General features: G+C 39.2%; 47 protein-coding genes and 3 tRNA genes (1 of these 50 running past the window's edge). 23 read left to right on the top strand and 27 right to left on the bottom strand.

What is annotated here, in order from left to right; all coding sequences use genetic code 11:
• On the top strand, positions 1 to 934 hold the 3' end of the coding sequence (locus DUT70_RS15630) for a T9SS type B sorting domain-containing protein (RefSeq protein WP_113648297.1). It extends 1,331 nt beyond the left edge of the window; the window shows 934 of its 2,265 coding nt (coding positions 1,332-2,265); the start codon falls outside the window, past its left edge; it ends in the stop codon at positions 932 to 934.
• A gap of 38 nt (positions 935 to 972) precedes the next feature.
• On the opposite strand, the gene DUT70_RS15625 is transcribed toward DUT70_RS15630, so the two are convergent.
• Both DUT70_RS15625 and DUT70_RS15620 read right to left on the bottom strand, forming a co-directional pair.
• A complete protein-coding gene (locus DUT70_RS15625) occupies positions 973 to 1,161 on the bottom strand; it encodes a hypothetical protein (RefSeq protein WP_113648296.1) in 189 nt (62 codons plus the stop codon).
• A gap of 42 nt (positions 1,162 to 1,203) precedes the next feature.
• Positions 1,204 to 1,788, bottom strand: a complete 585-nt coding sequence (locus DUT70_RS15620) for a hypothetical protein (protein WP_113648295.1) — start codon at positions 1,786 to 1,788, stop codon at positions 1,204 to 1,206.
• 296 nt (positions 1,789 to 2,084) lie between these two features.
• Between DUT70_RS15620 and DUT70_RS15615 the strand changes: the two genes are divergently transcribed.
• From DUT70_RS15615 to rsgA, 7 genes are all read left to right on the top strand, one after another.
• Positions 2,085 to 2,612 carry a YceD family protein gene (locus DUT70_RS15615; protein ID WP_113648294.1) on the top strand — a complete coding sequence of 176 codons (528 nt, stop codon included), beginning with the start codon at positions 2,085 to 2,087 and terminating at the stop codon, positions 2,610 to 2,612.
• A 16-nt stretch (positions 2,613 to 2,628) separates the two neighbouring features.
• Positions 2,629 to 2,820, top strand: a complete 192-nt coding sequence (rpmF, locus tag DUT70_RS15610) for a 50S ribosomal protein L32 (protein WP_113637233.1) — start codon at positions 2,629 to 2,631, stop codon at positions 2,818 to 2,820.
• Positions 2,821 to 2,912: 92 nt separating this feature from the next.
• Complete coding sequence (plsX, locus tag DUT70_RS15605) at positions 2,913 to 3,851, top strand: phosphate acyltransferase PlsX (RefSeq protein ID WP_113648293.1); 939 nt, start codon at positions 2,913 to 2,915, stop codon at positions 3,849 to 3,851.
• Positions 3,852 to 3,867: 16 nt separating this feature from the next.
• Positions 3,868 to 4,863, top strand: coding sequence for a beta-ketoacyl-ACP synthase III (locus tag DUT70_RS15600; RefSeq protein WP_113648292.1), 996 nt, complete (start codon positions 3,868 to 3,870; stop codon positions 4,861 to 4,863).
• 152 nt (positions 4,864 to 5,015) lie between these two features.
• Entirely contained in the window at positions 5,016 to 5,501 is a 486-nt protein-coding gene (gene accB / locus DUT70_RS15595) for an acetyl-CoA carboxylase biotin carboxyl carrier protein (RefSeq protein ID WP_113648291.1), read from the top strand.
• Between the two features lie 45 nt (positions 5,502 to 5,546).
• Complete coding sequence (gene accC / locus DUT70_RS15590; protein WP_113648290.1) at positions 5,547 to 6,887, top strand: acetyl-CoA carboxylase biotin carboxylase subunit; 1,341 nt, start codon at positions 5,547 to 5,549, stop codon at positions 6,885 to 6,887.
• Between the two features lie 302 nt (positions 6,888 to 7,189).
• Positions 7,190 to 8,110 (top strand): ribosome small subunit-dependent GTPase A, encoded by a 921-nt coding sequence (rsgA, locus tag DUT70_RS15585; protein ID WP_113648289.1) that lies wholly within the window; start codon positions 7,190 to 7,192, stop codon positions 8,108 to 8,110.
• Between the two features lie 448 nt (positions 8,111 to 8,558).
• Here the strand turns inward: rsgA and der are convergent, their stop codons facing one another.
• The 3 genes from der to era form a co-directional block, all read right to left on the bottom strand.
• On the bottom strand, positions 8,559 to 9,860 hold the full coding sequence (gene der / locus DUT70_RS15580; protein WP_113648288.1) for a ribosome biogenesis GTPase Der: 1,302 nt from the start codon (positions 9,858 to 9,860) through the stop codon (positions 8,559 to 8,561).
• A 208-nt stretch (positions 9,861 to 10,068) separates the two neighbouring features.
• Entirely contained in the window at positions 10,069 to 10,851 is a 783-nt protein-coding gene (locus DUT70_RS15575) for a DUF3667 domain-containing protein (protein ID WP_113648527.1), read from the bottom strand.
• Between the two features lie 173 nt (positions 10,852 to 11,024).
• Positions 11,025 to 11,903: a GTPase Era gene (gene era / locus DUT70_RS15570; RefSeq protein ID WP_113648287.1), complete on the bottom strand. Its 879-nt coding sequence runs from the start codon at positions 11,901 to 11,903 to the stop codon at positions 11,025 to 11,027.
• Positions 11,904 to 12,208: 305 nt separating this feature from the next.
• Between era and DUT70_RS15565 the strand changes: the two genes are divergently transcribed.
• From DUT70_RS15565 to DUT70_RS15555, 3 genes are all read left to right on the top strand, one after another.
• A tRNA-Met gene (locus DUT70_RS15565) sits at positions 12,209 to 12,284 on the top strand.
• A 32-nt stretch (positions 12,285 to 12,316) separates the two neighbouring features.
• A tRNA-Glu gene (locus DUT70_RS15560) sits at positions 12,317 to 12,388 on the top strand.
• A 78-nt stretch (positions 12,389 to 12,466) separates the two neighbouring features.
• Positions 12,467 to 12,538 (top strand) — tRNA-Glu (locus DUT70_RS15555).
• A 318-nt stretch (positions 12,539 to 12,856) separates the two neighbouring features.
• Here the strand turns inward: DUT70_RS15555 and DUT70_RS15550 are convergent.
• Positions 12,857 to 13,162 (bottom strand): YARHG domain-containing protein, encoded by a 306-nt coding sequence (locus DUT70_RS15550; RefSeq protein WP_113648286.1) that lies wholly within the window; start codon positions 13,160 to 13,162, stop codon positions 12,857 to 12,859.
• A 205-nt stretch (positions 13,163 to 13,367) separates the two neighbouring features.
• Between DUT70_RS15550 and DUT70_RS15545 the strand changes: the two genes are divergently transcribed.
• From DUT70_RS15545 to DUT70_RS15490, 12 genes are all read left to right on the top strand, one after another.
• Positions 13,368 to 13,997: a TetR/AcrR family transcriptional regulator gene (locus DUT70_RS15545; RefSeq protein WP_113648285.1), complete on the top strand. Its 630-nt coding sequence runs from the start codon at positions 13,368 to 13,370 to the stop codon at positions 13,995 to 13,997.
• 456 nt (positions 13,998 to 14,453) lie between these two features.
• Complete coding sequence (locus DUT70_RS15540) at positions 14,454 to 14,894, top strand: cold-shock protein (RefSeq protein WP_113648284.1); 441 nt, start codon at positions 14,454 to 14,456, stop codon at positions 14,892 to 14,894.
• A gap of 16 nt (positions 14,895 to 14,910) precedes the next feature.
• Complete coding sequence (locus DUT70_RS15535; RefSeq protein WP_113648283.1) at positions 14,911 to 15,102, top strand: cold-shock protein; 192 nt, start codon at positions 14,911 to 14,913, stop codon at positions 15,100 to 15,102.
• Positions 15,103 to 15,435: 333 nt separating this feature from the next.
• On the top strand, positions 15,436 to 15,771 hold the full coding sequence (locus tag DUT70_RS15530) for a potassium transporter KefB (RefSeq protein ID WP_113648282.1): 336 nt from the start codon (positions 15,436 to 15,438) through the stop codon (positions 15,769 to 15,771).
• A gap of 296 nt (positions 15,772 to 16,067) precedes the next feature.
• Positions 16,068 to 18,356, top strand: a complete 2,289-nt coding sequence (locus tag DUT70_RS15525; protein WP_113648281.1) for a glycoside hydrolase family 3 N-terminal domain-containing protein — start codon at positions 16,068 to 16,070, stop codon at positions 18,354 to 18,356.
• A gap of 79 nt (positions 18,357 to 18,435) precedes the next feature.
• Positions 18,436 to 19,320: a twin-arginine translocase subunit TatC gene (gene tatC / locus DUT70_RS15520; RefSeq protein WP_113648280.1), complete on the top strand. Its 885-nt coding sequence runs from the start codon at positions 18,436 to 18,438 to the stop codon at positions 19,318 to 19,320.
• A 110-nt stretch (positions 19,321 to 19,430) separates the two neighbouring features.
• A complete protein-coding gene (gene rpiB / locus DUT70_RS15515; protein WP_113648279.1) occupies positions 19,431 to 19,871 on the top strand; it encodes a ribose 5-phosphate isomerase B in 441 nt (146 codons plus the stop codon).
• Between the two features lie 29 nt (positions 19,872 to 19,900).
• On the top strand, positions 19,901 to 21,520 hold the full coding sequence (locus DUT70_RS15510; protein ID WP_113648278.1) for a M28 family peptidase: 1,620 nt from the start codon (positions 19,901 to 19,903) through the stop codon (positions 21,518 to 21,520).
• 250 nt (positions 21,521 to 21,770) lie between these two features.
• Positions 21,771 to 22,316 carry a hypothetical protein gene (locus DUT70_RS15505; protein ID WP_113648277.1) on the top strand — a complete coding sequence of 182 codons (546 nt, stop codon included), beginning with the start codon at positions 21,771 to 21,773 and terminating at the stop codon, positions 22,314 to 22,316.
• A 277-nt stretch (positions 22,317 to 22,593) separates the two neighbouring features.
• Entirely contained in the window at positions 22,594 to 23,982 is a 1,389-nt protein-coding gene (locus tag DUT70_RS15500) for a LutB/LldF family L-lactate oxidation iron-sulfur protein (protein ID WP_113648276.1), read from the top strand.
• Between the two features lie 199 nt (positions 23,983 to 24,181).
• Positions 24,182 to 26,158 carry an alpha-ketoacid dehydrogenase subunit alpha/beta gene (locus DUT70_RS15495; protein WP_113648275.1) on the top strand — a complete coding sequence of 659 codons (1,977 nt, stop codon included), beginning with the start codon at positions 24,182 to 24,184 and terminating at the stop codon, positions 26,156 to 26,158.
• Between the two features lie 248 nt (positions 26,159 to 26,406).
• On the top strand, positions 26,407 to 26,703 hold the full coding sequence (locus tag DUT70_RS15490; protein ID WP_113648274.1) for a helix-turn-helix domain-containing protein: 297 nt from the start codon (positions 26,407 to 26,409) through the stop codon (positions 26,701 to 26,703).
• On the opposite strand, the gene DUT70_RS15485 is transcribed toward DUT70_RS15490, so the two are convergent.
• The 21 genes from DUT70_RS15485 to DUT70_RS15380 all read right to left on the bottom strand — a co-directional run bounded on the left by DUT70_RS15485 (position 26,691) and on the right by DUT70_RS15380 (position 57,407).
• The gene (locus DUT70_RS15485; RefSeq protein ID WP_113648273.1) at positions 26,691 to 27,293 is read right to left on the bottom strand and encodes a SprT-like domain-containing protein; all 603 of its coding nucleotides are present in this window, start codon (positions 27,291 to 27,293) and stop codon (positions 26,691 to 26,693) included. The two genes, DUT70_RS15490 and DUT70_RS15485, sit on opposite strands and share 13 nt — an antisense overlap.
• A 99-nt stretch (positions 27,294 to 27,392) precedes the next feature.
• The gene (feoB, locus tag DUT70_RS15480; RefSeq protein WP_113648272.1) at positions 27,393 to 29,519 is read right to left on the bottom strand and encodes a ferrous iron transport protein B; all 2,127 of its coding nucleotides are present in this window, start codon (positions 29,517 to 29,519) and stop codon (positions 27,393 to 27,395) included.
• A 1-nt stretch (position 29,520) separates the two neighbouring features.
• Positions 29,521 to 29,736 (bottom strand): FeoA family protein, encoded by a 216-nt coding sequence (locus DUT70_RS15475; RefSeq protein ID WP_113648271.1) that lies wholly within the window; start codon positions 29,734 to 29,736, stop codon positions 29,521 to 29,523.
• Between the two features lie 853 nt (positions 29,737 to 30,589).
• Complete coding sequence (locus DUT70_RS15465) at positions 30,590 to 33,388, bottom strand: outer membrane beta-barrel family protein (protein ID WP_113648269.1); 2,799 nt, start codon at positions 33,386 to 33,388, stop codon at positions 30,590 to 30,592.
• Between the two features lie 272 nt (positions 33,389 to 33,660).
• A complete protein-coding gene (locus DUT70_RS15460) occupies positions 33,661 to 34,065 on the bottom strand; it encodes a VanZ family protein (RefSeq protein WP_113648268.1) in 405 nt (134 codons plus the stop codon).
• Position 34,066: 1 nt separating this feature from the next.
• Positions 34,067 to 34,447 carry a glycine cleavage system protein GcvH gene (gene gcvH / locus DUT70_RS15455; protein WP_113648267.1) on the bottom strand — a complete coding sequence of 127 codons (381 nt, stop codon included), beginning with the start codon at positions 34,445 to 34,447 and terminating at the stop codon, positions 34,067 to 34,069.
• A gap of 79 nt (positions 34,448 to 34,526) precedes the next feature.
• The gene (gene sov, locus DUT70_RS15450; RefSeq protein WP_113648266.1) at positions 34,527 to 41,696 is read right to left on the bottom strand and encodes a T9SS outer membrane translocon Sov/SprA; all 7,170 of its coding nucleotides are present in this window, start codon (positions 41,694 to 41,696) and stop codon (positions 34,527 to 34,529) included.
• Positions 41,697 to 41,706: 10 nt separating this feature from the next.
• Positions 41,707 to 42,291, bottom strand: a complete 585-nt coding sequence (ruvA, locus tag DUT70_RS15445; protein WP_113648265.1) for a Holliday junction branch migration protein RuvA — start codon at positions 42,289 to 42,291, stop codon at positions 41,707 to 41,709.
• A gap of 96 nt (positions 42,292 to 42,387) precedes the next feature.
• The gene (locus tag DUT70_RS15440; RefSeq protein ID WP_113648264.1) at positions 42,388 to 44,691 is read right to left on the bottom strand and encodes an NADP-dependent malic enzyme; all 2,304 of its coding nucleotides are present in this window, start codon (positions 44,689 to 44,691) and stop codon (positions 42,388 to 42,390) included.
• A gap of 537 nt (positions 44,692 to 45,228) precedes the next feature.
• The gene (locus DUT70_RS15435; RefSeq protein ID WP_113648263.1) at positions 45,229 to 46,632 is read right to left on the bottom strand and encodes a lytic transglycosylase domain-containing protein; all 1,404 of its coding nucleotides are present in this window, start codon (positions 46,630 to 46,632) and stop codon (positions 45,229 to 45,231) included.
• Positions 46,633 to 46,692: 60 nt separating this feature from the next.
• Complete coding sequence (gene gatA, locus DUT70_RS15430) at positions 46,693 to 48,117, bottom strand: Asp-tRNA(Asn)/Glu-tRNA(Gln) amidotransferase subunit GatA (protein ID WP_113648262.1); 1,425 nt, start codon at positions 48,115 to 48,117, stop codon at positions 46,693 to 46,695.
• Positions 48,118 to 48,149: 32 nt separating this feature from the next.
• Entirely contained in the window at positions 48,150 to 48,347 is a 198-nt protein-coding gene (locus DUT70_RS15425; protein WP_113648261.1) for a Sec-independent protein translocase subunit TatA/TatB, read from the bottom strand.
• 26 nt (positions 48,348 to 48,373) lie between these two features.
• Positions 48,374 to 48,739 (bottom strand): Sec-independent protein translocase subunit TatA/TatB, encoded by a 366-nt coding sequence (locus DUT70_RS15420; protein WP_113648260.1) that lies wholly within the window; start codon positions 48,737 to 48,739, stop codon positions 48,374 to 48,376.
• Positions 48,740 to 48,791: 52 nt separating this feature from the next.
• Positions 48,792 to 50,066 (bottom strand): murein hydrolase activator EnvC family protein, encoded by a 1,275-nt coding sequence (locus DUT70_RS15415; protein ID WP_113648259.1) that lies wholly within the window; start codon positions 50,064 to 50,066, stop codon positions 48,792 to 48,794.
• A gap of 20 nt (positions 50,067 to 50,086) precedes the next feature.
• Positions 50,087 to 50,881 carry a DUF4292 domain-containing protein gene (locus DUT70_RS15410; protein WP_113648258.1) on the bottom strand — a complete coding sequence of 265 codons (795 nt, stop codon included), beginning with the start codon at positions 50,879 to 50,881 and terminating at the stop codon, positions 50,087 to 50,089.
• Positions 50,859 to 52,544 (bottom strand): tetratricopeptide repeat protein, encoded by a 1,686-nt coding sequence (locus tag DUT70_RS15405; protein WP_113648257.1) that lies wholly within the window; start codon positions 52,542 to 52,544, stop codon positions 50,859 to 50,861. Before DUT70_RS15405 ends, DUT70_RS15410 begins: the two co-directional genes overlap by 23 nt.
• A gap of 3 nt (positions 52,545 to 52,547) precedes the next feature.
• Complete coding sequence (gene dut / locus DUT70_RS15400; RefSeq protein ID WP_113648256.1) at positions 52,548 to 52,982, bottom strand: dUTP diphosphatase; 435 nt, start codon at positions 52,980 to 52,982, stop codon at positions 52,548 to 52,550.
• Positions 52,983 to 53,043: 61 nt separating this feature from the next.
• Positions 53,044 to 54,561 (bottom strand): MATE family efflux transporter, encoded by a 1,518-nt coding sequence (locus DUT70_RS15395; RefSeq protein ID WP_113648255.1) that lies wholly within the window; start codon positions 54,559 to 54,561, stop codon positions 53,044 to 53,046.
• A 75-nt stretch (positions 54,562 to 54,636) separates the two neighbouring features.
• Positions 54,637 to 54,921, bottom strand: coding sequence for an acylphosphatase (locus DUT70_RS15390; RefSeq protein ID WP_113648254.1), 285 nt, complete (start codon positions 54,919 to 54,921; stop codon positions 54,637 to 54,639).
• Positions 54,922 to 55,296: 375 nt separating this feature from the next.
• Positions 55,297 to 56,244, bottom strand: coding sequence for an NAD(P)H-dependent flavin oxidoreductase (locus DUT70_RS15385; protein ID WP_113648253.1), 948 nt, complete (start codon positions 56,242 to 56,244; stop codon positions 55,297 to 55,299).
• On the bottom strand, positions 56,244 to 57,407 hold the full coding sequence (locus DUT70_RS15380; protein ID WP_113648252.1) for an amidohydrolase family protein: 1,164 nt from the start codon (positions 57,405 to 57,407) through the stop codon (positions 56,244 to 56,246). Before DUT70_RS15380 ends, DUT70_RS15385 begins: the two co-directional genes overlap by 1 nt.
• Between the last annotated feature and the right edge of the window lie 264 nt (positions 57,408 to 57,671).

Genomic DNA, 57,671 nt, shown 5'->3' with positions numbered 1-57,671 from the left:
AAGCACATTCAGCAGTTCTACAATAAAAGGCAATGACGTTGTGAGCTGCTCCTTAACCAATCTTGATCCTTGCGTGGCTACTACTACCGTGCAAAGCAATAATATTACACTTCAAGATCCGACAGATCGGCCAAGCGTACAAATAAATTTAGATGCAAACGATATCTGTAGAGGTTCCTTACAAACATTTGAAGCATTCCCTTCAAATGCAGGGAATAACCCATCCTACCAATGGCTCATCAACGGCGCACCCATTAATGGCCAGAACAATAAAATTTTCCAATCTTATCAGCTCCAAAATGACGATGTGATTAGCTGTACCATCAACAGCAACGCACCATATTGCCAAGCAACTACCGCAGCAACCAGTAACGCAATTAGCGTAATCCTTAGACCAATTGTTATCCCTGAAGTTTCAATCTCTACAGATGAAAAGAAAATTTATGAGGACATGGAGGTTACTTTCACCGCTTTTACTATAAATAAGGGAACCTATCCAACATATACATGGAAAATAAATGGTCAAATAGTTTACATTGGCGGAAATGTTTTTACAACTAATAACTTGCAGGACCAAGACCACATTACTTGCGAAGTTACTGTCAACACCTTATGTGCAAGCACTAATTTCGTAATTTCTAACACCTTAACAATAAGGGTTATCAAAATTGAAAAGGTAAATCCTCCAAGTGCATTTAGCCCTAACGGTGATGGCATTAATGATGTTTGGAACATAGACGAACTGAGAATGTTCCCGCAATGCTCTGTAAAAATATTTTCCAGAAATGGTATCGAGATTTTCAATTCCATTGGCTACAAGAAGCCCTGGGATGGCTTTCATAATACCAAAGCCTCACCTCCAGGAGTATATTATTACGTCATTAATTTAGATGGCAAACAAAAAATTACTGGTAGCTTAACCATCATAAAGTAAAGTAACATAGCTAACAGCTGCTTGCTCTCCTTTTATGGTTAACTTCTATTTAAGAAATCTCTTCCTTGTGGCGTGATAGATGCGGCCCATTGTACGCTGTCCCTGTCTATTTTAACGTAGCCTAGCGCTTCTAATTCTTCGTAATCAGCTTCTCTACCCCCTAATATAGAGGAGCTCACTTGTTGTTCAATAACTTCCAATAATTCTATTAATTCTACTCTTTCCATAATATTGCTTTTGATAATAAACAAATAATAACGGATTAAAGTTTACTTACAGTTTGCTTTTTGAAAGGCCACATATTCTGCATATAAAGGTTCATTCACCATTCGTTTTAAAGCTCTTACATGCGGATCAGTGGTTTCATTGCTCTGACTGCGCAATAACATATTTTGCAAACCCGATTTTAAAGGCAAACAATCATTGTTCATGGCCATCTCTTTTGTTTTCTGTAATGAATACTCAAAGGCTGCCCTTTCACTGTCCTCTGGATTTCTTCTAGGCCGAGGGGTTTCATCAAAGTAATGCAGGTGTCCGACTTCGTGGTACAATACCACTAACCATCTATTGTCGTCAAAACGAGGCTTTTTACGAATAAAATAATCCAGATTGAGCGTTATTGTTCCATTAGGATTGGCAAAGCCAGGTCCGCCAGTTTTTTTATTGATAAAAATGACTTGTTTCAACAAAGGTTCTTGATCTAAAAGCTGATGAAATAATTGATAAAACTTTGGAAAGGCAGTTTTATTTTCTTCGATGATCCGATAGCCTGCTGTACCAAGAACCTTGAAATGTTGTGCCTTAGCAATAATACTGAAGAAAAATAAAAAGAGAAGCGGCGATAAAATTTTCATTTTGTTGGTAAGGTTTTCGATAAGACCACTTTGACCACAGATAGTTTAACTTGACCTAAACAAAAGCCAAACGCTTTTTGCGCTGTAAAATAAACCTTATTGAAGCGAACACGAGGACGAGGTACGAGGACGAAGTAAAGCAGAAAGAAGGGCGGCTATTGCCACGATTTACCGCCGTTGTTTTCCAAATAATTAGCTACCGTAATTCTTTTAATATTTTCTGCTACTCATTTTTCTAAATTTATTTTCAATTAATAAAATATTTCATACCTTTGCAGGCTAAAATTTAGTTACAATTGAAAGCATTAAAACAATTTTCAATCCCGTTTACCGGTTTAAAATTGGGGAAGCATCAATTCGATTTCGAAATTGATAAAAGCTTTTTTGATGCGTTTGAGCATTCTTTGGTTAAAGATGGAGCGCTTAAAGCAACGGTTGAACTAGATAAACAAGAAACCATGTTAATTTTGGGTTTCCATGTTGAAGGAACTATAAAATTAAATTGCGACAAATGTTTATCTGATTTTGACCAACCAATTGAATTAGATGAAAGGCAGATTGTAAAGTTTGCAGAAGATGCAGAAGGCGAAGAGGAAGATTTAGAAATCATCATTTTGCCAAGAAAGGAAACCGCAATTGACGTTTCTGAATTGATTTATGAATTCATTACCGTTGCAGTACCTTTTATTAATAAATGCGAGCAAGCTGGACAAACCTGTGATGAGCAGATGTTGAATACTTTAGACAAGCTGCAAGCAGGAAACGAAGAACAAGAAGAACAAATTGACGACCCACGTTGGGAAGCGTTGAAAAAATTAAAATAGTAAATAAAAAACTCAGATGGCACATCCAAAGCGTAAAACTTCTAAACAAAGAAGAGATAAAAGAAGAACACACTACAAAGCTGTAGCTCCTTCGTTGACTACTTGCCAAACTACTGGTGCAGTACACGTACCTCACCAAGCTTACAACGTTGATGGTAACCTTTACTACAACGGTAAATTAGTTATAGAAAACACTTCGATAGGTTAATTTTCTGAAAAATTTTTGTGTTCCGTTAGTTTAAGGTTAACTTAGCCAATGGAAATAAAAGCCAACTTGGCTTACACAAAAGATTTTTTACTATGAAAATAGGTCTCGATATTATGGGCGGAGACTATGCTCCCAAAGCAATTGTTTTGGGAGCAATAGCAGCTCATCAATCCCTGGCTCCAGATGAGCATTTAGTGCTAATTGGAGATACCCAGCAGATTAAACCGCTTCTTTCTGAGCAAGGATTCAATCCCGATCATTTCGAATTCGTACACACCGAAGAAGTGATTGGCATGGGTGAACACCCTACCAAAGCGATCCTTCAAAAACCCAATTCTAGCATTTCTGTTGGCTTTCAATTATTAAAAGAAGGCAAAATTAATTCGTTTGCAAGCGCAGGCAATTCTGGTGCTATGCTGGTGGGCGCTGTTTTTAGCGTTAAGCCCATTGCGGGTATTGCCAGACCGTGCCTTTGTACCATTGTGCCCAAACTAAAAGGAGGCGTTGGCCTTTTATTAGATGTTGGCGCAAATGCAGACTGCAAACCAGACAACTTGGTAGATTTTGGTATTTTGGGCAGCTTGTATGCTGAACATATCATGCAGATTGAAAATCCGAAGGTAGCGCTAATGAATATTGGCGAAGAAGATGAAAAAGGCAACATGCTGGCCATGGCTACCTTTCCATTAATGAAACAATCCCCACATTTTAATTTTGTTGGCAACGTGGAAGGCAGAGACCTTTTTAACGATAAGGCTGATGTTATTGTGTGTGATGGTTTTACGGGGAACATCATGCTGAAGTTGGCTGAATCTTTTTACGTACTGACGATCAAGAAGGGTTTGAAGGATGAGTTTTTTGACCGTTTCAATTACGAAAACTATGGTGGCAGCCCTGTATTAGGCGTAAATGCCCCAGTGTTGATTGGACATGGAATATCGAGCCCAGAAGCTGTGAAGAATATGATCTTCCAATCTAGGGACATGATTAATACTGGATTGGTTGGTAAAATACAAGCCGCATTCCAATAATTAAACACACAACAAAATGAGTAAAATTCACGCTGCTATTACCGCAGTTAATGGTTACGTTCCCGAATATGTGTTAACCAACAAGGAGTTAGAAACTATTGTTGACACCTCTGACGAGTGGATTACCACCAGAACTGGTATTAAAGAGCGAAGAATATTAAAAGGCGAAGGCTTAGGTACCTCGGATATGGCCGTGCCTGCCGTAAATGGTCTTTTGAAAAAAAGAGGCATTGACGCCAAAGAAATTGACCTGATTATTTTTTGTACTACCACTCCTGATTTTACCTTCCCTGCTACGGCAAATGTATTGGCGGATAAAATTGGAGCTGTAAATGCATGGGGTTACGATCTGCAAGCGGCTTGTTCTGGTTTTGTTTTCGGACTTACCACAGGCGCACAGTTCATTGAGTCGGGCAAGCATAAAAAAGTATTGGTAGTAGGTGGTGATAAAATGTCGTCTATCATCAATTATGAAGACCGTACCACTTGTATTATTTTTGGTGACGGTTGCGGATGCGCTTTGCTTGAGCCTAATGAAGAAGGCTTTGGGATACAGGATTCGATTTTAAGAAGTGATGGTTCAGGTGGTAAATACTTGGGCATGAAAGCTGGAGGTTCTGTACATCCTGCAACTCACGCAACCATAGATGCTAAAGAACATTTCGCTTACCAAGAAGGACAAACCGTATTTAAGTTTGCCGTAACCAATATGGCTGATGTAGCAGCTGAAATCATGGAAAGAAATAGCCTTTCTTCTGATGACGTGGCATGGTTGGTGCCTCACCAAGCGAACAAGCGCATTATTGATGCTACTGCTTCGAGAATGGGCGTTGATAGCGAAAAGGTAATGGTAAACATTGAGCGTTATGGCAATACCACTAACGGTACTATTCCGCTTTGTTTATGGGAATGGGAAAAAGACCTTAAAAAAGGCGACAACATTATCATAGCTGCCTTTGGTGGAGGCTTTACCTGGGGCTCCGTATATTTAAAATGGGCGTATAATAGTTAATCAGTTCATTAGCTCATTAGTTCATTCGGCACTAAGCTTACACACTAATAACCAATGAACTATTGAACCAGTGAACCATTGAACAATAGACTAAAAACCTTAACTTAGTTAATCAAAATAAGACAACAATTATTTAACATAACAAAAAGAGAATGGATATCAAACAAATTCAGGAACTAATAAAATTTGTTTCTCGGTCGGGAGTGAATGAAGTTTCTCTAGAACAAGAAAACTTCAAGATTACCATCAAAACTAACCAAAATCCAGTTTATGTAAATGCTGCCGTTCCTACACAGGCACCAGTTGCAACAGCTGTAGCACCAGTAGCGGCTCCAGCTCCAGTAGCAGCAGCGCCTGCGGCGCCAGCGGCATCTACCGCTTCAGAAGACACTTCTAAGTACATCACCATAAAATCTCCTATGATTGGTACTTTCTATCGTTCTGCAAGCCCTGACAAACCTTCGTTTGTTAACGTTGGCGACGAAATAGGCACTGGTAAAGTGGTTTGTATTATTGAAGCGATGAAACTTTTCAACGAAATTGAAAGTGAAGTTTCTGGCCGTATCGTAAAGATATTGGTAGATAACGCTACTCCTGTTGAGTACGACCAACCTTTATTCTTAGTAGAACCTATTTAATTAGCAAATTAATCAATTAGCTAATTAGCTAATTAAAGAGAAATTATGTTTAAAAAAATATTAATTGCCAACAGGGGCGAAATCGCTTTGCGTATTATCCGTACCTGTAAGGAGATGGGCATTAAAACCGTGGCGGTTTACTCTACAGCTGATAGAGATAGCTTACACGTACGTTTTGCCGATGAGGCTGTTTGTATTGGCCCACCGCCAAGCAAAGACTCTTACTTGAGCATTCCTAATATTATTTCTGCTGCGGAGTTAACCAATGCAGATGCCATTCACCCAGGCTACGGCTTCTTGTCTGAGAATGCTAAATTCTCTTCAGTTTGTCGTGATTATGGGATTAAGTTCATTGGCGCTACACCTGAGCAAATCAACAGCATGGGCGACAAGTCGTCGGCTAAAGAAACGATGAAAAAAGCTGGAGTACCTACTATTCCAGGTTCAGAAGGTTTATTGGAAAGCGTTAGCGAAGGTATCAAATTGGCTAACGGTATGGGTTATCCCGTAATTTTAAAAGCTACTGCTGGCGGTGGTGGTCGTGGGATGCGTGTGGTTTGGAAAGATGAAGAATTCGAGAATGCATGGGATAGTGCTCGTCAAGAATCAGGTGCTGCTTTTGGTAACGATGGTCTTTATTTAGAGAAATACATCGAAGATCCTCGTCACATTGAAATCCAGATTATTGGTGACCAATACGGTAAAGCTTGCCACTTATCAGAAAGAGATTGTTCTATCCAACGCCGTCACCAAAAATTGGTGGAAGAGGCCCCCTCTCCTTTCATGACTGATGAATTACGTCAGAAAATGGGCGAAGCTGCCATTAAAGGTGCTTTGGCAGTAAGCTATGAAGGTGCTGGAACTATTGAGTTTTTGGTAGACAAACACCGTAATTTCTACTTCATGGAGATGAACACTCGTATCCAAGTAGAACACCCAGTAACAGAAGAGGTAATTAACTTCGACTTGATCAAAGAACAAATTAAAGTTGCTGCTGGTATTCCTATTTCTGGTAAAAATTACACCCCTGATATGCATGCGATTGAATGTCGTATCAATGCAGAGGATCCTTTCAATGGCTTCCGTCCTTCACCGGGCAGAATTACCAATTTCCACTCACCAGGTGGTCACGGGGTTCGTGTAGATACACACGTGTATGCAGGCTACCAAATTCCACCTAACTACGATTCAATGATCGCGAAGCTGATTACCGTAGCTCAAACTAGGGAAGAAGCAATTTGCACCATGGAACGTGCCTTGAGTGAATTTGTAATTGAAGGTATTAAGACAACGATTCCTTTCCATTTGAAATTGATGAAGGACCCTAACTTTAGAGCTGGTAATTTTACCACTAAGTTTATGGAGACTTTTGATTTCTCGGAATAAGAGATATTAAATTCTAATGAAAATGCCTCGACATTGTTGGGGCATTTTTGTTTTAGGGTGTTTTCGTTTTTTTGAACCACCTTAGACACCTTAGAACATCTAAGTATACGTATTCCTACAAAAACTAAATGTCTTAGATTGTAGTGTAGCCAAATCAATTAATTAAACCATCTAATAAACCTAAGATCATCTATGCATACCGCTCATAAAAACTAAAATGATCTAAGATGGCTAAGGTGGTTAATTACGATTAATATTTATCCTACTTTCAGCACAAAAACTTACCTTTACATCAATTAAATATGCAGGGATTAGTCATTAAATCTACCGGAAGTTGGTATCAAGTATTTGCCGAAGACGGCCATATTTATTCTTGTCGCATCAAGGGTAAGTTTCGTATTAAAGGTATACAAACCACCAATCCTATTGCCGTTGGCGACAATGTAGATTTTGAGCTGGAACCTAATGCCGAAACGGGTGTAATCAACCACCTACACGACCGCAAGAACTACATCATCCGTAAATCCATTAACCTCAGCAAACAAACACAAGTTATTGCTGCCAACCTGGATCAGGCTTTTTTGATTGTGACTTTGGCCTCGCCACGTACTTCCCTGGGTTTTATCGATAGGTTTTTGGTAACTGCCGAAGCTTATGACATTCCAACCTGTTTGATATTCAACAAGCTTGACATTTACAGTGATGATGGCTTGGATATATTGGCTGATTACAAAGCCATCTACGAAAATATTGGCTACTCCTGCTATGAAGTTTCTGCGCTGCAAGGTACCAATATTGCCCAAATAGAAGCTTTGCTGAAAGATAAGGTTACATTATTCTCAGGCCATTCTGGCGTAGGCAAATCGAGCTTAATTAATGCTATTTTACCTGATTTTGATTTGAAGACGGGTGAAATAAGCGAGTCAAGCGATAAGGGCCAACACACCACCACTTTTGCAGAAATGCACCATCTTCCTTTTGGCGGCTACCTAATTGATACGCCAGGCATTAGGGAATTGGGTATTGTAGACATTGAAAAAGAAGAGCTGAGCCACTTTTTTGTGGAAATGAGGGAAAGGCTTAATCAGTGCAAGTTCAACAACTGTAGGCACATTAACGAGCCTGGTTGCACAATTATCAAAGCAGTGGAGGAAGGCGAAATAGAACCTTCTCGTTACGACAGCTACCAAAGTATCTATTTTGGGAACGATACAAGAGCTTAGAATAGTTGCTAGGAATTAGTGGCCAGGAACTAGTAGTTAGTGACTAGGCACAGTTTATTTAAAACCATTTTCTTGTAGCGCAATGACAGTGCGACGATGAAAACGCAGTCCTTTTTTACGCTGTATTTTTGCGCTTACTTCGTGCGCCCAAAAGATGCCGCTGCAAAAAGGGCTATACAACCTAAGCTTGTGCTAAGCAACCCCGCCCACCAGCAAAAGCATTGCCAATTAAACCTGATGGCAGCAAAAATCCTTTTTGTTGCATAGGTTGCTGGTAGAAACCTCGCAGGTTTTAAAAACCTGCGAGGTTTAAAAGGTTGCAATGACAAAAAGATTGTAGCGAACAGCAGGGCTGAATTTGGATAAAGCTTCTGTTTTTGCTTTTCTAAAACCCTTTCTATCCTTCTTACACCTCTCTCCAATAGAAAGATAAAGGCACTTTTAACAACTATTTCTGTCTGAAATAAATTTGGATAGGGACACCAGAAAAATCGAAGTTTTCACGCAGCTTATTCTCAATAAAACGCTTGTAAGGCTCTTTGATGTATTGAGGTAGGTTGCAGAAAAACGCGAACATTGGTGCTACGCCATTAATTTGGGTAATGTACTTGATTTTGATGTATTTTCCTTTGGTGGCTGGCGGCGGATAAGCCTCAATAATAGGTAACAGCACATCGTTCAGTTTAGAAGTCGGGATTTTCTTACTTCTGTTTTTCTGTACTTCTAATGCAGTTTCTATTGCTTTGAAAATACGTTGTTTATTTAGCACCGAGATAAAAAGAATAGGCACATCGGTAAATGGCTGCAACTTCTGCTTAATTTGCTCTTCGAATGCTTTCATGGTCTTGTCGTTCTTTTCGATCAAATCCCATTTGTTCACCAAAATCACCACGCCTTTTTTGTTCTTCTCCGCTAGGTGAAAAATATTGATATCCTGTGATTCTAAGCCTTCTTCCGCATCTAACATTAGCATCACCACGTCAGAATCTTCCAAAGCCTTAATAGTACGCATTACCGAATAAAATTCGATGTTTTCCTTTACTTTGGTTTTTTTACGCAAACCAGCAGTATCAATAAACATGAATTCGTGTCCATACTGGTTATAATGAATATGTATCGAATCACGTGTAGTCCCAGCAATTGGGGTTACAATATTTCTGTCTTTACCAATTAAGGCGTTAATTAAAGAAGATTTACCTACGTTCGGTCTACCTACAATGGTAATTTTTGGCAAAGTATTTTCTTCTTCCTGAATATCTTCGAAGTGCTTAACAACTTCATCCAACAGATCACCTGTACCAGAACCAGTCATCGAAGAGATGGTATAAATTTCGCCCAAACCAAAGCTATAAAACACTGAAGATTCTGTTTCTAATGCCGTATTGTCTACTTTGTTCACCACTACAAAAACAGGCTTTTTGCTCTTACGCAGTAAATTAGCAATATCATCATCTAAATCGGTGATACCAGTAGTTACATCTACCATGAAGATAATTACAGAAGCTTCTTCTATAGCAATAACTACCTGTTCACGAATGGCCGCTTCGAACAAATCTTCAGAGTTCGCCACATAGCCACCAGTATCAATTACCGTAAATTCTTTATCTGTCCACTCGGCTTTGCCGTAGTGTCTATCTCTGGTTACCCCACTAAAATCATCAACAATGGCCTTGCGGCTTTCTGTTAAGCGGTTAAAAAGGGTTGATTTTCCTACGTTGGGTCTGCCTACAATGGCGATGATATTGCTCATTTTAATATACGATTTTGCTTGCCTGCGTTAGGCAGGGGGTTTACGATTTCAGCATTTTAAATGACACACAATCATTTAACAACTGTTTCTCGTTTCATTCCCTTTTTGCGTAAAGGGTTTGACTTGCAAAAGTACGCTTATTTTTTGAACTATTGGCGAGTAACTTTACATGCCCTTAAGTAAAGGCTTGACAATGGAAACATATCGCTTATTTTGGCGGCTGAAACATCTTAAGTGCCTCTGGCCCTTTGATAATAGTGACAAGAATAACAGCAATGAAAATTACTGCCATATAGGCTAAGAATACAGACACTATAATAAGCAATACTTTTAGAATGATTTTCCCTATTGACTTTTCAGGATAAAAACCTCGATAAAACCATACAAAAATAAAAGGAATGATTAACGTGGAAGCAGAAAACACCTTCATAAATGCTCCCATATTTCCCCTTACTAAATAGAGAATAGGATAAGAAACAATGATGGTAATTAGCGTATAACATGAAAGCCCAAAAGCATTCATGACGATGTGTTCATAGTAGTTTTGCCCCCATTTGCGAAAAATAATGGAAGTAAAAATGGCAAGAACTGGCAGGAAAGCGAGCATAATTACCGAGTTATAGCTCGACAAAAAAGAAAGTGCCTTGTTAGCATTAGCGCCACTTGTTTGGACCATAAATTGTCCTAAAAGCTCATTTAAATTAAGGATCTTAAAAGAAATAAATGCAGAGATACCACTTAATACAAAAGCCAAAAGAAGCGGTTTGTAATGATTAACCCTATTTCCGTCAATAAAATCTCTGGCTGTTTTACCTGGGTTTTTGAGGATGTTTTTTACAGAATATAGAAAACCCTTATTGGTGTGTACCAACAAGTATTGCGCTTCATCTACAACGTATTTTCGATCAATTCGTTTAAATTTCTTCTGTCCACAATTGCCACAAAAGTTTTCGGTAATGGTTGATTGACAGTTAAGACAGGTACTTGCCATTTTAACAGGGTTGTTTTGCGTTTCTATTCTAATTCTCACTATCCATTATGCGGCCTAAAGGCTAAAATTTAAGCCTCAAAAATGGTTATGCAAGTATAAAAAAAAGCGATAAAAAAGCCAAGGACAAAACCCTTGGCTCTAAAATATTTTCGAATAAACATATACTAGTTCAACTAGCCATCATAACCGAAGTTTTTTAGGTAGTTCTTTTTACTTCTCCAATCTGGAATTACTTTCACAAAGGTTTCCAAAAACACTTTCGAATCGATGAACTTCTCAATGTCCTTACGAGCTTCCATTCCTACTTTTTTCAAACTAGCGCCGCCTTTACCAATCAGGATATTTTTTTGCGATTCACGCTCCACAATAATTTCAGCACTAATTCTGGTCAGATTTTCTTCTTCCTTAAAAGCGGTAACAATTACCTCAGTACTATAAGGAATTTCCTTTTGGTAGTTATTAAAGATTTTTTCCCTGATGATTTCCGAAACAAAGAAACGCAGGTGTCTATCGGTCAGGTCTTCTTTATCATAATAAGCTGGGTGCTCTGGGATCACCTCCAAGATCAAGGGCAACAATCCTTCTAGGTTATAACCATGTAGGGCCGAAATGGCGAAAATGTGCATCGGATTTAATTTTTCCTTCCAATAATTCATCTTCTCTAACACCTGTTCTTGATTAGCGTTATCTACTTTGTTTATCAGTACTACTAAAGGGATATTAGTATTCGCAATCTTTTCAAGCACATCATTTTCATCATGGCGTTCGTTAATATCGGTCACAAAAAAAATAAGGTCAGCGTCTTGCAAAGCGCCTCCTACTGCAGTCATCATCGAATCTTGTAAACCATATTTAGGTTTAATGATGCCTGGAGTGTCAGAAAATACAATCTGAAAATCTTCTTCGTTAACAATACCTAATATACGATGACGGGTAGTCTGCGCTTTTGGGGTAATGATAGATAGTTTTTCTCCTATCAACGCATTCATCAGTGTAGATTTTCCCACGTTTGGTTTACCTATGATGCTAACGAACCCTGCTTTGTGTGCCATAATATTTTGATAAGGATATTAATAATCTGCAATAATACGCAAAATGCTACTCACGCTCCTTATGCCGATTACGTTTTTTAATTTTATAAGAAGATAAAGCGCTATTAATTTTTTGCATATCAAGCAAAAAGGCGTCAGCTATTTTTACCAAAAAATATCACAAAGAAGCCCTAAAGGTCATTTTATGATTTATTTTAAATTTTTCCTCAAAAACATTTGCACTAAAAAAAAACATTCCTATCTTTGCATTCCAATTCGGAAACAGTGTTAAGGATTTAACCAAAGAAAAAACGAATTGTATAGAGTGCGGGGTGGAGCAGTTGGTAGCTCGTCGGGCTCATAACCCGAAGGTCGCACGTTCGAGTCGTGTCCCCGCTACCAAAAAGAAGTTGAAATGACACTTCTGATTTAATGGCCCGTTCGTCTAGGGGTGAGGACGCCAGATTTTCATTCTGGAAACAGGGGTTCGATTCCCCTACGGGCTACAACATCAACTACACATCTGGTTGATGTTTTTTTATGCAGATGACAGCGAGTTATACTGCTTGATACTTTGAAATTTTGGCCCGTTCGTCTAGGGGTGAGGACGCCAGATTTTCATTCTGGAAACAGGGGTTCGATTCCCCTACGGGCTACTAGAAACCGCTTAATGTTAAAAATTAAGCGGTTTTTTTTGTTTATATCTTTTTGCGACAATCGCAAAATTTAACAGACTATTAAGAGATCCGCACAATAGAAAGCAATTCCATTTGGCTTTACAGACTAGTTTTGACATTGGCTAAAAAAACAAAACCAACGATTTAAATAAATACGTTGGTTCTTTGTTTTCGAGAGCCATTTCTTTGGTACACTTTACACCTATTTAAGATCGCTTTGCGGATCTTTGAGATTTCTTTTATTGGTAGTACAATAAATCACCTGTATGGAAATTTCTAACCATCTTTTCTGCACGCCTAGGATTCATCACAAACACCAATCCTTATGATCGTGGCTTCTTTGCTATAAATAATGCTCTTGTTTTCCTTAACAGACTTGTACCAGCTTTGCCCATCAAAAAAATCCTGAAATCTTTGATTATCGAAACGATAACCTTTTCTTGCATAGATCTCGTTGGCCAGCAATCGTATTTCATCTATGCTCAGATCTGCTATTTCTGCCTGATTAATAAGCTTGCTAGCACAAGAGGAGAAGTCTTTCAGTGTTTGGGCATTAGCTGTAGTACAAAATAAAAAGAGAAACCAGAGGTATATATATTTCATTGTATTTTAAACATTTTTATTTCATTCATGATCAAAAAACCATTCCATTCTCTATATTTTTCTCTATTAAGGGTAAGTGTAGGGCGCAACAAACGATAGACGAACGCTTCGTTTACTGCAAATATATTAAAAGTCACCAAGTGGTGACCTTATAATTTGTTATTTTTGAAAAATATTGAGTACAAATCTTTAAAACTACCGCAATATGGAAACAAATCCCCTAACAAACCGGGCTAGAGACAAAAACAAGAGCAAGCAGCAATTTTTGGACGCCGTTGGGACAATCCTTCGCTCCAAAGGCCATACGGCATTGAAAGTAAACAACATCGCAGCAACAGCTGGTTTAGATAAAAAACTGATTTATAAATATTTTGGAAGTACTGAGCAGCTTATTGATGAATATATTCATTCCCAGGATTTTTGGAGTAATGTTACTGGCGATTTGGTTCCGAAGAAAATTACAGATGGCGGAAAGGATTTTTTAAAACGCATGCTGTTGGAACAGTTTGAATTTGTGTCCCAAAATAAAGCGTTGCAAAAAGTGCTATTATGGAGCCTCTCCGAAGAACGTAAATCGCTTCAAAAATTAATTGACGATCAAGAAGCAAATGGTGAAATACTGCTTAAGGGCATTAGCGATCCACATTTTGGAGATAAGGCATCAGATCACCGTGCAGTAATGGCTATTTTAGTTGCTGGACTTTACTATCTCAACCTATTCACAGAAGTAAACGGCAGTCATTTTTGCGGCATAGATTTAAAAACCGAGGAAGGTAGATCAAAAATTCGTCAGGCAACCACCTTTCTTGTCGAACAGACTTATTCATCGATGTAGATGTAAAAAACGAAAAATATTTTCCTAATCGTTTTATGCCACTACAACGGCTTAACCACTGTTTTACAGTTCATTTACAATGAAAACAGCAACTTATTACTTGCTAAAATTAGCTAATGCCATAAATTAAAGGTATCTTTGTGCCAACAACAAGGTTCTGTCTTGGCCTTTTCTGATATAGTTGGAATAATTTCTTCATCTCAGTTTTCGCTTTCCAGCTCCCGTATTTTACAACATGTTTTTGTAACAGCAAAAATGATGTTATCCTGAGAAGTCAAATAGAATTTACCGCTAAAAATGGTATATCTTATAGATTACATGTTTCCTTCTCCATGCATAACACTGTCTTATACAAAGGGAATAAGAAATATCCAAGAAAAATTGGCCATCCTTAAACAGCAATATATGCTTAGGGAACATCAGTGAGAATCAATTAATCTTTAGAAAGGAATATGTATGGGTGAATCGTTCGCCAAAAAAGAAAGAAACAAAAGTAAAGCAAAGAAAAAACAGGAAAAATCAAGAAAAATGATGGACCGTAAGCAAGATGGATCAAAAACTTCTTTTGAAGACATGATTGCTTATGTGGATGAGTTTGGAAATATCACTGATACGCCTGTTACCGCAGTAAGAAGCGAGATTAAGTTAGAAGATATTCAGCTAGGAGCAGCTCCTGTTGTACCTGAATCGAAAGAACGTACTGGTTTGGTATCTTCTTATGATCCTTTAAAGGGCTATGGTTTTATTATCGATGATGCTAATAAAGGTAAAATTTTTGTGCACAGCAGCGGACTCACACAGCCTATAAAAAATAACGACAGAGTAAGTTTCGAGAGAGAAAAAGGCTCAAGAGGTTACAATGCAATAATGGTTAAAAAAATTAACGACAATAAATAATTTAATAAATACAATAATGCAACAAGGAACAGTAAAATTTTTCAATGAAACAAAAGGATTTGGCTTCATTACACCTACAGCTGGAGGAGAAGATGTTTTCGTACATAGCTCTGGCCTACAGGATCAAATTAGAGAGAATGACCAAGTAACTTATGAGGTTGAAAGAGGCAAAAAAGGATTAAATGCCGTAAACGTTAGAATTGCATAATTCTACCAAAAAATAAAATTCAGAAAAGCTCCACAAAGGAGCTTTTTTAACGCACTTACGAAACGATAATAGATTAATACTTTACAATAGTTGGTTTAAGTTAACAAATAACTCTGTTCCTTCAGTAAAAGTTAATCCGATCAGCCGAGCCAGCAAGAAATTTCTTGCTGGCTTTTTTAATTAGATGAGATTTCAAGGAAGCGAAACCGTCCTATAAAACATCCCATTAAAAATATTCTTCCTCCTTCATTTTAGTTTTTTTATTTTTCACTTTGTAAAACAAAGTAATTTATATTAACTTTGAATCACAAAGCACTTTAAAAAACAAAAACAATGGAAGCAAATTACGATATCCTTGTTCAGCGCCAAACGAATTTAATTGCTAAACGCATGATGGTTGGGGCTGCAACAGCGTTGATCCTCATTTCCGCGCTATTAATTACCGTTAAAAATGCTGATCCTGCTTGGGGTAGGCTTTGGTTTTTAAGACCTTTAATTGTAGTTCCGCTAGCGGGTGCCATGGGTGGTCTTTTTTACCATTTAATGGAGGGGCTGCGTAAACGAGGTGGCTGGAACACCATCATAGCCAACCTCATTAGTGTCCTGGTTTACGTATTCATTTTATGGGTAGGAACCATCCTTGGATTAGACGGCACCCTTTGGGACTAAACCTCTTCTCTAACGTCATTTTATAAGTTAATCTCTCTTTAAAAGGAAGTCCTGATGGCTTCTTTTTTTGTTTAATGTAGTCCTTACACTTCATGATCTATGCGCTTGATCTTTTTTCACACCTGTAGTGGTTTTGAGAAAGTCCATTTTTGGGCTTTTGAAGTAATTTAATAGATATTTGGTATTAAGGCAACCAAGTATAACCATGAACTCATCAAAGGCATATTCATGCGCTTTATTAGTTGCTCGTCATTTAACACATCAATAAAAACCACTAATCACCGTAGGAATTAAAAATGAAAAAAACACTCCTCACTGTCCCCCTACTGGCATTTTCGCTATTTTCTGTCGCACAAAAACAAGCCGACGCAGTCATCGACCAAAAAGTAAAAAGCTTACTGTCTAAAATGACTTTGGAAGAAAAAGTCGGCCAAATGGCACAAATTACCATGGACGTAATTACCAATGGAAAGGACAGATACAGTAGCGACGAACCTGTTGCACTCAATCAACAACGATTGGAACATGCTTTGGTGAAATACAAAGTAGGTTCGGTACTGAACACGGCCAACAATAGAGCTCGAACTCGTGAAGTATGGCATCAAATCATCAATAAAATACAGGAAACGGGCAAAGGACGCCTTAATATCCCGGTACTATACGGTATCGACGCTGTTCATGGCACTACCTACACTGCTGATGCTACCATGTTCCCGCAACAAATTGGTCAGGCGGCCACTCGTAATCGCTCATTAGTTTACAAAGGAGCTGAAATTACGGCTTATGAAACCAGAGCAAGTGCTATTCCTTGGAATTTTTCGCCAGTGCTGGATTTAGCACCAGATCCCCGTTTTCCCCGTCAGTGGGAAACCTTCGGAGAAGATCCGTATTTGATTACCGAACTGGGACTTCAAATGATTAAAGGTTTTGAAGGGAATAATGTTGCCGATCCGTATCGAGTGGCTTCATGTTTGAAACATTTTGTAGGTTATCAGGTATCGGTCTCTGGAAAAGATAGAACACCTGCCTATATCCCTGATCATGTATTGAGAGACTACCATCTTCCACCGTTTAAAGCGGCCATTGAAGCTGGCGCACATAGTATTATGATCAATTCGGGCATTATCAATGGTGTACCTGTACATGCTAACTATCAACTTTTAACCAAACTGTTAAGAGAGGAACTTGGATTTAAAGGACTAATTGTAACCGACTGGGGTGATATTGAAAACTTGCATACCAGAGATCGCGTTGCAAAAGACCACAAGGAAGCCATTATGTTGGCCATCAATGCAGGTATCGACATGTCGATGATTGCTTATGATTATGAGCGATTTTGTGACAATCTCATTGCCCTGGTTAAAGAAGGAAAGGTTAAAGAAACTAGAATTAACGATGCGGTAGGCCATATCCTTACTTTAAAATACAAGTTGGGCTTATTTGAAAAAGCAGTTTACGATCTTAAACAATACCCAAAATTTGGAAGTAAAGAATTTGAACAAGCTGCTTACCAAACGGCAGCTGAATCCATCACTTTACTAAAGAATACTAACAACCTATTGCCATTAAAAAAAGGTACTAAATTATTGGTGACAGGACCTAACGCTAATTCTATGCGTACGCTAAACGGCGGTTGGACCTACTCATGGCAAGGCGAAAAAGTGGAAGAATTTGCGGGTAAATACAATACCATCTTAGAAGCCCTTACCCAAAAAGCAGGCAAAGAGAACGTTGCTTTTGTAGAAGGTGTAAGCTATAAAATGGATGGCAAATACTATGAAGAATTTGAGAATGGGATAGAAAAGGCTGTAAAGGCCGCTCAAGATGCCGACGCCATCGTGCTTTGCTTGGGTGAAAACTCCTATACGGAAAGCCCTGGAAACTTAAGTGACTTGTATATGTCTGACTTACAAACAGAATTGGCGTTAAAGCTTGGTGCTACTGGAAAGCCAATTATTTTGGTTCTTAACGAAGGTCGACCTAGATTGATCAGCAAGTTTGAACCTAAAATGGCTGGCATTTTACAAGCTTATTTACCTGGAAATTTTGGGGGTGATGCTTTGGCGGATATTCTTTTTGGTGAGGTTAACCCATCTGGAAAACTGCCTTACAACTATCCTAGATATCCAAACTCTTTGTTAGGCTATAACCATAAGCCATCAGAAAATAGAACTGTAATGGAAGGCGTGTACAATTATGCTGCAGAATACAACCCGCAATATGAATTTGGTTATGGCTTAAGCTACACAACTTTCAAATTTGAAAACCTGAAATTAAGTGCCGAAAAAATCAAGGCCAACCAAGAGTTAACCGTATCTGTAGAAGTGAGCAACACTGGCAGCAGAGAAGGCAAAGAGGTGGTTGAACTCTATTTGAGTGATTTATACGCCACACTCACTCCCGATTCGAGAAGATTACGTGGCTTCGAAAAAATTAATCTTAAGCCTGGCGAAAAGCAAACGATCACTTTTAAGCTAAACCAAAAAGATTTTTCTTTCACTCATTTAGACAATCGTTCGGTAGTGGAACCAGGAGAGTTTAAGGTGAAAATTGGACTGCTCAGCAAAAACTTCTTTGTAGAATAATTGTTAATTCAAAAGTTAATTGCAACATCAATACCATTCTAATCAAATAGAATGGTATTTTTGTTTTCAAATAGTTGAAATGAGTAGTAATAAGGCCAAAGACTTAATCGATTCGATAAAGAATAAAGGAAAAAACCTAGAGGCAGAAATGTCTTTTTTTGATCATTTAGATATATTGCGCAAACATTTGCTAAGGGCCTTAGCGGTCGTTACGGTTTTTGTATGTTTGGCTTTCTATTTCACTGATTTCATTTGGCATGACGTGATCATGGCTCCAAAAAATGCTGATTTTTGGACCTATCGCATGATGTGCAAATTGGTGGAAGCTTTCCCTTCTATTGGACAGGAATTCTGTATCAAAGAAATCCATGCCAAAATCATCAATACCGAAATGTCGGGACAATTCACCTTACAAATGAACTCATGTGTAATGGCTGGTGTAATTTTAGGAGTTCCTTATTTGTTATTTGAAATTTGGCTGTTCATTAAACCCGCATTATTAGAAGCAGAACGTAAATCAGCAAGTGGTTTTGTGGCTTTTGCTTCGTTTTTGTTCGCCCTTGGCTTATTGTTTGGTTACTACCTTATCTGCCCACTATCAATCAACTTTTTAATTAACTACACGGTAGATAGCAGCATCGAAAATACGTTTACCATTTCATCTTATTTATCTACAGTTTTAACACTTACTTTAGGTTCGGGTATCATTTTCCAATTACCTGTCGTTATTTACATCTTGTCGAAACTTGGCGTTATGACACCAAAGTTCATGCGCTCTACTAGGAGGTATGCAGCGGTATTAATCTTGGTGGTTGCTGCTGTAGTTACACCTACTGCCGATCCTTATACCATGCTTATTGTGGCTTTCCCGCTTTTCTTATTGTACGAGCTAAGTATCTTAATCTCGGCCAATATTGAGAAGAAAAAGAAAAAAGCAGAACTAGCGTTTTATAATAACAAGTAATTAGTGTAAAGAAAAAAGAATAAGGAACAAAGAATAGGAAGTTACCCCCTAGTAAGTTCTACAACAAAATATTTACCTACCATATTTATTAATTCTATATACATTTGGATATGTCTACAACAAATTCAATCAAATTAGCCATCGGGGCAGACCACGCTGGCTTTGAGTACAAGGAAATATTAAAGGCTTTTTTAGCTGATTACCAAGTAACAGATTTTGGCACCCATTCACTGGATTCGGTAGATTATCCTGATTTTGCACATCCTGTAGCAAGTAGTGTTGAAAAAGGCGAAGCGGATTTTGGAATTTTAGTATGTGGAAGCGGGCAAGGAGTAGCCATTACGGCAAATAAGCATCAGGGCATTAGAGCCGCAGTGACTTGGCTAACCGATATTGCCAAACTTTCAAGACAGCATAACAATGCAAATGTCATTTGTATTCCCGCTCGTTTTGTGTCTCCTGAGCTGGCCAAAGAAATGGTTACCGCATTTTTGGAAACACCTTTTGAAGGTGGTAGGCACGCCAATAGAGTGAACAAAATATCGTGCTAACAATAAACGAACAACCTTAACTAACAACAATGAATAAAAAGTTTTTATACACCTCACTGGCGCTGGCGCTTAGTTTTGGTGCGATGGCGCAAGATCAAAATGCCATCAAATTTAGTGCGCCAGTAAACAAGGATAGAGCTTATCAGCACCTGTCTATTTTAGCATCAGATGAGTACGAAGGTCGCGAAACTGGTACAAAAGGTGGATGGATGGCAGCGGAGTACATTAAGAAACAATTCCAAAGTTTTGGCTTAATAGGACCTGTAAAGGGCGGCAAAGATCCTTATCTACAAGCGGTAGGTATTTCTGCTAAAAAGCTTTCTGGTGTTTCTTTAAAAGTAGGTTCACAAACCAAAGAAAATTTCAAAGATTTTTACATCTTAGCAACGTCTACCCCAGCTAAAGGCTTCAACGTAAAAGCATCTTCTATTATTTTTGCTGGTTACGGTTTAAACAAGGAAGACTTTAACGAATATGCTGGTCAAAATGTAGCAGGTAAAGTGGTAGTGATATTTGCCACTGGCGATCCAACCGCTAAAGCTCCCGCACAACCAGCGCAAGGCCGTAGAGGACAAAGCAGTGTAGGTAGCCAACAAGCAAAAATCAAATATCTTCAAGACAACAAAGCAGCTGGTGTTTTAGTGATCAATGAAAGAGTTGAATCGCTTAGTGATGCCCAAAGAGCTTATTTAGCCGAAGGCAGTGCCGATTTAAAAAGAGAAGATGCCAGCAACAAAAATACCTTACCAGTAGTCACCATAGGTACCACAGTAGCTAACCAAATTTTGGCTGGTGCTAATACCAACCTAGAAGAAGTAAAGAAAAAAATTGCCGAAACCTTAAAACCCGCTACCACAGTAATTAACATCCCTGTTGCTTTTACTGCTAAATTGGTAGAAGAGGATATTAAAGCAGATAACGTATTAGGATTTTTAGAAGGTTCAGACCCTAAATTGAAAAATGAAGTGGTAGTAGTTACAGGTCACTATGACCATATCGGTTTAGTAACAGACCCTAATGCTACTGATAAAGTTAACAACGGTGCTGATGATGATGGTTCTGGAACTACTGGCGTTTTAATGCTTGCTGAGGCTTTTGCAAAAGCTAAAAAAGAAGGTCATGGTCCTAAACGCAGTATTTTATTTATGACGGTTTGTGGTGAAGAAAAAGGCCTTTGGGGTTCTGAGTGGTATTCTGAACATCCAGTATTTGCTTTGGAGAACACCATCACCAACTTAAACATTGATATGATTGGTCGCGGCGATGATAAACGTCCTGGTGATAATAATTTTGTATATATCATTGGTTCAAATATGTTAAGCGATGACTTGGACAAAATTGGCAAAAAGGCGAACACGGACTATGTAAACATCGTTTTAGATGAGACCTACAACAACCGTACAGATCCTAACCGTTTCTACTATCGTTCAGATCACTATAACTTTGCTAAACATGGTATTCCAGTGATTTTTTATTTCAACGGTGTACATAAAGACTATCACCAACCAGGTGATGAGGTAAGTAAAATAGACTTCCCAATGTTGGCAAAAAGAGCGCAATTGGTTTACTATACGGCTTGGGAACTTGCCAATGGCGAGAATAGACCAGTGGTGAACAAAAATGCTGATGGCACCTTAAAAACAAACTAAACTTGTTTTAAAATATATTCAATCCCGTTAGGTAACTGACGGGATTTTTTTGTTTTTAGAAGAGCAGTTTTATGTCTATCATTCCTGTGTTAGTTCATCCTCTCCCTAACCGTTCCGATGAATCGGAACAGGTACTACTTGTAAAGGAGAGGGAAGCATTACTTTTAATCGACATGTTGTTTATTACTAAGACTTATGAAGTTTATAAAACTTCGTAAGTCTGATTATCAAAACCTTATCTTTACAGCCGATGAAAAACAAAAAATATCTTCACTTATTAGCTACTTTTCTACTGCTTTTTATAGCCTCTTTTGGTTATGCACAGGAAAACACCGCCAACCAACAGCTACTTGCCAAGGAACCTCATTTTTTGCAAAGCCGTTTAAAATCTACCGATTCACTTTTTTTGGAAGACATCAACGTCATCAAAAAATATATCCAGCTAGATAGTGTTGATATAGAAATTTTAAAGCCTCAAATTTTATACGCGGTATTGATTGAAACCAAAGTTGATTCGGCAGTCACCTATAAAACTTTAATTAATGCCATTCAAACTTTTAAAGGTGGCATTGGATATGCCGAGTTTAGAAAAGGAATTGTACTTTATAAGCAAATGGCCTCCATTAAAGTAAACCCACAAAATTGGAGCAACGACCAAGTACTTTTCAGAAAATTAGGCTTCACGGAAGCAGACCTTGATGATTTCCTTTTGTTTATTTCCAAAGCTGAAAACAAGGAAATGAACTATAAGCAGGCATATTTGGCCTACATGAAGGAAATTGACAACTTGAAATAGACAGAGGCAAGGGGCAAAGACAGAAACCTCGTAGGTTTTAAAACCTACGAGGTTTACTAAACTAAACCTGAACGTAGTGGAAAGCCCGCAGCCCAAGTGAAACTTGGGAGAGGACTTGTAGCGAAGTGCAGGACTGCTATTTCCGATGTACTACTGTTATTGCTTTTCGAAAAATAATGCACTTTAATCTTAAAAGTTGGTGCAGATGGCATAATTATATCAACATCCACTCGTTAAATTTTAAAGCCCTAGCCTATTTGCCTATATTTGACGACTGATGAATATTGCCGAAGAATTTTTAGTAAAAGCCGATGAAAAGGCCTTCGATGTCCCACACCGTAATACCATTAATTACAACATTGGTAAGTATAATGTGGCGGTGGCTCGTGGCTTATCTAAGTTTGAAAATTTAGAGGTATCGAAACGTAGGGCACACGTGATTAAGTGGCGTGTGATGGAAAATTTGGACAAGCTTTTACCTGAGTTTGAGTCGAATTTCCAGAAACGTGGCGGAAAGGTGATTTGGGCAAATGATGCTGCCGAGGCGCAAAAGGAAATTCTACAGATTATTCAACGTGTTGGTGGCAAAAGTGTCATCAAGTCAAAGTCGATGACTACCGAGGAAATTCATTTAAATGAATTTCTAGAGAAACATGACATTGAGTCTTTGGAGAGTGATTTGGGCGAATATATTGTGCAATTGTTGGGGCAGGCACCCTACCATATTGTAACGCCTGCCATGCACCTGAGTAAGGAGGATATTGCCAAGTTGTTCCACGAAAAATTTGGAACTCCCATTGATGCTACGCCTGAGCAGCTTACTCAAAAAGCCCGGGAATTACTGAGAGAAAAATATTTAACAGCAGATATTGGCATTACTGGAGGAAATTTCCTAATTGCTGATACGGGAAGTATTGCGCTTACGGAAAATGAAGGCAACGCCAGGTTAACCACCACCTTTCCCAAAATACATATTGCCATTGTAGGCATCGAAAAACTGGTACCCTCGTTAACAGATTTGGATTTGTTTTGGCCTTTGCTTTCTAGTCATGGTACAGGACAAAATCTTACGGTTTACAATACAATTTTAAGTGGCCCAAGACAAGCCAACGAAACTGACGGTCCAGAGGAAATGTATGTGATTTTGCTAGACAATGGGCGGACCAATTTATTGGCTCAAAAAGATCAACGCCAAGCTTTATATTGCATCCGTTGTGGCGCTTGTTTAAATGCCTGTCCTGTTTACAAAAATATTGGCGGCCATACTTATAACACCACCTACAGTGGGCCTATTGGGTCCATTATTACGCCGCATTTTAAGGGCATGAAGGAGTTTAAACATTTAAGCTATGCTTCTAGCTTGTGCGGCAAGTGCTCTGAAGTTTGTCCTTTAAAAATCGACATCCACAAAATGTTGTTGCTGAATCGCAGAGATGCTGCTTCGTCCAACGAAAATACTGCTGCTGAAAACATTGGTTGGAACATCTGGAAAAAGGGCATGAAAAAACGTTCGTTAATGGACTTTTTTAGTGGTAAGATGAAGAATTTCTTCCTCAAAACATTCTTCAAAAAGGGCTGGGGCAAATATCGCGAAATGCCAGAAGTAGCACCCAAGTCTTTCGCTAAGCGCTGGGAAGAACATCAGAAAAAGCAAGAAAAAGAGTAAAAATCCATTTTAATTTTCCTTTGCGTTCTTAGCGTGTCTTTCTTCTTCTTTGCGGTAAAATTTTAGTCGTAAGCCCCTGTACTAGTTGTTTTTGCGAAGAGATGCAAAGACCACTATCCTCCCCCCTCAAAAACTAAGATTTACGCCAAACGGCTGACAACTTAAATTACTATATTTACTGCAAACCAATATCAGCCTTATGCAGTTCCACAGAAAGCAAAAAACCGATTCGGAGTTACTATCCATCTACAAGCATTTACTTTTTCCGCGTTTAATTGAAGAAAAAATGCTGATTTTGCTAAGACAGGGTCGCATAGGCAAATGGTTTTCGGGCATTGGGCAAGAAGCCATTGCGGTGGGCAGTACACTAGCCATGCAAAACGATGAATATATTTTGCCGATGCATCGCAACCTTGGTGTTTTTACTACGCGAGGTATTCCTTTAAAAAGATTGATGGCCCAATGGCAGGGCAAGCTGAGCGGTTTTACCAAAGGCAGGGATAGATCCTTCCATTTTGGCACACAGGAATACAAAATTGTGGGCATGATTTCGCATTTGGGTCCTCAAATGGCATTGGCAGATGGTATTGCGCTGGCTGATCTGATTGCGGAACAACCGAAAGCTACGCTAGTTTTTACTGGTGAAGGGGCTACGAGTGAAGGTGATTTTCATGAAGCCATTAATGTGGCTGCTGTTTGGAATTTACCCGTTATCTTTTTGATTGAAAACAATGGTTATGGTCTATCTACTCCTATTAACGAACAATATCGTTGCAAAGATTTAGTGGATAGAGCTTTGGGCTACGGCATTGAAGGGGTGCAATTAGACGGCAATAATATCCTTGAAGTTTATGATAAACTCACTGAACTGGCCGATGATATTCGAAAAAATCCTAGAACTGTGTTGGTAGAGTGCTTAACGTTTAGGATGCGTGGCCATGAAGAAGCATCGGGCACTAAATATGTTCCACAGGAATTGTTCGATGAATGGTCTAAAAAAGATCCGCTGAGGAATTTTGAAGAATATCTTTTGGAGCAAAATATCTTGACAGAAAATTCGATCACTGATATTAGAAGTGCTTTTAAAAAACAGATTGATGGTGAAGTTGAGGCTGCTTTTAACGAGCAGGAACCAGAAGCCAATGCCCAGCATGAGTTAAGTGATATGTATTATCCTTATGAAGCTGCATCGTATCCTCCATCAAGCTCAAGCTCGGAAAAAAGATACCTAGATGCCATTAGCGACGGCCTAAGGGAGGGCATGCAACGACATTCGAATTTGGTGTTAATGGGTCAAGATATTGCTGAGTATGGTGGTGCTTTTAAAATCACCGATGGTTTTGTAGCCGAGTTTGGAAAAGCCAGGGTACGGAATACGCCTATTTGTGAATCAGCGATTGTTGGAGCTGGTTTAGGCTTATCTATTAATGGTTACAAAGCGGTGGTGGAAATGCAATTTGCAGATTTTGTGAGTGTGGGTTTTAATCAAATTGTAAATAATCTTGCCAAAACACATTACCGTTGGGCAGAAAAGGCAGATGTGGTGATCCGTATGCCTACTGGTGCTGGCACAGGTGCTGGACCTTTTCACTCTCAAAGCAATGAAGCTTGGTTTACTAAAACTCCAGGCTTAAAAATTGTTTATCCTGCATTTCCGTATGATGCAAAAGGTGTATTACTGGCGGCTATAGAAGATCCCAATCCTATCATCTATTTTGAGCATAAATATTTATACCGAAGCTTAATTGGCCCAGTTCCGGAAGGTTTTTATACCATAGAGATAGGAAAAGCCAATGTGTTGAAGGAAGGCCAACAGCTTGCGATCATTACTTATGGCTTAGGAGTACATTGGGCTTTGGATTATCTCAGCGCAAACCCACAAATAGCTGCAACAGTGGTTGATTTGGTGAGTTTACAACCTTGGGACAAAGCAGCGGTAGCAGCTGCCGTAAAAGCAACTGGAAGAGTATTGATTTTACATGAAGATACACTAACTGGCGGTTTTGGCGCTGAAATTTCGGCTTGGGTTAGCGAACATTGTTTCGAATATCTTGATGCTCCAGTAATGCGTTGTGCAAGCTTAGACACTGCCATTCCGATGAACAAAATTTTAGAAGAGGATTTCTTGGCAAAAGCAAGATTAGCAGAAATGATCGAGAAATTATTGTCTTACTAAAGGGGCTTTTTTTATAAATGTGATCTTCATCACTTTACGTCTTAAAAGAGTAAAGCCCTCGTAACATTTATTTAAAGAGAGCGTTAAATTAAATGACGAGGGCCTGTAATGAGCGTTATTTATAGATGATGGTCTTATTGGCGTAAATATATTCATTTACAGTGCTTAACGAGAAAATGTGACTTTTTTTCACATTTTGTGTATTGATGAAGTCGTATATTTAGTTGATTTACTACAAAGACGCTTTTATGAATGTTGGTAAAATCTTAAAGAAGCTGAGACAATACAAGGGAGTTACGCAAGAAAATATTGCCACATTTTTGAATTTGGAAAGATCTGCTTATTCTAAATTGGAGCAGGACAAGACGATGTTACGGCTTGATACCGCCAAACTTATTGCCGTGTTTTACGGGTTTGAATTACACTATCTCATTTTGTGTATGGAGTACGACCACTATCTGAATAACCCAACTACGCTGAGGTTAATTAAAGCACAAAAAGACAAAGAGGCCCTCTTTGCGAAACAGGTCGCCTATTCGGCATAAACTTCTGCCAGGGGATTGAAAAGATAAATTTTCCCATTATCCAAACAAGTACAACGGTAACGCTTTCTAATTCGCTCTCCCTTTTGGAATTTACGCCCATCTTTTAAAGTGAATACACTGTTGATGGGCAATTGCTCCACATGCAGGGTTTCTTCCTGTACATCGTATTTTTTAAGGGCACGGGCCAATCTTAAATCAGTACAGCTGGAAGCTGCAGGATTGTTTAAGTAGGATACTATTCCTTGGTTAACATCAGCTGGAAAAATCTCCAAATCGAAAAATGGTTTCATCATCCTTTTGAAGTTATTTTTCCATTCGGCACCATGAGGTTTTACTTTATTCTTGTGGTCGTTCCAAGTCAACAAATGCGCAAATTCATGGACGGTAGTGACTAAAAAAGCATAAGGATTTAAATCATTATTAACTGATATTTTATGCCCGTTTCCCTTAAATGGATGTCGATAGTCACCTAGTTTGGTGCTTCGATTCTTTGAAATTTTAAATTCGCACTGAAAATAGTCAATCCATTTAGCAATAATAGGCGCCGCAGCTGGAGGCATGTATTGTGCTAGGACTTCTTTTTTATCCATAGAAAGAAACTGATTAACTGTTTAAACGGCTAACAGGCAAAAGGAAGTATGCATGTGACACTTTTTAGGCCAGCCATTTCTACACAGCAATATAACAATTTACTTTAAAAACTGATAAGCAATCAACGCTGCAACATAAGCCATTGCCGTCATGTACACCAATTGTATCATTGGCCATTTCCATGATTTTGTTTCTCGATAAACGATGGCTACCGTGCTCATACATTGCATGGCAAAGGCATAAAATAGCATGAGCGAAAAGGCAGTAGCAAAAGTAAATATTGGCAGGCCTGTTGCTGGATCTTTAGCGGCACCAATTTTATCACGCAATCTCGTTTCTCCTCCATCGTCTTCAGCACCTTCAACACTGTAAATGGTTGCCATGGTACCCACAAAGGCTTCACGGGCAGCAAATGAGGTAATCAAAGCGATACCTATTTTCCAATCGTAACCCAATGGTTTAATCATTGGTTCAATGGTTTGTCCCAACAAACCAGCGTAGGAATTTTCTAATTTCTCGGCAGCCCTGTCTCTTTCCAACGTTGCTAATTGTACAGTATCTTTGGAATTCGCTTCGATATGATCGTATTTGGCGTCAATGGCTTCAAAACGTTTTGAGGGGCCATAAGTAGACATCACCCATAAAATGATGGAAATGGCAATGATCACCTTACCTGCTTCCAACACAAATGTCTTCGATTTCTCGTACATCGTAAACAATACGTTATTCCAACGTGGCATACGGTACACTGGCAACTCCATGATAAAATAAGAACGCTCTTTGGCCTTAATGATAAATTTAAAAACCAGGGCCACCAAAACCGCAGCAATAATGCTGATGAAATACATGGCCATTAAAGTTAATCCTTGTAGATTAAATACACCCCAAACCTTTTCATCGGGCACTACCAGAGAGATCAGCAAGGTATAAACAGGTAATCTGGCCGAGCAACTTACCAACGGTGTCACCATAATGGTAATGATCCTGTCTTTCCAGCTTTCGATGTTACGGGCACTCATGATAGAAGGTACCGCACAAGCAATCCCGCCAATCATAGGCACTACTGATTTACCACTCAAACCAAACTTGCGCATGATTTTATCCATCATAAAGGTTACTCTGGCCATGTAGCCAGTATCTTCCAAAATGGAGATTAAAGCAAAAAGAATGGCAATTTGAGGAATAAAGATCACAATGCCACCTAAGCCCGCGACTACTCCATCCAACAACAAATCAGTTAATACCCCAGCAGGCAAATGCTCATGTCCCTTTTCGGTAAGCCAAGCAAAACCTCCCTCTATCATATCCATTGGTACTGATGACCAAGAGAAGATAGCGTTAAAGATGAAAAACAGAATAAAAAAGAAAATAATAAAGCCGAATACCTTATGTGTTAATATGGCATCAATTTTATCTGTCAAAGTAAATTTCTTTTTAGCGCCTGTATCCACCACTACATCACTCAATACTTTGCTCAAGTGTCGGTATCTGGCCACCGTTTCTTCTCCTTGAAGTTTCACGGTGTCAAAACCATTGCCTATTTCAATGGCTTCAATTTCTTCTTGTTCTTTATCTGTGAAAAATGCTAAGTGCTCGTGCTGGTGTAATACCTGCAACGCATAATAGTCATTATCTGTTGCAATTTTTTGCTTGATGGCGGCTACTGCTTCAGGGGCAAAACTTTTAGCATCAATGCTGCTCGTTTGTGTTGCTAATGACGTAATTTGGGCAATCGCTTGTTTTAAGGCAGGTAAGCCTTCTCCTTTTCTTGCAGAAATATTGACCACTTGTACCCCAAGTCGTTGCGCTAATTTATCAATATCAATGCTGATCCCTTCTTTTTTAGCCATATCGGCCATGTTAAGTGCCAATAACATCGGGATACCTAAATCGGCCACTTGCGAAAACAACAGTAGATTACGACGTAAGTTGGTGGAATCGGCTACCAGTACAATGACATCTGGATGGCTGCTATTGTTCTTATCGGCCAACACCTGAAAAACAATACTTTCATCCTTACTTTTTGGATATAATGAATAAGTACCTGGCAAATCGACAATTTCGGCACTTTTACCAGATGGCAATTTGCAGAAACCTGTTTTTTTATCGACAGTGATCCCTGGGAAATTTCCAATTTTTTGATTTAATCCTGTTAGAAGGTTAAATAGGGTAGACTTTCCGGTATTCGGATTTCCAACTAAAGCAACTTTTAAATCAGCCAAAATACTATTGAATTATAATTACGGCAGCTTCGGTTTTACGTAAACAAAGTTGATATCCAGCTACACGGATAGCAATAGGATCGCCTAGTGGTGCACATCGCTCCACTTCAACCTCCTCGCCTGGAAGACATCCCATCTCCATTAATTTCACCGCCATTTCTGCATCGGTAAAAGAAACGATGATCCCTTTTTGCCCTGGATTTAATTGCGAAAGTTTCATACAAAATCTTTATTTACGAGCAAGAAAAACCACATTCAATGCCCAAAAAAACTGTCGCAAGTTAGCCGTTATTTATATCAAATCCAAATAAGCCAGTGTAACAAAACGGTAAAACCTCGTCAAGTTGGCTACTTAATTGGTATAAAGCCGCTTTACGCTTTGCTTATTGATCTGACAACCTCTCCCTGACCTATCGGAACTACAAATACCCCTTAAAAAAGAGACGGGGCTAGAAGCGATTAACCGCAGCTGCTACTAATTAAACTTTGGGTTTTGTACGAACCTTCCAAAAGCACTTCTCTCTCCCTCACAGGGAGAGATGCCGATAGGCAGAGAGGGTCTTTTATTAAATAAACCTCTCCCTAACCCTTCCGAAGTATCGGAACAGGTGCTCCTTAAAAAGGAGAGGGAATCGGAAGTGCTTAATCGTCGCTACTGGTTAAATCTAAGAACATCGGTAAAAGTAAACGCTTTCGTTTTGAAATTAATAACAAGCAGTTTCTAAATTGATACTTACCAATTTTAAACTCATAAGCATCTTTCTCCAAATTCATGCGCATCTTTTTGCGAATTGATAAGCATCTTTTGTTAGATTCATGCGCATCTTTTCTATAATTGGTAAGCACCAATCCTTCCATTGGAAGCTTCCAAATTTAAATCGGAAGCTTCCAATTGACCAAGTACTCGTTATGAGTTTTTAGGGCTTGGATAAATACAACAAACGCCTGTGCAAGAGCTGGAGAGAAAAGTACTGAAAAAATCAGCCTCACGGAATGTCTATTTACCATCACCCTGGCCAACAACAAAAAAGGGAGCTCCTTGCGAAGCTCCCTTTTCAATTTATCATTAGGTTTTACATTCTTCCTGGGCCACCCATTCTGAAGTTACCTTGACCTCTTCCTTGTTGTCCTGGCATTTGCATACCTGCAATGCTACTTAACGAGTAAGTGAACGAGAACATGAAATAACGTTTCAATACGTTGAAGTTCTGATCTACGATAGAGTTGGCGCTTGCCGTACGTAAAACACCAGTATTTTCATTAAACAAATCGTTTACAGCCAATTTAAATGTGCCTTTGTTTTTAAAGAACTGACGGCTGATGTAACCATTTACCTGTGTGTAGTCTGCATTAGCTGCCCCTCTTCCAGTAAGTCTATTGTAAGTCACATCTGTTTGCAAACGGATGTTTCCAGGAAATACATAGCTGATATCGATATTAGGTGATAAAGTATAGAAGTTAGTGGTTTCCCCTCTGGTGTAAGTTCCATGATCCCATCTTCCAGAAACGCCAGCAATTAAGTCGAACTTATCCATGTTTGACACCAACTTATAGCCATTTCTTATCCCAATGTTTTTGGTTACATTTTTACTTCCATCCTCTGCTAGATTGGTTCCTTTACTATTAGATAAGCCTCCGTCTATTTGAAGATTTAATTTATTTCCTTTAATAATTGGCAGGCCTAGATTCCCAAAAACATTAACGCTATAATTGCCATCTACGTTTACAAAGCGGTTTTCAATCTTACCTATATTTTCACCTGATGTAATTTGCCTCTGGGCGTTGCCGAAATCATTAAAAGTTTGTGTAATAAAAGCGCCCAAGAATAAAGTACGGTAACTTGCAAAGTCAAAGTTATTATAGAAAATCCTCAAGTTGTTTGAAAACGAAGGTTTCAAATCAGGGTTTCCTTTAGGACTAGTTAGAGTATTCGTATTATCAATTACTGGTTGAATCTGATCGATGCTTGGCTGGTTGGTCCTACCATCATACCTAATATTTAAGCGTTTCGAATTGCTAAAGTTATACCTGAACTGAGCTGTTGGTGTAATATTGAAGAAATCTCTTTTAAAGGAATTCCCAGTAGTTAAATTTTCATTGGTACGATTAGTTAATTGTCCAGCTAAACCGATGTTCCAATTATATTTTTTCTCGTTTTTGTTTAAGCTAAACCCTAAAGCATTTGTCCAAGTTGTATTTTCAAATTCGTTACTATAATCTGGATTTGTGATCAGTACATCATATTGCTGAGTAGCATTATTGAACTCATAAAGATTGCGTTTCCTGTTATCGTGCATGTACCCATTTTGCAAGTTAAATTCTAAACTTAAAGTTTTAGACAATGGCTCTGTATAAACTAATCTTGCTGTATTATTAAATGAGTTTACATTATTATCATTTAATTGGTTCAAACTTTTAACGGTTACGCCTCCCCCTGGTGCTGTTAAAGTTTCTGGGTTCTTGTTGTAAGTATCCGCATCGCTATCGTTGATATTGGTATTTACATTTAATGATAGGGTACGACCACGACGAAGAAATTTTCTGCGAAGTAATAAGCTATTACTGATGGTTGGCGTTGTAGAACCTGTAATTAAATTTTGAGAACCTACGGCATCACCAGCTAAGTTATTTCTTACATAATTGGTCATGCTATTGCCTGAGTTATCGGTGTAAGAAATATTAGGTTGAATTCTGATTGAGGTTGCAGAATCTAATTTAGTATCCACCATAAAGTTTAAACGATGGTTCAAACGCTGGGTGGTACTCTCTAAATTACTATTATTGGTAACAGTATTATTGCCAATAAAACTCTGTGAATTGGTGAACCCAGTGTTAAATAATGAGGTTTTATTAAAGAAGTAACTTCCAGTAAATTGAGTTCCGTCATCGTAAGTATCAGCAAAGTCAATACCCGCAGCAGTAGTTGTGGTAATCCCTTGTTGCTGCTGGCCTCCGCCACCACCACCAAACATTGCTCCACGACCACCGCCTCCGCCACCAATACCACCTCCAAAGTTTTGTTTGTTCACGTTATTGAACTGACCTATTAAGGAAATACGTTGTGCGTTATCAAAACGGTTAAGGTTAATATTTACATCATAACGGTCATCGCTACCGTAACCAGCAGTACTGTTACCCATGTAGCCTTTGTTCTTGATTCCGTTTTTGGTGACAATGTTTAAGATCTTTTCACGGTTACCGTCATCAACGCCAGAGAATTTAGATTGTTCCGACATATCGTCGATGATCTGGATTTTATCTACCATGTCAGCGGGTAGGTTTCTGGTTGCCAATAAAGGGTCGTTACCCATAAAATCCTTACCATCAACACGCACTCTTTTAATGGTTTCACCCTGTGTAGTTACCGTACCATCTTTAGCTACGTCAACCCCCGGAACCTTTTTCAAGAGGTCTTCAACCACCGAGTTTTCTTTCACTTTTAAGGTAGAAGCACTGATTTCCAAAGTATCTTTTTTGACTACCACTGGAGGTGTTTCTCCTTTGATTTCGATCCCTTTTAAGGTTACGCCAGTATCTTCCATCAATAATTCACCAAAGTTGATGCTTGGTTTAGCAGCCGTAAGTTCGAAATCTCTATTAACAGTTTTTAACCCCAAAAACACGACATATAATCGGTACTTGCCAGCAGCAATATTATTCACCGAGAAAGTACCATTGGTATTTGTTGTCGTAGAACCAACTACAGCGGAGTCGCTAGTCAATCTTTTGATGGCAATAGAAGCGTAATCTATTGGCTTTTTATCTTTTTCATTTAACACTTTTCCACTCACCGTTCCTTGTGCCTGTGCAAAAGCGATATTACCCAACCAAAGTAGGGTTAAAAATAAAGCTCTTTGTAAATGTTTATTCATTTGTATGTTCTAAAAAATTATTTTATTGAAATTACCTAATCAGACTTCTCAAAGCCCCAAAGGTTTGTTAAGAAATGTTAAAAGCGCAGTAACATTTTAAATACAACTAACTTTATCGTTACAAACACGGAAATTGAGGCCTGAGCTGCAATAGACCAAGCTTTGTTTATAGGCTTCTATGGCGCGAATGAGGGATTTTTGGGCACTTGCAACTAGGTTTAAAGATGCTACATGATTGAAGCACTAAAAACAGAAAAAAAATCAAAATCAGATTAAACCTTTTTTTCATTGTAGTTTGACAAGTGTAAAAGCACGTAACTAAATACGCCCATTAGGCAGCCGATCATGTCGCAGGTAAAGTCCCACCACTCCGCAGAGCGATAGGTAAATACTTTCCATTGAAGCAATTCTATTCCTCCGCCAATGAGTGCTGAAATTAAGATAATTTTAAAGATGGTTAGCGAGCGAAAACTGTAGTTATGTTGATATCTTATCTTTCCGTAAAAAAGTAGGATGGTAAGCACATAGAAAAAGCTCAAGTGTGCTAATTTATCGAAACCTGTAAAGAAAAAGCCAGGTCCTCCATTACTGGAAAGATCAATGTTACAAAGCACTAAAGTAATGATGGTCCAAAGTATGGCCCAACGTTGATACTTTAGTGCTTTGAATTTGGCCATATTATGCGCCTATTAATGCTTTGTAATCATCAGCACTTAACAATCCGTCTACTTCGCTTGCATCAGCCAAAGTAACTTTCACCATCCAACCTTCTCCATAAGGATCAGCGTTTACCAACTCTGGGTTGTCGTTTAATGCTGCGTTAAATTCACTTACAGTTCCGGTAACAGGCATGAAAAGATCAGAAACGGTTTTAACTGCTTCTACGGTACCAAATACTTCTTCTTTAGCTACTTCAGAGCCGATCGTATTGATATCGATGTAAACGATGTCACCTAGCTCACGTTGAGCAAAATCTGTGATGCCAATAGTAGCTTCGTTTCCTGACACTGATACCCATTCGTGATCTTTAGTGTACTTTAGTTCTGATGGAAAGTTCATTTTTATGTTTTTATTAAGTTTGTTTTCGATTAATATCTGTACCTCGCAAAGGTAATGAAATTATGCTATTGCTAATCTACTAATTTAAGGTTACCCTGAGGCTAAATCCGAAGTTACTAAATGAGGTATTGAACGATTGTGAGGTGTATGGTTTAGTGATATTTGAATCATAGAATACCCTTACATTGAAACGTTGATTCAACACATAATCTACACTTGGGCGTAAAGTGATGTTCTTAGCCCCCGATGACACCTCTGCCTCGGTGATATCTGCACGGTAGATCACCGTTTTATTATCCCTTACCGACACGTCTAGCTTAAAGTCCATGTTGTTGTCCATTTTCATTTGCTTAAACAAACCAAATGGGAACCTAAATTTAGTGGTTCGGTAACCTAGCCCGAAAACAATGTTATTTTCAGAAAGGTGGGCCAACTGACTATTTGCTAAACTTAAACCTAATAACCTGGTTTTATTGATCTCAAAATTAAGGGTCATGTTGTTTTTCAAACGGGTATCAAAACCGATCAATGGTGCAAACTGCTCCGAAATGGTTACTTGTGCAAATTGGTAGAAAGGCAAGAAGTTCCCGTTTACATCTGTACTGCTTACCGCTCCGTTTGACTCTTCGTACTTCAATAAGCTATTAAAGCCGTTGATGCTGTAAGTAGAACGATAGCCGTGTCTCAAGCTTAATTCAGAGAAACGATCCGCAATGAAAGGATACTTGGTCAGTCCTGAGTAAGTTAATCTCCAGTTTGGCAAAGGTATTTTTGGCAAACTGTTTAGGCTTGATGAGTTAGGGTCTTTACCTGTATAAGCAGCAAGGAAAGCTAACACCACTACGTCTTGCGAACGTTTATCGTAACCATTTGCGTAACCATTTGTTACACCAATAGAATTTGGATTCAGCGCTCCTAAACGACGAGAGATCACTGATCTGTTGTTCATGAAATCATTAAACACACTTGATAGGGTGGCGCCACTTTTATCTTTAAATGCTGTTCCTATCGAGATGGTAGAGATGCTATAATCGCCCGTAGTATTTGGACTTTGATTCGCAAATGCTCCGTTATTGATATCGTACTTAAAGTTGGTTGAATAGTTTAAAGTTCTGTTTTTACTGGCTAGTAAGGTAATCTTCAAATCGCGAATAGGCTCAATGGTACTGGTCAATTGGAAATCTTCACGAAGCGTGTTTACATACAACTGCATTTGGGTTTCATCTGTAGTGATCCAGCCACTATTAACCGCCATTAGCCTAATGTCTCTTTGGCTACCAAACACAAAACCTAAGCCTGGTGCTCCAGTCACATCGTCAATCCCGAAAAATCTGGTTTTTGGCAAATAGCCTGGCAAAAATATCCCTTGGGTTTTGGTGTAAGCTACGTTAATGTTTTTGATACTGGTTAACAAACCTACCGCCACATTCGACATTTTGAAGGTGGTATCTCTATTGTTTAGACTACGTCTGATAAAGCCAAATTTATTGTATAGAGAAATCATGTTCAAGGTAGGATTTACCTGTATCGTGCGTGAGTTTTGAATCGTATTCCCTAAATTGATGGTCGGATCATTCAAGGTAGACAAAGCCTCCGTTTGCCAAGTAAATGTGGTACCATAAGTAGTGGCTAAACTGATCCAATCTAAACCTGGAATTTTCGCAATTGGCCAATTATATCTCACGTTAAGGCTATGGTTGTAATCGGTGGTACGACCTAATCCTTTAATATTGTTCCATAGCAATTCTCTCTTATATCCTTCAATACGGCCTTCTGGTTCATCAATGATCGAATAATTGGTCGCATCAAAATCCAGACTTAACGATTTCGTCAGATCCCATGCAATGCCATACACCCTGGTTACCAAGAAATTTTTATTAAACGTGGTGTTGATTGGAATGGAGTTGTTAGGATCATTATTCCGCAACGTATTTTCTGAATAGAAGCGATCGAAATCTATCCTAAAATTGATCGAGTTTGGCAGCAATGAGAAGTTAAAATCCTTCAACAACTTTAAGGTATTGGATTTAATCAACTTGTCAAATGGCTGATAGCTTTTGGAGTTATAGCTATAGTTATAAGCTAATGATGCTTTATAAGTATTTTGAATAGTGGTTTCATTGATAAAATCGCGATGCGACATTTTTGTTTGCGCATAGGAAACGTTAAAGTTCTCGATATCCCACAGCCTCACCTTCGCATCTTCTTTTACACGTTCTTTACGCACGTTGGTGAAAGCCAAACTACTTCTGGTGGTGTAGTCTTGCGCAAAATTTAAGATCGAATCTCTTTGGGCCTTATTAGAATTGTCCAAAGCTTTTGAAAGCTCGATATCTGGGGTACGCGGATCGAATTGAGGCGTTGCAACTTGTTTAGAGTAGCTCACAAACATTGGGATCTTCACCCCGCTTTTTTGTGGCAGGAATTTACCCAACTCCATGTTCGACGAGATATCGAAAGCCATGTTGTCTGATCTGCTACGTTGGCTCACTTTACTATCAATGGAACCAAAGCCTACGGTTGATTTAGTTCCTGAAATGTTCACATCCGCAAAATCGGCAAGCTTGGCACTCATTCTTGCGGTAGCTGCCCAACCTCCACGCTCGTCAAACTCGGTTAGTCTTAATTCATTAAACCATGCCTGTGCGTATTTAGATAAACCATCATCATTAGGAGAAGCATCTGGTCCGCTGCGCCAAGGATTTTTTAAGCCCAGCATGTACACGCGAACTTTACTCATATCAGGTTGCCCTTTTACAATAATGGTATTCTTTCCATCGGTATACCTAAATGGAATGTTGATTGGCCATGGTGCATTACCTAAACGGGCATTGTTACGGGCAATTTTTGCCTTTTGGAAAAGCTCCAATTCAATCACCATTTTATTTTCTTCTGGCCAAATGGCATAGGCATCGGTTGTTCCTGGTTGAGTTACTCTTAATGGCTTATTATATTCGTAATAGTTATCGCTATTATCTGTTCCTATTCTCAAGAATGCGCTCAAGTCATTATCCTGCAAACTATTGATACCATCACCTTCCAAGTGAATGTACATCTCCAGTTTTTTGTATGACCTAAAGTCGTTAATGGCTGTTTTAAACGCTGCCCTACCGTAGCCATCACGTAAATCCTTCACAATCATCGAAAGGGATTGCTCATTTTGACGGGTATCGCCTCTGTAGTTACTAAAGTCTCTTTCTCTTTCAATACCAGGCGGAACCACATAAGGAATAGGGGTTCTACGACCGTTCTCTTCGATGTTTACTGTTCCCAGTTCTAAGATAGAATTATCTGGAGATGGATTTGTACCCAAGCCTGGATCTGCAATGACTTTACCGCTTTCGTTTTTAGCATTGTATTGTCTCCACTCCCCTCTTACAAATTGAATTTTTGCAAACCTCAATACTGCAGTATCCGCAAAGTTGGTCATGAACATCCTTACAAAACGAATAGATTTGAAATCTTGGATGTTCGCCGATTTCGAATCGTACTGTGCTAAAGGAATACGGATTTGATACCAAGTGGCATTTTGGGTTTGGCCGTTAGCCAATTTAACCGAAGAAGTTACTTTATCGGTTACAAAGCCTTGCCCTACTTGCAAATCTCCAGGACGCATAGATATCTTATATTGATAGTATTCGTCAGACTGGGTCATGTTGTTATCACGGTTGACATCCTCCCCATCTGGCAAATAGGTAGAAGCCGAATTTTCCAGTCCTAACTCCTGTTGTGATTGTTGAGAAGTTTTGGAATTACCTTCCAAACCGTTGAAATTCATGTATCGTTTTAAAATGCCTGCATTTGCTTGGTCTAACAAACCACCTCTAAAGTAAGCGTAGTCATCAGAAGAAGGGTCATTATCAAAAGCTTGTGCAGCATCGGGATTTAGCTGTGCTTTAATTTGTTGGATTTGGGCAGCAAATTTTGCTCTTTCATTGGTGTTGGATAGTCCATCCAAACCAACATCCTGTGCTCGTCTCACATTTGGATCGTTATCAAACACCTGCACTACAGGTTGTAGTTTGGCTACACGTCCCCAAATGGTTTCGTCGTACTTACTTGGATCGTCATCCGCAGGCAAACCATTTTCTAATGATTTACGACCGTCTCTTAAAATATCTTCAGAGATGTTACCTAAGTTGAAATACAAATCTCCACCTTGTGAACCTGGCTTATACATGAAAGGATCCATCACCCAAAGTTCAATAAACTCAATGTTTTGGGCTTCAAAATCATTCACATCTACCCTTCTCATGATCCCGCCCCATCTGTTTCTAGGATTTTGTAGTGTACCATTAGGGTTGAAACCGTTAGGTGCAAAGTTGTATGGTCCCCTTAGCATTGGGTAGTATGCCAAATCCAAGGTTTGTAGCGTGATAGGCTGGCCTGTACTGATCTGTTTGAAAGGAAAAACTTCGGTTTCCAATACTTCTCTCACATAGTGATTAGAAAGTTCGTTTTTATTGTTTTTGATGTTATCAGGAATTTGACCTGCACCACCTCTGTTATAAAAAACTGGATCGATGTTGTAGAACGCTAACTTGGCACGATTGTAACCGTACTCTAAGCTTGGAGGCAAGCCAGGCGCTCCTTCTGGGAACATTTGTGGGGTTCCTGAAATTTGCCAAGCAATGGCGCTTTTTAAATCGATGACCGAACGCGAGGCTTCAAAATCATCGATGAAACTGGTACCCCCTTTGCTGCCGCCCATGTTCAGCGCAGATGGATGCCCTGGAATAAGCTGTGCAAACTCTCCGTAAAACGAAATATTAGATTTTTCTTTGGTAGAAATTAATGGCAACTTATCAATCATCTTGGTTAAAAACCTTGAAGATGAAGTATAGTTCACATCCATTCCCCAAATAGAGTTAGAGATAGGTTCTTCTCCAAAATTAACCTTTGGCGTAATCGGTCGCTCGGTAAGGTTCATAAAAGTACCCCCGATATTCAACTTGTTATTTACACGGTAATCGCCCCTTACCCCAAACAATGAACGTTGTTGTAATCCAAACAATTCATTATTTTCTGTGGAGATACGGATGGATTGACCAGAGCTTAATAGCGCGGTATTTAAGATTTTCACCCTACCGCTCATGTAATCCACGGTGTAGTCATTGCCCTCAATTAAAGGAATGCTGCCCATAAATACTTTTACAGACCCTTCAGGAACGTTAATGGCGTTTAAGCTAAATTCCGAAGAAATCTCAGATTGATAATGTCCTTTAATAAGGTATCGATCTTTATCTGGAGACAATTGCTGCGCATCCACTTTGGTGGCGCTATACAATTGAGGGAAAGTATATTTATCTCTTAAGTTTTGTTCAGTGCTAAGAAATTGATTGGCTAAATCTTTACCAAAAGGTTCAATTACTGGAAAAATGATTCGCCCATTTTGAGGATCAATCGTTACATAGCCACTAATGGTGTTCAACAATGAGGTTGCCGAACTTCCTGTTCCAAAATTTGGATTGTTAGTGGTCCCTAAATTATTTTGTGAAGAAGCAAAAGGATTGCTTTGTGATTCGAAATCGAAAACACCATCTGGTTTAGCTTCTTTTTGGGGATTTAGTCGATCTAAGCCTACAGCTTGTAGCCATATTTTGTTGGTCGTATTTGCCCCTTCGGTAATTACCGCTCGTTCCACGCCAGAAGTTTCATCTAATCTGAAAAGATCCAGCTTAAAGTTTTGATTGCTGATTTGATAGCCACCTATGTTATAGATGTTTTTCATCATCAAATTCCAAATGGGTAGGTTAGGCTTGGTTGTTTCATTCTTAAGCAACTTGGCAAAAAGCACATTTGGCGTCGCTTGATCAAAGGGCACGTCGGTTGCAAACTCACCCACTTGATATTCTACCCCGTTGTAGGTGTAGCGATAAGCCACCGCCAGCAGCTCATCTGTATTGAGTTGGGTATTTAACGAGATATATCCTAGCTGTGGGTGTAGCGTAAATTCTCTATCGGTAAGTTTTCTACTATAGGTAATTTTTGCATAGTTATCTGTAGCGCCCGTACCCGCAAAAAAAGTGCTTAAACTTGGGCTGCTCGACAACCTGGCGTCGGTTGGTATCGTGGCTAATAAATTATTTGAATGTGTTGGGAAGGTGGTGTTAGAGAAAGCAGAAGGAAGACTATCGGTTGGTCGAGTCCGGGTAAATGAAGGATTGTATGGGGCATATTCACCTAAGTCCATGAAACCAATTACATCTCTTGAGTCGGTGGTATTTCCCGTTTTGTTGGTTACCCAAACTTCGATCTTAGTAATGTTAATCCCTGTTCGTACAACTGGTGCGGTTTTTAAGGCCCTATTGTATTGATCGCGAAAGTATTGGGCCAAAAAGTAGTGCTTATTAGCTTCGTAATCACTACCACTTACCCTAAATTCGCTCTGCTGTGCACCGTTGCTAATTTCTATTTGTTTTGATTGCGATTTCTGTTGGGTGAAAACAGTCGTTAAAGCCAACTTACCAAACTGTAGTTGAGTTTTGATACCAAACAAGGCCTGTGTTCCTGTAATTAAGGAAGTATTTAAAGGTAAGCTTACGTTACCCGCTTCTATCTTTTTAATAATGTCATCGGGGCCACCAGTATAGTCCAATTTAATTTGGTTTTCAAAATCGAACTGTGCTTCGGTATTGTAGTTCATTTTGATTTTCATTTTGGTACCAATGTTACCCACAACGTCCATTTGGATCCGTTGCGTGAAATCAAAATTGCTTTGTACTCTTTGTCGTTCATTAAAAAGTGGGTTTTCGTTTTTATTGACACGTCCTAGAAAAGTAAGCTCTGCTTCGCCACTAGGCTGGATATCAATGGTGGTTCCGCCAAAGATTTTCTCGAATACACGACTGTTGATTTTTACTTCGGGGATGATTCCCGTTTTGCGAATGTCGTCTATTTCTTGATTGGAAAATAAGCGCCAATTTTCACGTTTGATCTCACTATTGACCAAACGGAGGTATTGCTCAACCGTTAAATATTGAGGAGGGGTATATAGCTTATCGCCAATACGCTCAGAAATGATATACCTGTTGCTGGCAGCGTCGTAAGTTACTTCCCGCTTAACGTTCTCTGGAAGCTTATTAAATGGATTGGAATAATTGCGCAATCCCATCCATTGCTTTTCTTTTGGGTTAAATGTGTTTTTTGCAGAGTCCACCCTAGACCCGCCATTATTTACCTGTGAGAACGCTGTTTTGCCAATGCAAAGGCCTACCAGTAAAACAAAATAGGCTAGTTTGTTTTTCAATTTGGTTTATTTATAAATTCTTCAAAGCTTGTTTGATCATTTGCTCAACTGTCAGGTCACCATCGGACTTCTTCATTACATTATCCAATGCTTTTTCCGCAACCTGTTTGCTAAAGCCAAGCATGATCAAAGCAGATAACGCTTCATCTTTAATTGTATTGTGGTTAGGCATAGAAATTAATGATTCTATTCCTTCTTTTTTTAGTTTATCTTGTAATTCAAGGATAATTCGCTGGGCTGATTTAGCACCTATACCCTTAATCTTCTGAATTAAAGCTACATCGGCGCCTACAATAGCCTGCTGTATTTCGTTTGGTGTTATGGAAGAGAGCATCATACGACAAGTGGTTGGGCCTATGCCCGAAACTGAAATTAAATGAAGGAATAACCTGCGTTCCCCTTCATCTGCAAAACCGTATAAGGTATGCGCATCCTCCTTCACGTGTAGCCACGTATAAATCTTGCATCGTTCTGCGCTGCCTAGTGCGGCATAAGTATTAAGCGATATATTGATTTGATAACCAACCCCTCCTGTTTCTACAACAATGTAAGTTGGACATTTAAACGTTAGTCTCCCATCAATATAAGCGTACATAGTTCTAAGTTAAATTAAAAAGCTAAAAGTAGAAGAAACAATTAGCTTTTTAATTTTTTACAACCTTTTTTTGTTGCTGTTAGACAACAAAAGCAATTATTTCTTTTTGAACAAACCTTTTTTCTTAGGTTCGGCTTCCTCTTTCGCTTGTACATCAAGCACTGCAATGGTTACCATGTTCACAATTTCCCTAACCGAGCTGCCTAACTGCACAATATGAACTGGTTTTTTTAGTCCCAATAAAATGGGTCCAACCGCTTCTGCGCCGCCAAGTTCCTGCAACAATTTATAGGCAATGTTACCTGATTCTAAATTAGGGAATACCAAGGTATTTGCTGGTGCATCCGCTAATCTACTAAAAGGAAAATTATCTTTCAACATGCTGTTGTTAATTGCAAAGTTTCCTTGCATTTCACCATCAACTACAATTTCTGGATATTTCTCGTGAAGGATTTTTACGGCCTTTCTGGTTTTCTCAGGAATGGTTCCTTCGTTAGATCCGAAATTTGAGTAAGAAAGCATCGCAATGCGTGGTGTAATATTGAATTTCCTTACCGATTTTTCCAACAACAAGGTTAAGTCTACCAAATCTTCTACCGTTGGGTCTACGTTCACCGTAGTATCTCCAAAGAAAACCGGACCTTTTTCAGTCATCATCATGTACATTCCCGCTACACGGTTTACTCCTTCTTCAGTACCGATAATTTGTAAAGCAGGTTTAATGGTGGTTGCATAGTTTTTGGTTAAACCAGAGATCATGGCATCTGCCTCTCCAAACTCTACCATGGATGAACCAAAATAGTTTCTATCACGCATTGTTTTTACCGCTTCAGTTAAGGTTACCCCTCTTCTTTGTCTTTTTTCGTATAGCGATTGCGCATATTTCTGTGTTCTTTCAGGCTCCAAAGCTGGATCAATAATTTGAACACCTTCTAGTTCCAAAGCATTTTCTTCAATAATGGCTTGGATTTTCTCCTTATTACCTAATAAAATTGGAATAGCGATGTTATCGTCTTTTACAATTTGGGCAGCCTTCAAGATTTTATAGTTATCTGCTTCCGCGAAAACTACTCGCTTAGGATCTGATTTTGCCTTATTGGTGATGGCACGCATAATAGCGTCATCAGTACCTAAACGTTGCTTCAATTCCTCTGCGTAAGCATCCCAATCGGTAATTACCTTACGAGCAACGCCACTTTCAATCGCTGCTTTTGCAACAGCCATTGAAACGTTGGTCATCAAACGGAAGTCCATTGGTTTAGGAATGATATAATCTTTTCCGAATTTTATATTTTTGGCATTATAAGCCATATTAACCGCTTCTGGAACAGATTTTTTAGCCAATTCGGCAATCGCACGAACGGCAGCAATTTTCATTTCTTCGTTAATAGCGGTGGCTCTAACATCTAAAGCACCTCTAAAAATATAAGGGAATCCTAGTACGTTGTTTACTTGGTTAGGATAATCAGAACGGCCTGTTGCCATGATGATATCCTTACGTGAATTGATCGCTAAATCGTAAGCAATTTCTGGATTTGGATTAGCCATTGCCATTACGATAGGATTTTTGGCCATCGATTTTAGCATGTCTACCGAAACACAATCCGCAGAAGAAAGTCCAATGAATACATCCGAATCTTTCATGGCCTCTTCCAAGGTATGAAGATCACGAGTAGTCGCAAATTCCGACTTAATGGCATCAAGGTTTGATCTATCTGCACGAATTACGCCACTTCTGTCGCACATTACAATGTTCTCTTTTTTGGCACCAATAGCCACATAAAGCCTAGAACATGAAATGGCTGCAGCGCCCGCACCATTTACTACGATTTTAACTTTGTCCAGCTTCTTTTTCTGCAGCTCGCAAGCATTGATTAACGCCGCAGCAGAAATGATTGCTGTACCATGCTGGTCATCGTGCATTACCGGAATGTTCATTTCTTCCTTAAGCCTACGCTCAATTTCGAAACATTCTGGTGCTTTAATATCTTCAAGGTTAACGCCCCCAAAAGTTGGCTCTAGGGCTTTAACAATATTTACAAATTCATCTACATTTTTGGTGTCCAATTCAAGGTCAAAAACATCGATATCTGCAAAAATCTTAAACAAAAGACCTTTACCTTCCATTACTGGCTTTCCAGCTTCGGGACCAATATCACCTAACCCTAATACTGCAGTACCGTTACTAATAACGGCTACCAAATTTCCTTTTGCGGTGTATTTATATACGTCTTCTTTATTATCTGCAATTTTTAAACAAGGTTCCGCTACACCTGGGGAATAGGCTAGTGTTAAATCTCTTTGTGAAGAGTAGGGTTTGGTTGGTATTACCTCAATTTTTCCAGGTCTTCCTTGCGAGTGATAATCTAAAGCGTCTTGTTTTCTATTAATCTTGCTCATTCTTTAATCATTTGTAGCGGCCAAAGTTACAATCTTTTTTTAGGATACAACCTGTTTTTTAACATTCTAATATTGAGTAGCCGCAAGTCGTGAACATCGTTAAAAATAGTCTTTACAAATAGCAAAAGGGACCGACCAAATGGAATTAGTTAAGGCCGAAAGTGTATTTTTTTTATGAAAAGCCAATTTTAGTTGCTATTTACGGCAAGCCCTCTTTCAGCTATAGTCCTCGCTCGCTTAGGCTCACTGTGGGCTACCGCTTCAATAGGGTTTAGCGCACTCGGGCTTTCCGAAAGCAGGTCGTTTCGGCGAAGCAAGAGAAAAATCCAACGGTAAGGCGTTTCGTCATCTCGGCTGTATGAAGATATCTTTGGGTATGCTAATGCGTACAGTACCTATAAAGTTCAAAGATCTCTCCGCTCGCTTCGCTGCGATCGAGATGACGGAGCAGGAACCTGCTATTTGCATAACTACTAACTAAACAAAAAACGGCTGGTGTTTATCACCAGCCGCTACAATATTTTAAACCAATTAAAATTACATTACCTTAAGGATCATTCCTTCAGCAATTTTTGCAGTTTTCAAACCATTAGCCCGCTTTAAACTTGCCACGGTAATCCCCTCAAATTTCTCCGCAATGCTCGAAAGGGTATCGCCCTGTTTCACCTTATAACTTACAAAAGCGGCTTTCGCTTTTGGTGTCAATCTTGGAGCTGCGCCTTCTTTGTATATTTTTAGCTTTTGCCCTGGAACAATGCTTAAAGCACTTAATTCATTCCAAACCTTCAAATCCTGAACTTCCACACCATATTTATTGGCAATGATGGTAAGGTTTTGGCCTGGAAGTACTTTATGAACCAAAATACCAGATGCTTTTTCTGCTTTTTTGGGCTGTGCTTTTTTTCTTAAATCCCTCACATCATCTGTAGAGGCTAGGATAATTTCTTTATCAATATCCACATCCCTATTCAATACGTCAAACAATTGCTCGTAATATTGATGTTCTGGATTAGGAATTACCACACGTTTTGGAGCATTCGCCGTTCCGTTAACAATCTTCTTTTTATAGCTTGGATTTAGGGCGATAAGCGTTTCTTCCGTATGGTTAATCGCATTAGCCACATCTGACAAGGCTACAAAATTTCTCACCTGTATGGTATCGGTCTTAAAGACAAAAGGAGTTGCTTTGGCTTGTATCTGATGCGTTTTAGCGTACTTCATCACGTAAACTGCCGCAATAAAAGCTGGTACGTAATTACGCGTTTCAGCAGGCAAAAATCTTCTGATCTCCCAAAAATCACGAGAACCTGCTTTATCTATGGCCCTATTCACATTGCCTTTACCACAATTGTAAGCGGCAATGGCCAATAGCCAATCTCCTAGCTCTTCATAAGCGTCCTTAAAATACGCAGCGGCGGCATAACTGGCTTGTATAGGATCTTTACGTTCGTCAACAAAATTGTCCATGTTTAAACCATAAGCCTTTGCGGTCCCGAACATAAATTGCCATAAACCCGTTGCTCCAACCCTAGAAACGGCATGAGGATTTAAAGATGATTCAACAATGGACAGGTATTTAATTTCAGTAGGGATGTTGTATGATTTTAATGCCTTTTCAAAGATTGGGAAGTAGTAAGAAGAAAGCCCCAACATATCAGCATACATGTTTTTCCGCTTTACATAAATGTCGATGTAACTTTGTACATATTCGTTATAATCCAGAGGAACGGTTTGCTTAATGGAATCCAACCTTAATTTGTACAGCAAGTTTTGTCCAAAAAACATCGGCTGGTTAATCAACGGCACTGCTACAGTATCTGTAGCTGGTGCTGTGGTCAGTCTTTTTAAAATGGTATCCCCTTGGGTAACTTTTGTTGGAACTTGCGCTTGAGTGCTCAAAACAGTTACCAATCCCAGAATAGCAAGTATCAATTTCCTCATAGGCCAATTTTGTTAAGCATATAGAAAGTCAATTTCTAGACACTTTATTTTCTCCGATGATTAAGTTTTCTCTAAAAAACTATGCGACAATGAGAGCAAAGTTTGTTCGTTAAAGTGCTTGGTCATTAACTGGATACTTAACGGTAAACCTTGGCTATTATTGCCCAAAGGCAAAGCTATTGCCGGTATTCCCGCCAAAGAAGCCAGTACAGTATAAATATCAGCCATGTACATCACCAAAGGATCTTGTACATTTTCGCCTATCTTAAATGCTGGTGTTGGTGCCACAGGACTTACCAATACATCATGGTTTTGCAGTAATGCTTCTATCTTTTCACGGATTAGGCGACGAACCTTTTGCGCTTTCTGATAATAAGCATCGTAGTAACCTGCACTCAGGACAAATGCACCCAGCATAATCCGTCGTTTTACTTCTTCACCAAAACCTAAAGCTCTTGAACTTTTGTAAAGTTGGTTTAAACTTTGGGCTTGGGTATTGCGATAGCCATAATGAACGCCATCATAACGAGACAGGTTAGAAGAAGCCTCGGCAGTGGTTAAAATGTAATAGGTGGGCACCAGATATTCTAACAGGTCAAAAGAAACTTCCGTAACCTCATGTCCTTCGGCTTTAAATTTCTCAATGGCCGAAAGAATCGCTGTTTTTGTTTCAGGATCTAAAGCATCACTGTCTAGCGTTTCCTTTAAAACGGCTATTTTCTTTTTCCCTGTAGCAGATAGGTTTTGTGAATATGGAGGGACTGGCAAAGTAGAAACGGTACTGTCATTTTCATCAGCGCCAGCCAATATTTCCAATAATAAAGCCGCGTCCGAAACAGAGGAGGTTAAAGTCCCTACTTGGTCGAAAGATGAGGCATAAGCGATCACGCCATAACGAGAAATTCGTCCGTAAGTTGGCTTGAAACCAATGTTACCACAAAATGCTGCTGGTTGACGTACAGAGCCTCCCGTATCGGTTCCTAGCGCAGCCAAACACATGTCTGCTTGTACTGCTACTGCGGAGCCACCCGATGAACCGCCAGCTACACGTTCTTCGTCTGCTGCATTTTTAACGGTACCAAAATAGGAAGTTTCATTGGAGCCACCCATGGCAAATTCATCACAGTTTAAACGTCCAATGATAATGGCATCTTCTGCCAAAAGACGTTCAACTACGGTTGCAGAGTAAGGAGCAACAAAGCCATCGAGCATTTTAGAAGAAGCCGTCACCTGATGATCTTGATAACAGATATTATCCTTAATCCCAATCACCATCCCTGCCAGCCTTCCTGCTGTGCCTTGTGTTAACTTTTGCTGAATGGCTTTCGCCTGCGTATTTGCAGAATCAAAAAACACCTCATTAAATGCATTGAGGTGTTGATGCTTTTCTATTTGCTCAAAATAATAAGCAAGAAGTTCTTTTAAAGTTAGTTGCTTTTGCGCGAGTTTTCCTTGTATCTCTGTAAGAGAGGTATATTTCTTCAAAATCTAAATTTAAAAGCGTTTGTAAACTGAACTTATTGAGGTTTGTTGGTGTTGTTTTCGCCACCTGGAGCGTCTACACCTTCTTTACCATCTTTAAATTCTTTTACGCCTCTACCTAAACCTCTCATTAATTCAGGAATTTTTTTACCTCCAAAAAGCAATAAAATTGCCACGATAATTAAGATGATTTCGGTGGTACCTAGCGCTGCTAGCATTGGGGTTTGTAACATGACTGTTGTTTTATATATTCAATTTTTTAAACAGAACTTTTTGGTTCTTTATTTTCTTCTACACTATCTACGGCTTGCGCTTCATTTTGGTTTTCTGCAGCAACAGTAGGTTCTTCATGAATAGAATGTGAGTGATCTACCTCTGGCTCACGATATCTACGGCTTTCCTCGGCTTTCCTATCTTCCTCATCTACATCAACCGCATTAATGTTGCGGTGAATTTCTCTTTTTACTCCTTCGGAAGCATCTTTAAACTCTCTAATCCCCTTGCCCAAGCCTCTTGCTAATTCTGGTAATTTTTTACCTCCAAATAACAAAAGTATCGCAATTACGATGAGAATCATCTCGCCCCCTCCCATATTCAAAAACTCTAATAATGGCGTGTTGTACATTTTAAAACGATTTTATACAAATATAGCGTTTATTTAAGCAAAAGCTAGTTAATTAACGAGCTAACCAGCTTTCTGGATTTTGTGCGGTAGCCCCCCTGTGAATCTGGAACCCCAGTTCTGGGACACCATCACTCGTTCCTGCCGCACCGATGGTTTGTTTAGTGGTTACCTTTTGCCCCTTGCTTACATTAACGCTTTGTAAGCCCTCATAAACAGTGAAATACTCCCCGTGGATGATTACAATGTAATACTTACCGAATTGCTGAAAAACGGAACTTACGGTTCCATTAAAAACGGCTCTAACCGCCGCACCGTCGCTAGTTTGAAATACTACTCCATTACGCATTGCGGTGGCTTGATCAACTTTGTAGGCACCAAACCTACCCGTAATATAACCATTTGCTACAGGCGACGGCAAGCTCCCTCTGTTGGCTTCAAAGGCATCAGAAAGTTTTGCAGCTTCTGGCGTTGCCCTTAGTGCTTCACTAGCGGTTTTTGGTTTAGATGCAGTCGTTGTTGGCGAAGGTTTGTTTTCTGCCTTGGCTTTAGCTTCTGCTAACCTTTCACGTTCCCTAGCTTCTTCTTCTGCCTTTTTTCTAGCAGCGGCAATTTCTCTGGCAATAGCAGCACTAATTTGCCTATCAATTGAAGCTTGTTGCTGTCTTTTCTTTTGAATATCTTGTTTAAACTGCCTTTCTTGTTTACTTAGCTTGTTCAATACAGCAGTTTGTTCGCTCCTATTTTTGTCGAGCTTACTTTTTTCGCTTTCTTGCTCCTTTAACAAACTCCCTTTATTTTTTAAGTCTTTATCCAACACTACAATTTGATTGCTCAACTGCTTTTCGGTGCCTTGAATATAAGCTGCCTGCTTTTTACGGTATTGCCCAAATTGCTGTAGGTATTTAATGCGTTTATAGGCTTGGTTAAAATCTTTCGCAGCAAAAATAAACATCATCTTGTCGTATGAATTCCTATTGCGTTGCGCAAAGCGAATCATCCCTGCGTATTCTTTCTTTAGATCTGCTAAACGGCCCTTCAAGTTGTGCACCTTGTTGGTGTTTTCCGAAATTTGATGATCGAGGCTTTTCATCTCCGAATTGATGGTGGAGATTTTCTCTTGTCTTAACCTAATTTGTGCTTTGATGGCATTGATTTGCCCAAGGGTTAATTTCTTACCGCTTGCTGCTTTATTCAAATTTCTTTGAGCCAGCTCAATCTCTCTTTGTAAGGCTTCTTTTTTACGCTTTAGCTCTTTACTGGATTGCGCAAAAGCACTTACACAAAAAAACAGGGATACAACTAAAAGTAGGGCTTTGTTTAACTTCATTAACCAAAAGTATAAAAAAATTAATTGATTAGTTGAAAAGTCTTTGGAACATTAAAAGGGAATTCTACCGCCACATTGGCCTCAATTTTTATAAACTCAACGGCTACACTTATTTTTTTATTGCCTGCCGCAGAGGTTATTTTCAAATTTGATGGAAACAGCCCATTATTAACTGGTGTATATTTGTCATACACTACCTTAAGCGCTTGTCCAGCCTCTGCATCATTCAAGTTAAGTTCGGCCGCTTTTAACAAGGTATTGAACAGGGTCCTATAAGCCAACCCTTGCTCTGTACCGCTTAACACCCATACGCCATTCTCTTGTTTCAGGTCCGATTTTTCGGACATAAACTCTGGAATGGTATTGCCTACAATAATGGCTTGTAACCAACCAAAGTTGACTTGTTTATTCGTGTAGTTTTGGATATAAGACAACGGCTTCCTAAGGATTGTTTTTTCAGGAATACGGGTCATTAACAATAAGCTATCTGGCGTGATCATGCCACGTGCAGCTTCAATAGCTCCACCTAACGCGGTAACATTGAACCAAATGACTTCATTCTTTTTGATACGAATATTAATGGTTACATTATTTGAATTACCATCAACATCCAATTCGGCCTTGCCTTTTAACGACAGGGTGTTGTATTGAAGTTCTTTTGTTAAAAGTGCAGCAAGGTTCTCCGACTTTTTATCGGCTACGGGTGCTGTTTCTACTACAGGTGGTGCTTTTACAATTTCTTTTTTTGGCCTACATCCTACAGCTAAAATGGTGCATGCAACTAAAAAAAAGCTATTTAATATATTTTTTCTCATTTATCTTTCTATTTAACTTCTCCGACTGATTTCCCGCAACTTTTGCTTTTTGCCATTGGGCAAGGGCGTTTTCCTTGTCGCCTTTTAAAAACAAAATATCACCGTAATGTTCCAAATAAACGGGATTTCCCCCCTCGTTGTTTTGCAATGCTTTTTCTATGTATTTCAATGCATCGTCTAACTTGTTAAGCTTGAGCAATACAATGGCATAAGTATCCAGGATAGATGAATTTTGAGGCATGGCCAAAGCCGCCTTCGATGCTAATTTTTCTGCCTTTGGCAAATCGTGGTTACGCAAAGCGAGATAATAGGCGTAATTGCTTAAAGTCAGGTAATTATTTGGAGCTAAAGCCACGGCTTTATCAAAAGCTGCATCTGCTTCTTTCAACTTGCCTTGGTCAATTAACACTTCGGCTTGCAACGCTAAAATCATGGCTTTTAAATTCACGTCTTCTGGCTCTAGCTGTAATGCATTTTTCAGTTCAAAACCAGCTTCGGCATTCTGTCCGTTTCTGTGCAATGCAAAAGCACGGTAATAATACAAAATTGCCTGGTTAGGGTAAATGGACAGCGCATCTTCTCCCGTTTTAACGGCCTCTTCATAATTGCCCATCAGTGTTTGCACGCCAAGCAACTTTTCCCATCCAATGTAAAGTTGTTCGGAGATTTTTACAGCGCCTGAATATTGTTCCTTAGCGCCTTGTAAATTCCCTTGTTGGTAAAGGATATCGCCATAAAGCACTTTTACTTTAGGGTCATCTTTGTGGTCTTCCAAGGTAATGGCTCCAAGTTGAGCAGCGCTTTTTGCTACTTGCGGATTGTTAAATCGAGATAGCATTTGACTTAAAATTTTCAACTTAAGGGGCAAAGGCATTTCTGGACTTTCAAAAGCTGCTTTAAGAGCCGCCAAAGCTTCGTCTGTTTTTTTCAAGGAATGATATACATCGGCCAATGCCAAATTCACTTCATAGTTATCTGGAGCAAGGGTCTTTGCTTTCATTAAAGTAGCTAACGCTTCATTATTTTGGTTTTTCTCCAACAGCACGCCACTTAAATCAAGGTAATTTTTAACATCATCAGGATTGTCGCTAATGAGCTTATTTAAATCGGTGCTAGCTGCTGCCTGCGTTTTAAACCGCTTCTTCGCTGCAGTGGAGGCTTTGGATACCCCAAACTTCTGTTCCAACAAATCATAAGCCTTTTGCGATTCCTCTATCTTTCCAGCAATATACAAGGCATTGGCTCTATCAAAATGAAAACTCTCTGTTTCCGATTCCAATTGGATCAATTTATCAAAAGTTTGTACCAGCGCATCCATGTTCCCATTACGCTTATACACTTCCGTCTGTAATTTCAGATACCAAACATTATTAGGCTGTGCAGCAAGTGCCTTTTTGATGGAAACTTCTGCATCCAGTAGCTTATTTTGACGGATCTGCATATTGGCCAGCTCAAAATAAGCAGCATCGTTATTGGGGTCAATCACTAAAACCTTTGAAAAGTTATTGCTGGCACCCACATAGTTTTCGTTGAGCTTATCTTTTAAGCCCGCAAAGAAAAGTTCCTTTATAGCATTGCTATCTTTTACGGCAACCGTGTTTTGCTGTGCCCAAGTCATATGGTGGCAAGCAACTGTCAATGCTATCAAAAGAAATTTCTTCATCCTTTATTTTTTTCCTGTATGTCCGTAACCACCTTCACCTCTATCAGTAGCGTTAAGTTCGTCGGCAAGCTGCCAGACTACGGTTTCGTGCTTAGCTACTACCATTTGAGCTATACGCTCGCCGTCGCTCACCTTAAACTCGGTATCAGACAAATTTACCAACAATACTTTTATTTCGCCACGGTAATCGGCATCAATAGTTCCTGGCGAATTAAGCACCGTAATTCCATGTTTATACGCCAATCCGCTCCTTGGTCTAATCTGCGCTTCGTAACCTACGGGAAGTTCTATAAACAAACCCGTTGGAATTAAAGAACGCTGCAAAGGTTTAATTATGATTGCTTCTGTTAAAGAAGCTCTTAAATCCATACCCGCAGCATGTGCAGTTTCGTAAGCGGGTAAGGCGTGGTTTGATTGATTAATGATTTTTATTTCCATTATTAGTATTTAGATGTTAGTAATTAGTATTTAGACATGAGATTCAGCAATAAGCGTACTTTTAACTTTCTACTTTTGCCTCGCCTTTTTTGAAAAATCTTTTCAGTTCGTTCTTTTCCAGGAAATATACTGCTCCCAGAAACAAAATCAAGAGCCCATTGCCAATAAATATATTTCTATTGAATACAAAAAACGAGACAAAGGCAATTACCGTTGATGAAATGAAGTACAATGCAATTCGTTTTAAGTTATAGGGAATTGGGTAATACTTTTGGCCCAGCACATAAGAGATGACCATCATGACAAAATAAGCAATCATACTTACCCATGCCGAACCCATGTAGCTGTACTTTGGAATAAGCACCAAGTTGAGCACAATGGTGATAACTGCTCCAAATACGGAAATGTAAAGTCCAAAACGAGTTTGATCTGAAAGGCGGTACCAAATAGAAAGGTTCATATAAATACCTAAGCAAACGTAACCTAATAACAGGTAAGGTACTGCTGGCAATCCAGCCCAATATTCGGCAATGTGTGCTTTATCTCTACTGATAAAATATTTCAGGATTTCGATATTGGCCACCAAGCCGATAAAAATAACGACCAGTGCAATGACAAAATAATGCAAGATAACAGCATAGGTTTGCTTGGCGTTTTTGTTTTTGGCAAAGCTGAAGAAAAATGGTTCGGCACCTAAACGGAACGCCGTATTAAAGATGCTCAGAAAGATAGCTATTTTACAAACTGCTCCGTAGATACCCACTTCTCCATCCGCAATTTCAGGAGGCAACAATTTTTTAAGTACAATCTTATCTAAGTTTTCATTAATGATAAACGATAGATTAGCCACCAAAATAGGCCAACTGTAACCAAACATATTGCTGAACAAAGCCTTATCAAATCGAAGTTGAAGCTTTAAAAACTCTGGCAGTAGGTATAATAAGGTGGCTGCGCTTGCTACCAAATTGGAGATAAACACATAACCTACCCATTGTTTACGGTACCAAGAAGCCAACCAATCGGCACCTACCCATTGATGTTTAATGATGGCAGGAATAAGCAAGATAAAAATTAAGTTAAGACCTACAAACAACCCAATGTTCAAAAACTTGGCCACACTGTATCTGATCGGTCTTTCATCGGCCCTTATTTTTGCAAAAGGGATTACGCAAATGGCATCGATAAACAATATCCATACAAAGAATTTCACATACCATTTGTAGTCGGCTATTTGGGCCGCATCCGCAGCAAAATATTGTGCTATTTGGGTATTAAAAGTTAGTCCAGTAATTAAAAACAGAATACCAATAAAGGCCACACACAAAAAAGTGTTATTGTAAACTTCCTGCTTTCTATCTTCGTGTTTGTTAAGGTAACGGAAAAAAGTACTCTCCATACCAAAAGCCAACACCGCGTTAATAATCGAAGCATTAGCATACATATTGGTAAAAATGCCGTATACGCCCGCTGGATAAACCCTGGTGTATATTGGGGTCAGGATAAAATTCAGCAATCGCGACAGCACGGTGGTCACACCGTAAATTGCCGTTTGGCCAACAAATTTCTTTAGTGCAGACATTTTAGTAGTGAGTATTGAGATATGAGATTTGAGACTCAACCCCAACAATAAAACAATATAACAATTGGCCCCCTTTTACCACAGCAAGTTCTTTTTAATGACTACAAAGTTGGTGTACTGCTGCATTTCGCCATCTTCTACTAATACCTGTTCTACTACAGATTTTTCAGGCCCCTTGTGGCACCACTCTACAAACATATCTAAAGTAATGGCATCTGCTTCTGCCTCAATCAGCACCGATCCATCTTTTTCGTTCTTCACTTTTCCCTTCACGCCCATTTGGTCGGCAACGGCTTTGGTGCTTGCTCTAAAAAAAACGCCCTGTACCTTGCCTATTACTTTTATATTGATGTGCTTCATGACTGGATTTAAGTATTGAGATATGAGACAATTTTAACTAACCACAAAAGTAATTATTTTGAATCATGTAAGATACGTAAGTTCATTTAAGAGCGCTGCCCAAAAATTAAAATGTTCTAAGATAGCTAAGGTGATAAAAACAAACCATCTAAGACACCTAAGTTCATCTAAGAGCGTACCCAAAACTAAAATGTTCTAAGATGGTAAAAAAACAAACCATCTAAGACACTCAATTTCATCTAAGAGCGATGCCCAAAAAACTAAAATGGTCGAAGATGTCTAAGGTGGTAAAAACAAACCATTAAGAAATTTAAGGTTAGGCCAAAAATCTTAATGTCCCTTCATGCCTTAATGTTTAAAAAAATAAAATGGTAGTTAAAACTCCAATCCCTTAACTCTCTCCGCCTCCGCCAAAAACTCTTCCCATATTTCTTTTAATATATCAGCAGCAGGTTTTATTTCATTCAGCATTGCTGATACTTGACCTATTTCCAACTCACCTTCATCCAAATTCCCTTCAAACATGCCAAGCTTGGCTCTTGCCCTACCTAATAGTTCTGCCAACTCAGCAGTTCCAGCTCCATTGGCTTCTGCCTGAGCCACAGCATCCGAAAACTCATTTTTGAGCAAACGTACGGGCACTAGTTTCTTTAATCTCAACTTGGTGTCTCCTTCTGCCGAAGAAACAATTTTCTCCTTAAAGTTAGGATGGGCCGACGATTCCTCTGCAACGGCAAAAGCCGAACCTACCTGCACCCCATCAGCGCCCAATGCAAAAGCGGCCAACATTGCTTTACCACTGCCAATACCACCCGCAGCAATCACAGGAATCTTCACGACCTGCTTGATCATTGGAATTAAACACAAGGTGGTGGTTTCCTCTCTACCATTATGCCCTCCTGCTTCAAAACCTTCGGCAACAATGGCATCAACCCCACTTTGTTCAGCTTTGATCGCGAATTTGCTGTTGGCAATCACATGCACTACCGTCATCCCTTTTTCTTTAAGGAAGGCAGTCCAAGTGGCGGGATTACCTGCGGACGTAAAAACAATCTTCACTTCTTCTTCCACCAAAATATCCATGATTTCCTGAATATTCGGATAAAGCAAAGGGACATTAACCGCAAAAGGATTCGAAGTAGCCTGCTTACATTTTTGGATATGCTCTCTTAAAACGTCAGGATACATAGATCCCGCACCAATGATTCCTAAACCACCAGCATTGGAAACTGCAGCCGCCAAACGCCAGCCACTACACCAAATCATACCAGCTTGTATAATTGGATATTTGATCCCGAATAAGGAGTTGATTGCATTCGCCATTAGATCAATCGTTTTACATGGTTAGATTTTATAATTTTCGATTCAGAAAGATCCACCAAATTTACACCTGGTTTCTTTCCAATATCAAAACTTCCAAACTGCTGCTCTACACCTAAAAATATCGCTCCGTTAATGGTCGCCCAGTTTAACAGTTCATCAAAAGCGATACGTTTCCGCTGTTGCAAAGTCTGCATTTCTGCCAAGATAGATAATTGGTGGTTGCTCGCCAAACTATCCGTTCCCAAAGTAACCTTTACCTGAGGTTGCATAAACAAAGTAACCTCTGGCAGGTTATTTTCTATATATACGTTAGCATTAGGGCAAAGGCACCAATACAAATCCTTATGTTGCGCCAAAGCAAAATCAACATCGGCTTGGCAGGTAAAAGTATTATGCACTAAAAGCGTGCGGTTAACAGGCATTTGTGGCAAGTGATAGTGAATGGCATTTTCGCCAGTACCATGTGCGGCTGCTTTTGGCACTCCCATCCGTTGGTACATGGCTTCGAAGTCACCAGTACCTCTTTCAAAAAATTCATTTTCGGCAGCCGTCTCCTGGTTATGGATGCTTAAGATATCCTGTGATCTTGTATTCTTTTCGATCAACTGGAAAAGTTCGGGCGATACCGAATAAGGTGCGTGCGGTACTACCGAAGCATTAAGCGGCCAATAACCATCCCTTATTTTTACGCCCTCCTCTATAATGGGTTGCGAAGGACGGTTAAAACCAAACAACTCCACAAAAGTATGATAGTAAAGTGGACTGTTTTGTTTCACCGATTTAGAAAGCGGCACGTTCGAAATATCGCCTACGGCCACAATACCGTTCTCGTACATCTGCCTATCAGCAGCTTCCATTGCCGCAATCACCACTTCATCATCAGCGGCACGCTGCGCTACAATTTCCCTTACAAACGCTGGCAATCCTGTTTGCTCCGGTATTTTGCCATAAAGGTGCGAAAGTTCCAAATGGCAATGTGTGTTCACAAAGCCTGGCACCAACACGCCTTCAAATTTTTCTACATTCTCTATTCTCTTTTCTGCGGCTTGTTCTTGTGTATATACATTTAAAATCTCGCCCTCTGGCGAAACTTCCAGTACGCCATTAGCAATAGGTCCGCTAGTTACGGGGTATATCCAATTTGCCGATAAGTATCTTTGCATGCTACAAATTAAAGGGAATAAGACATTCAACTCAAATTAAAAACTTTTTTGCAGCCTTTAGCAACAGCTTGTAGAGAAACTCCCCAATTCACTTCTAAACCCAAAAACCATAAAGCATTCATTTATAATCGATTAATTTTTGGCACAGCTACTTGGCACCATTATGTACTATTAATTGGTGTAATTGAAAAATTGTAAAAACTATAAAATTAAATATTATGAAAAAGTTATTTGTAGCAGCTATCGTAGCATTCGCAGGATTTA

Origin of the sequence: Pedobacter chitinilyticus (assembly GCF_003313385.1) — a bacterium.
In the GTDB taxonomy this organism is placed as follows: domain Bacteria; phylum Bacteroidota; class Bacteroidia; order Sphingobacteriales; family Sphingobacteriaceae; genus Pedobacter; species Pedobacter chitinilyticus.
This window is presented reverse-complemented; position numbering and strand designations above follow the sequence as displayed.

Bases quoted from the DNA above. Each gene is read 5' to 3' on its own strand.
- DUT70_RS15625 (WP_113648296.1), bottom strand. From the start codon at position 1,161: ATGGAAAGAGTAGAATTAATAGAATTATTGGAAGTTATTGAACAACAA.
- DUT70_RS15620 (WP_113648295.1), bottom strand. From the start codon at position 1,788: ATGAAAATTTTATCGCCGCTTCTCTTTTTATTTTTCTTCAGTATTATT.
- rpmF (WP_113637233.1), top strand. From the start codon at position 2,629: ATGGCACATCCAAAGCGTAAAACTTCTAAACAAAGAAGAGATAAAAGA.
- plsX (WP_113648293.1), top strand. From the start codon at position 2,913: ATGAAAATAGGTCTCGATATTATGGGCGGAGACTATGCTCCCAAAGCA.
- DUT70_RS15600 (WP_113648292.1), top strand. From the start codon at position 3,868: ATGAGTAAAATTCACGCTGCTATTACCGCAGTTAATGGTTACGTTCCC.
- accB (WP_113648291.1), top strand. From the start codon at position 5,016: ATGGATATCAAACAAATTCAGGAACTAATAAAATTTGTTTCTCGGTCG.
- accC (WP_113648290.1), top strand. From the start codon at position 5,547: ATGTTTAAAAAAATATTAATTGCCAACAGGGGCGAAATCGCTTTGCGT.
- rsgA (WP_113648289.1), top strand. From the start codon at position 7,190: ATGCAGGGATTAGTCATTAAATCTACCGGAAGTTGGTATCAAGTATTT.
- der (WP_113648288.1), bottom strand. From the start codon at position 9,860: ATGAGCAATATCATCGCCATTGTAGGCAGACCCAACGTAGGAAAATCA.
- DUT70_RS15575 (WP_113648527.1), bottom strand. From the start codon at position 10,851: ATGGCAAGTACCTGTCTTAACTGTCAATCAACCATTACCGAAAACTTT.
- era (WP_113648287.1), bottom strand. From the start codon at position 11,903: ATGGCACACAAAGCAGGGTTCGTTAGCATCATAGGTAAACCAAACGTG.
- DUT70_RS15550 (WP_113648286.1), bottom strand. From the start codon at position 13,162: ATGAAATATATATACCTCTGGTTTCTCTTTTTATTTTGTACTACAGCT.
- DUT70_RS15545 (WP_113648285.1), top strand. From the start codon at position 13,368: ATGGAAACAAATCCCCTAACAAACCGGGCTAGAGACAAAAACAAGAGC.
- DUT70_RS15540 (WP_113648284.1), top strand. From the start codon at position 14,454: ATGGGTGAATCGTTCGCCAAAAAAGAAAGAAACAAAAGTAAAGCAAAG.
- DUT70_RS15535 (WP_113648283.1), top strand. From the start codon at position 14,911: ATGCAACAAGGAACAGTAAAATTTTTCAATGAAACAAAAGGATTTGGC.
- DUT70_RS15530 (WP_113648282.1), top strand. From the start codon at position 15,436: ATGGAAGCAAATTACGATATCCTTGTTCAGCGCCAAACGAATTTAATT.
- DUT70_RS15525 (WP_113648281.1), top strand. From the start codon at position 16,068: ATGAAAAAAACACTCCTCACTGTCCCCCTACTGGCATTTTCGCTATTT.
- tatC (WP_113648280.1), top strand. From the start codon at position 18,436: ATGAGTAGTAATAAGGCCAAAGACTTAATCGATTCGATAAAGAATAAA.
- rpiB (WP_113648279.1), top strand. From the start codon at position 19,431: ATGTCTACAACAAATTCAATCAAATTAGCCATCGGGGCAGACCACGCT.
- DUT70_RS15510 (WP_113648278.1), top strand. From the start codon at position 19,901: ATGAATAAAAAGTTTTTATACACCTCACTGGCGCTGGCGCTTAGTTTT.
- DUT70_RS15505 (WP_113648277.1), top strand. From the start codon at position 21,771: ATGAAAAACAAAAAATATCTTCACTTATTAGCTACTTTTCTACTGCTT.
- DUT70_RS15500 (WP_113648276.1), top strand. From the start codon at position 22,594: ATGAATATTGCCGAAGAATTTTTAGTAAAAGCCGATGAAAAGGCCTTC.
- DUT70_RS15495 (WP_113648275.1), top strand. From the start codon at position 24,182: ATGCAGTTCCACAGAAAGCAAAAAACCGATTCGGAGTTACTATCCATC.
- DUT70_RS15490 (WP_113648274.1), top strand. From the start codon at position 26,407: ATGAATGTTGGTAAAATCTTAAAGAAGCTGAGACAATACAAGGGAGTT.
- DUT70_RS15485 (WP_113648273.1), bottom strand. From the start codon at position 27,293: ATGGATAAAAAAGAAGTCCTAGCACAATACATGCCTCCAGCTGCGGCG.
- DUT70_RS15475 (WP_113648271.1), bottom strand. From the start codon at position 29,736: ATGAAACTTTCGCAATTAAATCCAGGGCAAAAAGGGATCATCGTTTCT.
- DUT70_RS15465 (WP_113648269.1), bottom strand. From the start codon at position 33,388: ATGAATAAACATTTACAAAGAGCTTTATTTTTAACCCTACTTTGGTTG.
- DUT70_RS15460 (WP_113648268.1), bottom strand. From the start codon at position 34,065: ATGGCCAAATTCAAAGCACTAAAGTATCAACGTTGGGCCATACTTTGG.
- gcvH (WP_113648267.1), bottom strand. From the start codon at position 34,447: ATGAACTTTCCATCAGAACTAAAGTACACTAAAGATCACGAATGGGTA.
- ruvA (WP_113648265.1), bottom strand. From the start codon at position 42,291: ATGTACGCTTATATTGATGGGAGACTAACGTTTAAATGTCCAACTTAC.
- DUT70_RS15440 (WP_113648264.1), bottom strand. From the start codon at position 44,691: ATGAGCAAGATTAATAGAAAACAAGACGCTTTAGATTATCACTCGCAA.
- DUT70_RS15435 (WP_113648263.1), bottom strand. From the start codon at position 46,632: ATGAGGAAATTGATACTTGCTATTCTGGGATTGGTAACTGTTTTGAGC.
- DUT70_RS15425 (WP_113648261.1), bottom strand. From the start codon at position 48,347: ATGTTACAAACCCCAATGCTAGCAGCGCTAGGTACCACCGAAATCATC.
- DUT70_RS15420 (WP_113648260.1), bottom strand. From the start codon at position 48,739: ATGTACAACACGCCATTATTAGAGTTTTTGAATATGGGAGGGGGCGAG.
- DUT70_RS15415 (WP_113648259.1), bottom strand. From the start codon at position 50,066: ATGAAGTTAAACAAAGCCCTACTTTTAGTTGTATCCCTGTTTTTTTGT.
- DUT70_RS15410 (WP_113648258.1), bottom strand. From the start codon at position 50,881: ATGAGAAAAAATATATTAAATAGCTTTTTTTTAGTTGCATGCACCATT.
- DUT70_RS15405 (WP_113648257.1), bottom strand. From the start codon at position 52,544: ATGAAGAAATTTCTTTTGATAGCATTGACAGTTGCTTGCCACCATATG.
- dut (WP_113648256.1), bottom strand. From the start codon at position 52,982: ATGGAAATAAAAATCATTAATCAATCAAACCACGCCTTACCCGCTTAC.
- DUT70_RS15395 (WP_113648255.1), bottom strand. From the start codon at position 54,561: ATGTCTGCACTAAAGAAATTTGTTGGCCAAACGGCAATTTACGGTGTG.
- DUT70_RS15390 (WP_113648254.1), bottom strand. From the start codon at position 54,921: ATGAAGCACATCAATATAAAAGTAATAGGCAAGGTACAGGGCGTTTTT.
- DUT70_RS15385 (WP_113648253.1), bottom strand. From the start codon at position 56,244: ATGGCGAATGCAATCAACTCCTTATTCGGGATCAAATATCCAATTATA.
- DUT70_RS15380 (WP_113648252.1), bottom strand. From the start codon at position 57,407: ATGCAAAGATACTTATCGGCAAATTGGATATACCCCGTAACTAGCGGA.